The organism is Allobosea sp. RIT-PG3_2, assembly GCF_057321085.1.
The window spans coordinates 1-55,447 of record NZ_JBXWCA010000014.1 but is presented as its reverse complement, the minus strand read 5'-3'; the positions used below and the strand labels follow the sequence as shown (position 1 = coordinate 55,447).

The following is a 55,447-nucleotide window of genomic DNA, read 5'->3' as shown; positions in this document are numbered from 1 at the left end:
AGCAGAAAGAGCACAACAGCTGTCTGACATGCCGAAATTTGATGACGGCTCGCGCATTCCGCGCTAATAGCCTGCCGAAATCTTATCGGGATCGCAGAATCAATGACATGATTAGCAAACGATCAATTGGGGAAGTGAAGAGAAATGTCCGAAATTGACCAAGAGATTGTCGCGCTCGTCGCTGATATCGTTTCAGCGCGTTCGTTCGTACAACAGCCTGCCACATTCCGATCTGCCGGGGTTGAGCCTCATGAGCTCAAGTACTGTACCCAAAAATTCGGAGTGTCGGCTGAGCAGCTGAAAGCCGCCGTCGAAAAGGCCGGCGTCGTTCAGCAGCGGTGGCCCAGCTACTAGGCAAGCCCCTATAAGTCGAAAAGGGCCTCGCTCACAGAGCGAGGCCCGGTACGCGAAAGGCAATATTGTCACGTCGAGATGCTAGACGGCAGCAGCTCGGCCTCTTGCGCTTCAGCCGCGGGCGTAACCCCGATCATCATCGCCCCAGCGCCGCACCGTATTGTAGGAGACGGAAATGCCGCACTCCAGAAGCATCTCCGCCACCCGGCAAAGCTAGCGGAAAGCGGAAATACAGCCCCACGGTGGGCCGGTGGAAGCCGATGGCGCTTGTAGCCGATGGTCAGCGGGGTCACGCACGCCCACCTACACGGCTTCCCGCAATGCCGGAGTTAACGTGACAACGCCGTTCTGGCTCTGCCGCGTTTCCAGGGAGGGCATCAATGTTGCGGTCGTTGGTGGGTTGCCCCAACCATTCAAACATTTATCTGGGTACAGATCCCTTTAGGCGAGTAGCCTCCGCTGAGGTCAAGTACCCGGTACTTTTGAAGCCAATGCTGTCCTGGAAACGACGGATGGCGGCACGCGTCGACCGACCGAATTTTCCATCAATGGGTCCTTGGTAGTAGTTCAGACGCTGTAATACTTGCTGGAGCTGTCGGCGGTCCGCTTCGGACATTTGGCTCTCAGCGGGTAGGGTTGCGATTGGGGCTGAAGGCGCTGCCGAGGGAGGTATTGTTGCCTGTCCCCGCTCCGCTGTCGCGGTTGGGCTTGGCGACGTGGTAGGGAACGCCGCGGGCTGGTTGGACTGTGCGCTCACAGGTGGGGGGAGGACGGTCTGAGCGGCGGCGCGGGCGCCGGAGGCGGAGCACTGGCCTGAGGCGCGGGCGCTAGAGGCGGAACACTAGCCTGAGGTGCAGGCGGGGGTGCGCCGGGCAGACCCGACGGAGCAACAGTCTGCGAGCTTTCGTGGAACGTCCAGTAAGCCATACCGGCGACTAAGAGTGCGACGACAGCGAGGCCCGAGGTCAAGCTCGTCTTCAGGCCAATCGGCAGGACTCCTTGCTTGGTTTCTTGCGACAACGGCCACATGAGGCCACGACCCGTTCAACCAGACCATACCCCATTGCCTATGGAGCTGATCCGAGATTATTTGCTGAATCGCCGGAGGATAGATCGTGAGCAAATCCATCGGCTTGGTCTGCGAATGAGGCTCACCAGCCCCCGTAATAGGCGGGGTAGCGGTGATGCTTGTACCACCCGCGATGATGAGCGCGATTCCAGCCATAGTGGCGGCGGGGGCCATGGCGATACATGTTGTAATGCCCATGGCCGTGATGCCATCCATGTGGCTTGGCTTGCGCCTCGCCGCTGGTGCCACCAGCGCCAAAGATCAGTCCCTGCGGGCCACGGCTCCCATCGCAAGATGGTTTTTCATTGTCGCTGTCTCCCATGGCTGGTCCGCGAGCGGCTGTTCTGCAGCGGTCTGAACAAGAACAATCATTTTTTCAGGGCGGTTCCCTTCTGGGCATTCACGGGAACCTCGGCGAGTCGGATTTCGCCCTGAGCAAAGCCGACTTACACGGCGGCTGTCGCGTTTTGCCATTGCTGCGCGGCCGCGGCTCGAAAGAGACGCAGCGTCGCTCGGGAGATGAGATGGCGCTCGAGGAAGAGATTGCGGACGGCGGCATGTACGCGGAGAACGCGCTGTGCCGACAGCGGCTCCTTGGAGGGCTGTATCTTGCGCTCTCGTCGTTGGATCACCTGGTGTGAGTTCTCAGCCCGATTGATGCTGGTCTGCCCCCTAGAAAGTTCTCTAATCGGGCTGGTCAAGTTGCCTGATTGAAGGCCGCGCGGACGACGTCGCGCTGGCTCTGGCCTCTTCATGGGTTTGACCAGATCGCGGTCGCATATCGGCCCAGGCTCTTCTGCGACAACGGCAGCTTCTAAATCTCGGCAGGCAAATCCCTGGGTCACCTTAGCCCATCGGCTTGGATCCGGTCCGGATTGAGTCTGGGTGTATAACCGAGATGAGGAGTTCGCTCAGGCCCGACCAAAGGATTTGCACGCCGAGGGTGAAGAGGATGAAGGCGGTTAAGCGGACGGCAATGTCAGTTCCGCCTTGACCGAGAACCCTGCGAATCCGGTCGGCGTACGAGAAGCAGAGCCAGATTGCGAACGCAATCACAGTAACAGCGGCAAGGCTGGCGAATATGAACAACAGCTCATCGGCCGGCTGCGAGAAAGTTGTCCTCGAGATGCCGATGCTGATCACCACCGCGATTGTGCCCGGGCCGGTGGTGAGGGGCAGCGTCAATGGATAGAACGCCAGGCTGAGCGGATCCCCGACAGGTGCGGCGTCGCGTGATGCCTCGATGGCTTTGTGGCTTCCCCTATTGAGGAGATTCCAGCCGGATACCGCGACGATGAAACCACCCGCCGCGCGCAATACAGATATTGAGATCCCGTAAAACTGCAGGATCAGCGCCCCAAGTAGAAAGGAGCACACGAGCACGAGCAGCGAGTTGATTGCGACCCGTAGAGCCAGTGTGCGCCGAATATGGGGTGTAAATCCGCTTGTGAGCCCGATAAACACAAGCGCAGTTCCCGGTGGGTTTACCACGGGAAAGATCGCCGCGAGCACCACTAAAAACGTATTGATCCAGGTTTGCATAGGTGGCGCCTCCAGCTGAGATTAACTTTGCACGCTGAGTTTTTATTTCCGATTGGGCATGCCGGAGGACACCTCTGCGGATAGATAGGTTCAACAGCAGTTTGTCTGTCGTCAACTGATTTGAGACTGTTGACGGGTCTCAAGAACGGAGGCCCTGGCTGATATGGGTTTGAGGTTATGCGCTCCGCAGGCGGCGCTGCAAGCGTCGGTTCTGAATGGTCTGGCGTTGACCAGTTTCGACGCTCCACCCAAGCTTGCACAGGAAGCGAAGCCACTGCACGCCAGCTCCGACTGGGCCAATCGAGTAACGGCACCGCCCGAAAGCGCACCTTCCTGACGTCGGCTAGGGGCCAGAAACAGAAGCGAGAGGCTACGCGGCTTCAGCCTTCTCTCTCCGCCCGACATCTCCCAGCCGGTCGATGCGTCCCGTCCGGAAACCCCCACGCCGGCAACCTGATCCTCAAGCGCCGCTGCGCCCAAGCCGAGCTCGACCCGCAATGGCGTCCCCCAGCCTGCGGCGATGCAGCAGTCGCCGCACCGCTCCGTCCAGCAGGCCGCATCCTACACGACGCCGATCGGCAATTCAGCCAAGCCGCCCGCCTGGCACTTTGAAACGTTTTGTCGACGCGGTTGGCGCGAGCTCCGGCGGACTCATCTGAGATTGAAGGTACATCGCTTGGAACGCCGCACTGGCCTCCCCCGCCGAAATCGTTGAGCGTGACGTGCAGCAGCGGCCTGGGCCCGTCGTCATCGCGATCCCTTCAGAGTCGATCTCACCACGGCGGCGGACTTTAGAATTGTCAGCGAAGGCCGGAAGCCACCCAGTTCTGCTCGGCTCACGGATGCGTGGTACGAAGTCGAGCCAGCATTCCTGATGCGTTGGAGCAGCGGCAACGTACCCGGTTAGCCTATATAGGGGCTGCGCTGGTGGCCGTCGTGGAAGATGAGGATGATTTGAAGCGGAAGGTCCTCGATCTATACTGGCAATCGGCGCTGGGCATGAGCCCCGGAGGGAAGCGGGACAAGGCACCAAGCGTGCCGGCAGCGCCGAATCGGCAGGTGGGACAGGAAAATCAGTAGCAGCCGTTCGCCTGCGCGCGGCGACGGCGATGCCGGCCGGGCAGTTAAGGGAGCGGCCAACGCCACGCATCGTGGCGGCGCCCCGCGAGCCTGATCCAACCGATGGGTTTTTTGATTGAAGAGACGCCGGCCGAGGCAAAACGCTACACCGCACTCGGCCGGCACCCTCTGCGTAGAAGGCACGCTGTATAGTGCCTATCGTAAGGTAAACAAAGCGATAAGCGCTTTCGTCAGGCTTGGGCCTTTGACCGACCCCACTTCGCGGCCATTGGTGCGGAGCACGAGCAATCTTAATGTGACAACGCCTCTTGGTGCGGCCGTCACCTCGCCGCGCCACGACCTGTTCACCGCTCTCGGAGGCACAGGTCGAGGTAGATCGGGGCGTTAGAGCGCCGTGATGTTCGGCGGATCATGCCCAGCGGATCGCCCTTGTGGCAAAGCCCTGCGCTCGGTTCCGCCTCATCCACGCGACGCGCTCGTTCCACCTCAATCATCGACCTGGGGTCAATCACGACGAGCCAGGGCGCAATCGCGGTCGACGCCTCAAGCGATCAGCGCTTCCGTCGTCTTGTCAAAGATACGCACGCTGTCTGGATGGGCGCCGAATGCGACCGTGTCCCCGGGCCGCAGGATCGCCGTGGCCGGAGCCCGCGCGACGATGTGCCCGATCGGCAGATCGACCAGCACGAAAGTCTCCGAGCCCTGCGGTTCGGCAACGCGGACTTTGCCCTCGATGCTGATCGGCAAATCGTCCCGCTCATCAGTGACCAGGGTGAGCTCCTGTGGCCTGATGCCAAGAACGATCGCCCGCCCGGCGTCGGGTCGCCTCGGCAGGCCAGTCAGGCGCAGCGAGGGGCCATTGGGACCGGCGTTCAGCCCGAAATCCGTTACCGTCGCATCAATCATGTTCATTTCCGGCGTGCCGATGAAGCGCGCGGTGAAGATATCGACTGGGCGGTTGTAGAGTTCCATCGGTGCGCCGACCTGCAGGATGCGACCGTCCCGCATGACAACAATGCGGTCGGCGAGCGACATCGCCTCGACCTGATCATGGGTGACGAAAACGATGGTGCTGCGCAGGCGCTGGTGTAGCTGCTTGATCTCCAGCCGCATCTGCCCGCGAAGCTGCGCGTCAAGATTGGAGAGCGGCTCGTCGAACAGGAAGGCCACAGGGTCGCGCACCATCGCTCGGCCTATGGCAACACGCTGGCGCTGGCCACCGGAGAGCGCCGCCGGCCGCCGTTCTAGATAGGTTTCGAGGCCTAGCATTTTCGCCGTCTCGCCGATTCGCGCCTGTTTCTCGGCTTTGGAGAGTGTCGAGGTGTAGAGGCCGAAGCCGATGTTCTGGGCGACCGTTAGATGCGGGTAGATCGCGTAGTTCTGAAACACCATCGCAATGTTGCGGTGCTTGGGCTCGTGGTTGTTGACCACCTCACCGCCAATGCGCAGCGTGCCGCCGGAGATCGCCTCCAGCCCTGCGATCATGCGCAGAGTGGTAGATTTACCGCAGCCCGAGGGTCCGACGAGGACGACGAATTCGCCATCTTCGATCGTCAGATCGATGCCGTGGACGGTGGCGACGTTGCCGTAGCGCTTGGAGATATTGTCAAGCTCGATCCTTGCCATCACCCGCCTCGTGCAATGTTGAGAATGCGGCGGTCGAGTTCCGCGACGGCGTCAGCCTCGTGCTGCCGGTTTGCCTCCGCGCGCGCCTCGAAGCCTGCCAGCGCCGCATCGTAGCCCGCCAGCGCAGCGTCCATGGCTGCGGGGGCCGGGCCGCCGAAGCGGTCGCGGACGCTGACGAAATGCTCGGGCGAGACCATGCGCGCAAACTCTGTCGCACCCGCCGCGGGCTTGCGTCCGACATGATGCTCGAAGGCTTTCAGGAAGACCGGATAGCCGTCGCTGGGGAGGTCGCCCGCCATTGCCACTACGCCGCGCGCGACATCGGCGGCGATCTCGTGGCCGAGCCGGAAGGAGAGGCCCTCGCTGCGCACCAGCCAGTCGGCGAGTTCGGTGATGGTGGCACAGGAGCGACTGAGGTTAACTGCGACGCGCTCGGGGTCGATCCGGCCGGCGCTGATCGTGGCGGCGAGCAGGTCGAGCACCCGGTGGCCGACATCGAAGACCTGGTAGCCCATCTCATGGGTGTCCGCCTCGCTGTCGGTCATGTCGGTGAAGGGCGTGTTGTGCATCACGTCGATGACGGCGCGCGAACGGCCGACAGCCTGGCTGGAGAGATGCCGTAGGTGCTCGAAGGGCACCGGGTTGCGCTTCTGCGGCATGATCGAGGAGATTTGCACGAAGGCGTTGGGCAGATAGAGCTGTCCGACCTCGAAGCTCGACCAAAACTGGAAGTCCTGCACCGCTCGGCCGAGATGCAGGAAGATCAGCGAAATCGCGCTGTAGACCGATGTCAGGTAGTCCGTCGCGGCGATGCAGGAATAGGAGTTCTGCAGCGGCGCTGAGAAGCCGAGCAGGGCCGCGACGCGATACCGGTCGATCGGAAAACCCGAGGTGGTGATCGCGGCCGCGCCCATCGGGCAGAGATCGACGATGGCGCGGGCCGCCTCCAGCCGCTCCATGTCGCGGATCAGTACCTCGGTGATGGCGGAGAGATAATGGCCATGGGTCGTGGGCTGGGCTGGCTGGCCGTGGGTATAGGCCACAATCAGTACGTCGCGGTCGCGCTTGGCGACAGCGATCAGCGCCGCGAGCAGGCCGCGACAGGCGGCGAGCAGCCCGTCGATGCGGGGCTTGAAGCCGAGCTTCAGGAAGGTGTGGTCGATGTCGTTGCGCGAGCGCGCCGTGTGCAGGCGGCCGCCGATATCCGTGCCGGCACGGGCCTTGAGCTCCCGCTCCATGTAGAAGAAATAGTCCTCGACATCGCCGCCATAGGCCAGCGTGGCGGGATCGATCTCGTGCGCCATAGCCAGCAAGGCACTGGCGATCACCGCACCTTGGGCCGCATCGAGGATACCGGTCTCGACCAGCATGACCAGATGGGCCCGGTCAATCGCGCTCAGCGCCCCGGCATGGTGAAGCCTGGCGCCGTCGAAGAGCGGCTTGAGCACGGTTGCCCGATAAACCGGATCGGGGAACTCCGTGTGGTCGTTGGCCTGCAGAATGCCCATGTCGAAACCTTGAAGTCCTCTAGCCCTTGACGCCCGCGAGCATGACGCCGCGCACGATGTAGCGTTGGAAGAACAGGAAAATCATCAGCGTCGGGATCGTCGCGAGCGAGGCCCCCGTCATGATCAGTTCCCACTGGATGGATTGCTCGACGGCGAAGCTCGATAAGCCCACCGGGAGCGTGTAGAGCGCGGAATCGGTGGTCACGATCAGCGGCCAGAAGAAAGCGGTCCAGTTGCCGAGAAAGGTGAAGATCGCCAGCGCCGAGAGCGCCGGGGTCACCAGCGGCAGGGCAACCTTCCACCAGATCGCGAATTCGTTCAGCCCGTCGATCCGCGCAGCCTCGAGGAAGTCATCCGGCACGGTCTCGAAGAACTGCTTCATCAGGAAGACGCCGAAGGCGGTGATCAGGCCGGGGAACATGATGCCCCAATAGGTGTCGACCCAGCCGAGCTTGCTCGCCATAAGATACCAGGGGATGACCAGCATCTCGGTCGGAATCATCAGCGTCGAGAGGATTGCCAGGAACACCACCTGCCGACCGGGAAAGCGGAACTTCGCCAGCGTGTAGGCGACAAGGCTGTCGAAGAACAGGCAGGAAAGAGTGACGATGGTGGCGATGCTGACGGAGTTCAGGAACCAGCGGCTGAAACGACCGTCCGAGAGCACTTTGATGTAGTTGGCAAAGCTCGGTTCGGTCGGGATCAGTTTCAAATCGTAGACCTGTCCCGCCGATTTCAGCGAGGTGGAGAACATGAAAAGCAGCGGGGTCATCATCACGACGCCGCCAAGGAATAGCAGCGTCCAGGCGAGGATGCGGCCGGGGCGGATCGCGGAATAGTGCCGTGCCAACTGGAAAGTTGGGTCAGCCATGTCAGCGGCTCCTCAGGATCCAGAGCTGCGCCATCGAAATGGTGAACAGGATGGTGAACAGCACGACGGTCTGCGCCGCCGCATAGCCCATCTGGTAGGACGAGAACGCGCTCTGGTAGATCATCAGCACCAGCGGCTTGGTCGAGTTCAGCGGCCCGCCGGGATCGTTGCTGGTCATGTTGTAGACCTGATCGAAGATGCGCAGGAATTCGATCGAGGAGAAGACGACGAGGAAGACCGTGGTCGGCTTCAGCAGGGGAATTGTGATGCGCCGCAGGAGCGCGCCCTCGCCAAGCCCGTCGATGCGCGCCGCCTCATAATAGCTCGTCGGGATGGCGCGCAGGCCAGCCATGAAGATGATGATCTGGAAGCCGAGATGCGCCCAGATCGCGGTGGCCATGATAGCCGGCAGGGCCTGCTCGATCGAGCGCAAGAAGGGCTGCGTCGGCAGGCCGACGGAAGCCAGCATGCTGTTGATCACGCCGATCGGGACCGGCTGGTAGAACCAGCGCCAAACCCAGGCCATTGCGGCCGCCGTGGTCAGATAGGGCAGGAAGTAGAGCGCGCGGATCGTGCCGTGCAGGAAGGTCACGCGGTCGAGATAATAAGCGATGGCGAAGGACAGCGCTATCGCGATCGGCGTGCCGAAGATCAGATAGGCGAAGGTGTTGCGGAAGACCTGCCAGAACACCGGATCGGCGAAGAGCCGGCGGTAATTGTCGAGGCCGACGAACTTTGCCTCATTCAGCAGGTCCCAGTCGGTCACCGAAATGTAGAAGGCCTCGATCGTCGGATAGAAGCGCACGACCGTGAAGAAGATCACCGGCAGGGCAAGGAACGCCCAGGCCCAGATGATCTGCTTGGTCGAGATTGGCAGCCGCCCCCAGGCGCCCCCCGGGCCAGCGCCCGGAGGTCGATATGTCGCTGCGGTCATGATGGCCGCCTCTTACTTGGCCTTGAACTTGTCGAGGATCGCCTGCTCGCGATCGGCAGCAACCTTCAGCGCCTCCTTGATCGGCGTGTCCTTCAGCAGGACCCCGTTGATCATGTCGATCGAGACCTGGCGCTGCTGCGCTTCGTCGACCATCGGCGGCGTCGAGGCATAGGAGAGTGCGCGGATGAAAGGGCCGTAGACCGGGTCGTTGACATTGGCATCGGTCATTGCGACAGCGCGGCGCGCCGGCAGTTCGCCGACCTTCTCGAGCCAGACCTTCATCGCCTTCTCCGAGGAGATGAACTGCATGAACTTCTCGGCCGCCGCCTTCTTCTCGCCGGTAGCCGATGCCGCGATGGCATTGGCGAAATAGCTGCCGAAATTGGCCTTCTTGCCGTCAACGGTCGGCAGTTCGGCGACGCCCCATTTGAAGGACTGGATCGTCTTGTAGGAGGCGACGCGGAAGGTGCCGTCGACGACCATGCCGGCCAGGCCCGCACGGAAGGCAGCCTGCCCCTCGTCCATGAAGCTCTCCTGGCCGACGCGATGGACCTTCTGGAGGCTGGTGTAGAACTCCAGCGACTTGGCGCCGGCCTCGGTGTTGTAGGCGACCTTGCTGCCATCCTCGGAATATGACTCGCCGCCATACTGGCGCACGAGTATCTCGCGCCACCAGTTGTGGTCCTGCCGGGCGATGTCGAGCGCGATGCCGACCTGCTGGTAGTTGCCGCCGGCATCGCGCTTGGCGATCGCCTTGGCGGCAGCGACGAATTCGTCCAGCGTCTTCGGCGGCTTCTCGGGGTCGAGACCAGCCTTCTGGAACAGGTCCTTGTTGTAGAACAGCGCCATGGCCCGAACGGCAGTCGGCAGGCCGTAATACTCGCCATTGCGCTTCATCGCCGAAACGATCGGAAAGAAGTCCTTCTCGATCTCGGCATCCTGGAATGCCCCCTTCGAGAGCGGTTGGACGAGCTTGCCGGCGATGAAGGTGTCGAGCCAGCCATAGAAGAGCTGCATCACCTCGGGGCTGCGCCCTGCCGCCTTGGCCGCGATCAGCCGGGTCTGGTAGTCGGCATAGGGGAAGGTGACCTGCTTGACAGTAATGCCGGGGTTCTCCGCCTCGAACTGCTTGATCACCTCGGTCATCGCCTGGACGCGGGTGTCGAAAACGTATTGCCAATACTGGATCTCGACGGCCTGGGCGCGCCCGAGCCCTGCTGCGAGAACGCCAAGGGCCAGCGCTGCGACCACGATCGGCCTGCGCATCGAACGACACGTGATCGTCATCAAGCTCATCAGTGTCTCCTCCAGGTGGTCGCTGTTTTCCAGCATTATTATGCAAGCGCTTGCATGCTATTCCGCAGCTGGTAATTGTCAACCGGTGGCATGGAGGGTAAATCTCATGACATTCGGGAGGCGCAACGGGCCAAATGACACATCGCTCGATCGCGCAGGACGAACCAGCCCGCGAGGGCGCACCGCGCAAGAGCAAGCGCTTGCACAAGGTCGCCCCTGATCTAAAGACCCTGGCCATTGCGCTCGGCCTGTCGCAATCAACAATCAGCCGTGCCCTAAGCGCCCATCCCGGCATCCCCGAGACGACGCGGCATCGTGTCGTCGCCGCCGCCGATGCGATGGGCTATAGTCCCAACGCAAGGGCGCGCAGCTTGGCGACGGGGCGTACCGAAGCGATCGGCCTCGTCTTCCCGCTAGAGCGGCTGCAACTGCCCGAAACCAATTTCGTCGATGTGCTGGCGGGCATCTCGACTGCGGTGACCCGGCGCAATTACAGCCTGCTGCTGACTCCCTTCGAGGATGACGAGGCGGCCGTGCTGCGCAAGCTGGCCTCCTCGAAGACACTTGACGGCGTCATCATAACGCGGCCGCTGGTCGACGATCCGCGCATCGCCTTGCTGAATGGCCTCGGCCTGCCCTTCGTGGTGCATGGACGCAGCGAGGTGAGCGAACCCTATTCCTTCGTCGATACCGACAACGACACGGCGTTCGAGCGCCTGACCAATCTGCTCATCGACTACGGCCACCGCAACATCGTGGTGGTAAATGGGCTCGACAAGTTCCGCTACGCGACGGCACGTGCACGAAGCTTCCTTCGCGCCTTCGCCACGCGCGGCTTGACGCCGCGGCCCGATGCCATCGAGTTCGTCTCCATGACCGAGGTGACCGGCTATGAAACCGCGACGCGCCGCCTCGACGGCCTCGAACCGCCGACCGCCTTCATCTGCGGCTCGGTCTTTCAGGCGCGCGGAGTCTATCGGGCGATCGCCGAGCGTGGACTTTGCGTCGGCTCCGACATCTCCGTCGTCTGTCACGATGATGGCGTCCGCGGGATCAGCGCCGACCAGTTCGTTCCGCCCCTCACGGCAACCGCTACCTCTATTCGCCTAGCGGGCGAGGACCTCGCCATGATGCTGATCGATCAGATTGAAGCGGGGACGTCGGCCCCTCTCCGCAAGATCCTACCTTTCGATCTGACGCTTCGCGGATCGGTCGGCCTGGCAGCCACCTCAGAAGGCTCGCGCGGGCCCTGCGCGTCGGGTGATTGAAGCTGCTATTGCGTCTGCAGTAGTAATTGCAAATCTCGCTTCTGTTCATCACGCATGATCTGTCGCGGCAAAGCGGTTTCGGATAGGATCATCGTTTATGCTTAAGGGGAGGATCGTGGAGATGGGCGCAAGTCCTCGCATCGCCTGCCAATGCCTACACGAGGCAGCTGATCTATTCGATCCCACATCTACGAGTGGGTCGGCTGGACGAGAAAATTTCTGCGGATCGGGCAAATGACCGTTCTGGTGGTCATGTTGCGAGAAGTCAGCACCGCTGAGACTGATCGTATCGGATGCAGGTTCAACGCCATTGGCACGACGCCGCGCCGCATTTCAGGATAGAGGGCCGAGAACGTCCACGGTCCACCCGAAAACCGATCATTCCGACGGCTGAGCGCCGCACAGCGCCAAACCCGCACACCCGAGCAGCGCCGGAAGCGGACTGTCATGGTACAGGGCGATCGTCGCGGAGAGAGCACTGCCAGGGGTCCAACTCCGGCCGCTCACCCGCACAGCTACAGTCGTGCCGGACCCGTTAACCAGGCTCTATCGGCCAAACGACGAGTCGCAGGTTATGCGCGCTGCATCAGCATTTCGCGTAAGCCCAACAGCGTCTCGCACACGGCTTCCAGCTCGTGGACATCAAAGCCATCCCGCAGCTCCGGGATGTGACCAGCAATCCGGCCGCCCAGAATCCCGGTGAAGGTCGCTGTACCATCTGAGGAGACGACAAGGCCATTGCTCGCCTCGAAGGACGTATTCCAGGCGATGGCCTCCTCGCGCAGCAATCCCGGCGGCAGGGCGAGCTCCAGCCTGCCTCCGACCAGCTTGACTGGATAGCCTCCCGGTAGGCCGTCAGGTCCGGGCACATGGCCCTGCCAGCGCCGACCGCCTGCCATTGCCAACAGCATCGGGACACCGCTCGCGCCGGAAATCTCGATCACCGGCTCAGGCGTGAGCTGGATATCGGCAAAGCGAGCGTAGACATCGGCCACTTCCTCGCCGCCCAGCCAGACGCGCGGGGCGCGACCACCGCGTTCCTCGGGACGGCGACGCCAGGCGGCGAGGTTTTGGTAATGCGCAAGAACCTTGACCTCGGCACCGGCAGGCCTCGCGGCCGAGCCAGCGAAGACGTTGGACAGGATCGCGACATTGCCCATGCCGCAGGAGACGTCATGACCCATCGCGCGAATCATGCCGTTGACCACGTCGGGGAAGCAGCAATTGACCAGCGTCACCGGCTTGCCGGCCCGCGTGATGGCGGCGGCGACGCGGGCGCTGATCAGCGCCTGGAAGACGGCGGTCGCGCTCAGGCCCCCCTCGGCGACTAGGCCCGTCCATGCATTGCCGCTTTGGGCGATGACCTGCGAGGTCTGGATCGAGGCCGCCTGCACGACGATGCGTGGGTCTGTCGCCGTGAGCAAGACGTCGGAAGCATCCGGCGCCAGCAGGTCGATCTCGTGGGTGGCGAAGCGCGCCGTGGCTCCGAAGAGCGCAGCGCGGGCATTGGCGGCAGTGCGCAGCCAGTTCAGGCGTTCGAAGTTGCGCCCGGCGATGATCACCTCGATCGGCTCGCGGGCGGCTGCAGCGATGTCGAAGGCGATGCGCGCGGCGAAGCCGCCGGTGCCGGAAATTAGGATGTCGCAGCCGGCCATATTAGCGCCCCGTCGCGGTTGCCCTGTCCCAGCAATCGTCGAGCCGGGGCGAGAGCTTGTGTTTCATGATGCGCTGGCTCGCCGTGCGCTCGAACTCGTCGACGAGGGCGATGTAGCGTGGGTTCTGGTAGGGCGCGAGGCGCCGGCCGAGCCAGCCGGACAGGGCCTGCGGGTCGATGACCGCGCCATGGCGCGGCTTGACGAACAGCTTGATGTCCTGCTCGCCGATATCGGCGGAGACGCCGATCATCGCGCAATCCTCGACCGCTTCATGCTCGGCCGCGACATGCTCGACCTCCCAGGCCGAGACGTTCTCCCCGCGGCAGCGCACGCTGTCGGTCATGCGGCCGTGGAAATATAGGTTGCCGTCGGTATCGAAGGAGCCGAGATCGCCGGTATGGAGGGCGCCGTTGTGCAGCGCTTTCACGGTCGCCTCGGGATTGTCCAGATAGCCGGGGAAGATTGCGCCTTGGATGCTGGTCTTGACCACGATCTCGCCGCGCTCGCCCGCCGCGACGGGCCTGCCCTCACCGTCGAGCAGCCTGATGGTGAACCAGGGCATCGGCTGCCCGACGGAGCCAAACACGCCGCTGGTGTTGCAGGTCGTCAGGCTGGAGGCTTCGGTCATGCCGTAGCATTCGCGGATCTCGACCCCGAAGCGGTCGCGGAACTGCGGCCAGATATCGGCCGGACAGCCGCCGCCCCAGGCGATGCGCACGCCATGCTCGCGATCGAGCACGGAAGCCGGCTGCTTCAGAAGGATCTGCAGGATGCCGCCGAGATAATGGATATGGGTCGCGCCCTCCTCGCGGACCTGCGTCCAGAAGCGGCTGGCGCTGAAGCGCTCGACCATGGCGAGCGATACGTCGCGGATCATCGGCAGCGGCAGGAGCTGGGCGCCGCCGATATGATAGAGCGGCTCCCAGACGAAGAAGACCTCGCCGGGCTTGGCATCCGACAGATAGAGCACGCTCTCGGCCGCCAGCCGCAGCATGCGGTGCGAGACGATGACGCCCTTCGGCCGCCCTGTCGTGCCGGAGGTGTACATAATGGCGAAGACGGCATCCGCGGCTGGGGCCGGTCCGTCGAAACGGGCGGTTACCACGAGCACCGCATCGAGATCTCCGCCCGGCGCATGCAACAGCATCGGCAGGGTCGTGTCGGGCCCCATCGCCTCGGCGATCTGGGGTGCGAGTTCGATGTCGGCGACGACGAGGCGCGGGCTGGAATGGGTCAGGAGATAGTTCAACCCCTCGCCGCGCTGGTGAGCATTGACCGGCACCCAGGCGACGCCGGCCCGTGCGAGCCCGAAAACTACGGCGATACTGGCGAGGGAATTTCGCATCATCACCGCGACGCGGTCGCCCGTGACGATGCCGCGCGACCGTAGATGCGCGGCGAAGGCGGCCGAGCGCCGCTCCAACTCGCCATAGCTCAGCGGCTCGCCGCTGAAGCGGGCATAGACGCGATCCGGCTCGGCAGCGGCGCGCGCGGTCAGAAGGCCTACGAAGCCGTCTTTGTCTGGGGAGGTCATGGTTGCGCTTCAGTCGTCGATGTCAGGAAGAAGAGGAGGAGCGGAAGCGTTCGGCCAGCAGCAGCATCACCGTCACCACCACGAAGACGACCACCGAAACCGCGGCCAGCGTCGGGTTGAGTTGCAGGATCATGTCGTCCCACATCTGCTTCGGCAGGGTCGTCTTGACGCCACCCGAGACGAAGATCGCGATTGTCAGCTCGTCGAAAGAGGTGATGAAGGCGAAGAGGAAGGCCGCGACGAGGCCGCCCTTAACAAGCGGGATCGTCACGCCCGTCAGGGTGCGGACGCGGTTGGCGCCGAGCGTCGCCGCCGCCTGATCGAGCCGCTGATCATAGGTCTTGAGCACGGCGGCGATGGTGACGAGCGTGAATGGGATCGCCAGCACGGTATGACCGATGATCAGTCCGAGATCGGTCGCGATCAGGCCCATCCGCGCGAAGAGGTAGAACAGGCCCACCGCGATGACGATGCGCGGAACGATCATCGGCGCCAGGAAGAAGGCGAAGATTAGCCCGCCCCAGCGCGTGCGGCTATGGGCCAGCGCCAGCGCCGCGAAGCCGCCGATCGCGGTCGCAGCCAGCGCCGTAACGAAGGCGACGCCAAAGGAGCGCAGCGTTGCCTGCAGCCAGAGCGGGGATTCAAAATAGGTGCGGAACCAGCTGAGCCCGTAGCCTGGCGGCGGGAATTCGAGGAATTGCGAGGAGGTGAATGCGAGCGGGATCACTATCAGCGTCGGCAGCACCAGAAACCCGATGACGAGCCAGCAGAAGCCCGGCAGCATACCCTCGCATATGCGGTTGCCTAGGAATTTCTGTGCAACAGCTGCGACGCGCCCCGCAATATCGGCGACAATGCCGAGGATGGCGAGGCCGAGATCGCGGATGCGTCCGCCTCCGACCTGAGCCGAGCCGCCGGCGATCGTCGAGATGCCGAAGAGCCGGTCGTAGATCCAGCAGGAAACCAGCGCCGCCGCCAGCATCATGGCCGCAAGCGCCCCCGCGAAGGACCAGTTCAGCAGCTCCTGCACCTGGGTGATGATGAGCTGGGCGAGCATGGTCTCCTGCCGCCCGCCGAGGAAGGCCGGCACAATGAAGAAGCCGAGCGAGGAGATGAAGACCAATAGCCCCGCCGCCGCGACGCCTGGCAGAGAGAGCTTGAAATAAACCAGCCAGAACGCTCGCGCCGGGGCGGCGCCGAGGGTCTGCGCCGCCTGCACGAGGCGACGGTCGATTCCGGTCATCACCGGCAGCATGGTCATCACCGCGAGCGGCACCATCGCATGGACCATGCCGACCATCACGCCGAACATGTTGTGTAGCAGCGGCAGGGGTTGGTCGACGAGGCCGGATCCCGTCGCAAGCGAATTGATGATGCCGCTGCGGCCGAGCACGATCATCCAGGCGAAGGTCTTGACGAGATAGCTCGTCCAGAACGGCACCATGACGAAGAGCAGCATGCGGCCGCGGAACATGTCGGGCAGGCGCGCCAGCCAATAAGCCAGCGGGTAGCCCATCAAGAGCGACCAGACCGCCGTCCAGCCGGCGATGCGGAAGGTAATGCCGAGCACGCGCAGATAGACGTCGGTCGCGGCGATGCGCTGGTAGGCGCCGGCCGAGAAGCCTCCGCTCTCCGGATCGACGACGCTGAGGCCGAGGAGCTGTGCAACCGGCCAGGCGAAGAAGACCGCGAGGAACATGAGGCCGGGCACCGCCAGCCAGAGCGGACCGAACCTGAGTTTGCTCCGGCGCGCCGGAGCGGTGCCTGCCGCGACCGCGCTCATGCAACCAGCACCGCCTTGTCGCGGGCCCAGCCGGCGACGATGGCCTGGTCGATGGCGGGCACCGGATCCTCCGGGCCGAGCCGCAGCACGAGCGGGCTGCCGTCACCGAGCGAGGCGATTACGCGCGTTTCCGAGCCGGCATAGACGATTTCGCTCACCCGGCCGCAGACGGCATTGCCGTCGCGTTCGCCGAGATGGAGGTTCTCCGGCCGGATGACGAGCGCCGCGTCGTTGCTCTGGCAATTCGCGCCGCTCGGCAGGGCGAAACGGCCATGGGGTGTGTCGAGCGCACCTTTGCCGTCCCAGCTGCCGCGGAAGATGTTGGAGAGGCCAATGAAATCGGCGGCGAAGGCCGTGCGCGGGCGCTCGTAGATCTCGCGCGGCGTGCCGAGCTGCTCGATCTTCGCGTGGTTCATCAGGCAGATGCGGTCCGACATCGCGAGCGCCTCCTCCTGATCGTGGGTGACGTAGACGATGGTCGCACCGCTCTCCCGGTGCAGCCGCTTGATCTCGATCTGCATGTGCTCACGCAGCTTCTTGTCGAGGGCACCGAGAGGCTCGTCCATTAGGATGATCGAGGGCTGGTAGACGAAGCAGCGTGCCAGCGCGACGCGCTGCTGCTGGCCGCCGGACAATTCGCGCGGGAAGCGCCCGGCGAGATGGCCGAGATGGACCATATCGAGCGTGGAGGCGACCCGGCCGGCGATCTCGGCAGCCGGGCGCCCACGCATCTTGAGCGGAAAAGCGATGTTCTCCGCCACCGTCAGGTGCGGGAAGAGCGCGTAATGCTGGAAGACGAGACCGATATCGCGCTGGTGAACCGGCATGTTCGACTGGTCGCGTCCGTCGATCACCACCCTGCCCTCGCTGGCCTCGACCAGACCGCAGATCAGCTGAAGCAGCGTCGTCTTGCCGGAGCCCGAAGGCCCCAGCAAGGTGAGGAACTCGCCCTCTGCGACGCTGAGCGAACTCGGTTCGAGCGCCGTGGTCGCGCCATAGCGCTTGCAAAGCGCTTCGATGACGAGCTTGCCCTCGACGACGAGTTGGGCCGATTTCGGCTGGTTTGCGGTCATTCCGGCACCCGTCCTCATCGCCGTCAGGTCAGGAGCCAGGAATTGAAGCGCTCGGTGACCTTGGCACGATTCTCGCTCCACCAGCTTTCATTGGCGATCGCCATCTGCTTCAGGTTTTCCGGTGAGGTCGGCAGGAGTTTGGCGCGCTCGGGCGAGATCGTCTGGTAGGCGTCAAGGTTCGTCGGGCCATATGCCAACGCCTCGGTATAGACCGCCTGCTGCTTAGCGTCGGAGCAGAAGCGGACGAACTGACGTGCCACCTCAGCTTTTGGGCCACCCTTCGGCAAACCCCAGCCCTCGATCGAGTAGAGCCCTTGGTTCCAGATGATCCTGGCCGGTGCACCGCCATCGATCGCAGCTTGCAGGCGGGCGTTCCAACCGGTGGTCATGTCGACTTCGCCGCTTTGCAGAAGCTGCGTCGACTGGGCGCCACCCGTCCACCAGACTGCGATATGTGGCTTGATCTTGTCGAGAACCTTGAAGGCGCGCTCGATATCGAGCGGATAGAGCTTGTCGAGCGGCACCCCGTCTGCGAGCAGAGCCTGCTCGATGCTGTCTATTGGGTTCTTGCGCATCGAGCGCCGACCGGGGAACTTCTCGACATTGAAGAAATCCGTCCAGCTCGCGGGCGCGTTCTTCACCTTGTCGGTCCGGTAGGCGAAGATCGTCGAATAGACGTCCGTGCCCATGAATTCGGGCGAGATCGCCTCGGGCATCAGCTTGGGCACATCGGCATGCGCGAAGCCAATCGGATCGAGCAGGCCCTGCGCCTTGAGGATGTCGCGGGCCGAGAGCGTCAGCGTGCAGACGTCCCAGGTATAGGACTTGGTCTCGACCATAGCCTTGAACTGGGCGGTAGGCTCGGCCTCGCGGGCAACGTTGACGACCTTGTTGCCGGTCGCTTTTTCGAAGGGGTCATAGAAGGCTTTGCGGAAGGCGGGGCCAAATGGACCGCCGGGATCGGCGACCGTGATCTGGGTCGCGGCGCGTGCCGTGCCCGCCAGGTAGGGCGTTGCGATCGCGCCGGCAGCGAGTTGCAGCAAGGTGCGCCGCGTCGGATTCGTGGTCAGGTTCGACATCGTCTACTCCCCTTTCAAGCGGTTTTCCGCATTTCCCCGTGGGTGATCGGATGGTAAGATGGTGTGATTAGGCCGTCTTCCGCGCCGCGCGCTTGGCGAGGAAGGCCTCCATCATCCGCGCCGGCTCGCCGGTGGCATAGGCGGCGCGCTGGTTGCGGATACCGGCGGCGAGGCACTCGCGGAAGCTCTCCTCGGTGACCTCGCGGAAGCGCGCCTTGTTGAGGCGCATGGCGACCGGCGGCTTGCTGGCGAGTTCCTCGGCAAGCGCGAGCGAGGCCTGCATGACCTGCTCCTTCGGCACGATCCGGTTGATCAGGCCGATGCGGAAGCACTCGTCGGCATCCATCATCCGGCCGGTCAGGGTCAGGTCAATGGTGCGGGCGATCCCGATCATCTCCTTCATGATCCAGGGACCAGTGACCGAGGCGATGCCTGAGTTGATCTCGGGTTGGCCCATTGTGACGTCGGCATGGCCGACGCGCAGGTCGCAGAGCAACGCGACCTGGAAGGCGGAGCCCGCCGCAACGCCGTTCAGCGCCGCGATCAGCGGCTTCGAAAGCGAGCGCATGCGGTCATAGAGCCGCTCCCATTCACCCATCCAAAGTTCGGCGCGGTCCGAATCGAAGGTCTTGGTCTCGTTGAGGTCTTGGCCAGCGCCGAAGGCACGATCGCCCGCACCCGTCAGGATGATTGCGCGGACGGCCTCGTTCGCCTCCATCTCATCGAAGCAGGCGACCAGCCGTTCGCGCATCGGCGCGTTCCAGGCGTTGAGAATCTCGGGGCGGTTGAGGGTGATGATGCCGACAGCGCCTCGCACCTCGACCAGAACAGAGTCCTTCATAGCGCTCTCCGATGAGTTACTATTGCAATGCAATAACTTCTATTGCTTATTCTGCGCCAAAGGCCCAGCTTGTCAAGATCGTTAGCCGCAGCCATTGATCGCGCCGAGGAGAGCAGGCCCTGATGACGATGCCCGACGCGAGACAGAGCAAGCGCACGGCGGCGCCGGCCGACCGAGCCGGCCGCAAGGAAGACGCCCTGATGGTCAATTCGGTGGAGAAGGCGTTCCGCGTGCTCTCGGCCTTCGGCCGCCAGCACCAGACGCTGAACCTGTCGCAGGTCGCCTCGGAAACCGGGATGGATGTCAGCGCGGCCCAGCGCTTCACCCATACGCTCGCCAAGCTCGGCTATCTCCGCAAGGACTCGCAGACCAAACGCTTCGAGCTGACTGCGAAGACGCTAGATCTCGGCTATCATTTCGTTCGCAGCAGCCGCCTCCTCGACCGGGCGATGCCCTATCTCATGCATCTCAGCAAGGAGACCGAGGAGACAGTGAACCTCACCGTGCGCGAGGAGACCGAGATCATCTTCGTCTCGCGTTTCCTCAGCCGGCACGTTCTCAACACCGACGTCATCATCGGCACGCGGATGCCGGCCTATGCCACGGCGCCGGGCATCGCGATGCTTTCGCGCCTGCCGGAGGACGAGGCGATGGCGATCATCGAAGGCTCCGACCGGCGCGCGCATACGCCCTCGACGACATGGCAGCGTGAGGCGTTGCGCGAGAAGCTGCGCCAGTCGGCTGCCCAGGGCTACGCCACCGCCTTCGAGGAGGTCTATATCGGCGATGCCTCGATCGCCGCACCGGTCGTCGACCACCAGGGCCGGCCGGAAGCGGCCGTCAACATCGCGACCTCCACCTCACGCTACAGCCATGAGGAGGTTGTCTCGCGCTTTTCCTCCCTGGTGATCGCCGCCGCCCACGCCATCTCGCGCGTCTGAAAAAAAGAGGCGGATGCCCTTGACAGGGGGCGGCTCGACTTATCAGAATCCGAAAACTTATATCGCATTGCAATAAATAGAGATCGCATGGAACGCTCGCAGGCGCAGTTCCGCCGTGTGGCTCGCCGCAGTGGCCCGCCGATAACCCTCAGCTTCGATGGCAAATCGATCCATGCGACCGGAGGCGACAGCGTCCTTGCCGCGCTTCTGGAGAACGGCGCCCACGCTCGCCGGCTGGAATTCGGAGCCGAGCCGCGCGCCGGCTTCTGCCTGATGGGCGCCTGCCAGGATTGCTGGGTCTGGAGTGCGGCCGGTGGCCGGATTAGGGCATGCACCACGCCCGTCAGCGAAGGCTTGGAGCTCTTCGCCGAACCGCAGGGCATGGCCCACTCCAATGACTGAGATCGTCATCGTCGGAGCCGGACCAGCCGGGATCAGCGCCGCCGAACTGCTCGTCGCGAACGGGCTGAAGCCCATCCTGATCGACGAAGGGGCCCGCGCCGGCGGACAGGGCTATCGCCGTCCGGCCGACGACCTCGCGCTCGACATGACCAGGCTGATGGGCTCGGAGGCCGGCCGCTATGCGGCTCTGCATAAGCGGTTCGGCGCCTTGCACTCCCAGATCGACTATCGGCCCCAGACTCTGGTCTGGGCGATTGACGGCAAGCACCTGCACCTGCTGCGCGACGGCCGCGCCGAGACGCTCGATTGCGACAGGCTGCTCATCGCAAGCGGCGCGATGGACCGGATTGCGCCCCTGCCGGGCTGGACCAAGCCCGGCGTGTTCACGCTCGGCGGGGCGCAGGCCGCACTCAAGGACCAGGGCTGCCTAATCGGCAGCCGCGTCGCCTTTCTCGGCTCATCGCCCCTACTTGCGCTGGCGGCGAAGCAATACCGCGCGATGGGCGCCGAGATCGCGGTGATCGCCGATACGACCGCATTCTCCGCCAAGCTCGCGGCGATGCCCGCCCTCCTCGGGGCGCCGCGCACATTGCTGCGCGGGCTCTTGTACATGGCGGCGGCTTTGCGCGCGGGCATTCCGACGCTGCACGGCGTGACGCCGGTAGCCGTGGAGGGGGACGGCCGTGTCGAGGCGCTCGTCCTGCGCGATAACAGTGGGCGCGAGCCGCGCTTCGCTTGTGATGCGATCGCGCTGGGCTATGGCCTGAAGCCCGAGACGCAGCTTGCCGATCTCGCCGGGGCGGAATTTGCCTATGATCCGGATTTCCGGCTGTTCCTGCCGAAGATCGACGGTTTCGGCCGCGCGCGCCCCGGCCTTTACCTTGCTGGCGACGGTGTGCGGATCGGCGGGGCCGATGCCGCCGAGGCGAGCGGGGCACTCGCAGCCCATGCCATCCTCGCCGATCTCGGGCGAACACAGGATATCGCGGCGATCCGACTTCTGGCGCGGCGGGTCGCGCGGCTGCGCGATTTCCAGCGTGGGCTGGCGCGCGCCTTCGCCTGGCCGAGGGAGCAGATCGCCGCCCTGCCCGATCCGGTCACGCTCTGCCGCTGCGAGAACGTCACGGTCGGTGAGGTGCGCTCCGCGATGGCGAAGGCGCTCGGTCCGGTCGAGGTCAACCGCGTCAAGGCGATAACACGCTGCGGCATGGGGCGCTGCCAGGGCCGCGTCTGCGGGCCGGCCTTGCAGGAGATCGTCGCGGCCGGAACCGAACAGGGGGGCGAAGCCGCCGGTCGCCTGCGGGGCCAGGCTCCGGTCAAGCCGATCGCGCTCGCCGCCGCGGGAGAACCTACATGAGCACGCAAACGACCGATGTCACGATCGTCGGCGGCGGGCTGATCGGCGCCTGGACCGCCTTCTTCCTTGCCCGGCGCGGCCAGCGCGTGACGCTGATCGAGAAGGGCGCCGTCGGAGAGCAATCGAGCGGCGTCAATTTTGGGAATCTGCGCCTCCAGGGGCGTTTTCCCGGCCAGTATCCGCTATCGCTGCGCTCTCAGGCGCTATGGGAGGATTTCGACGCGCTGATCGGCGAGGATTGCGAATTCGAGCAGACCGGCCATCTCTACCTCGCCTATGACGAGGAGGAGCACGCAAAGCTCGAAGGCTATGCCAAGGTATCGGAATCCTACGGCCTCGCGATCGAGCGGGTCGGCCCAGCTGAGTTGCGCCGGCGCTGGCCCTGGCTGAGCGAACGCGCCGTCGCAGCCACCTTCTCCGCCCGCGACGCCACCGCAAATCCAAGGCTGGCGACGCCGACCGTGGCAAGAGCTGCTGCGAGACAAGGCGCCATCATTCGGGAGAACACGCGTGTCGTGGCCGTTGACCGCGAGGGCAACGGCTTTGCGCTGATGCTGGCCGACGGAAGCCGGATAAGCTGCGGCGCGCTGGTCAACTGTGCTGGCGCCTGGGCGCCTGAGATCGCGGAGCGCTTCGGTGAGACCGCGCCGGTCTTTGCAGCCGGGCCGCCGCAATTCGTAACCGAGCCTTTTCCCTATCGGATCGAACCCTCGGTGCAGGCGATCGACGGCTCGGTGATCTTCCGCCAGATCCCGCGCGGCAACATCATCCTCGCCGGCTATCCGCGCACCGCGGCCGATCCGCAGGCGAACCACGCGCCGGTGCCCCCAGTGAAAACGCTGGCGGCAATGCGCGGGCTTGCCCGCGTCGCGCCGATGCTGGCGCAATGCCATGTCATCCGAGTTTGGTCCGGCATCGAGGCCTATCTGCCCGACATGATCCCGGTGATCGGCTCGAGCGGAACGACGCCCGGGCTGTTCCACGCTTTCGGCTTCTGCGGCCACGGTTTCCAGATCGGCCCCGGCGTCGGACTTTGCCTAAGCGAGATGATTCTCGACGGCGAAACGCCCACGCCGCTTGACCCGTTCTCTATCATGCGCTTCCGCAAGGCCCCGACCGTCAGCGAGAAATTCCGCAAGGAATTCGATTGACCGACGCAATTCTGTTTACCTCACCGTTCCTTGGCGATGCACTCCAAGTGCGCCATTTGCGGACATTAGGTGCTTGCCGGGAAGCGGACGCTTCCGCCACCTCTATTTTACGACGAGCGGGCACTTGCTCTCGGATAGCGGCCAGACCGTCTTTCTCCGGCGCGACCTGGCGCTATCGATCGACAGACTCGACGTCTGGAAGGAGGAGTTTCCAGCCTTCGATGGGCATGTGATCGAGGCAAAATATGCAAGGCTCGCCGGCCGCGAGCTCGACCCGAGCCAGGCGGACGCCTGGAACGGGATCAGGGGGATGGTGGCTCGCCTCGAGGCGGCCGAAGCGGTCGTGCTGTCGACGCCGATGTGGAACCTGAGCATTTCATATCGCCTGAAACATTGGATCGATCTCATCACACAGCCGGGTCTCAGTTTTGTCTTCGACCCTGCAACTGGCTACACGCCGCTCATTCGGCAGAGGCCGCTCGCGATCATCCTTTCCAGCGCCGGGGACTTTTCCAGTGGCCAAAGCTACGGCAGGCCGGACCTCGCCAGCAGCTATTGAAAGCCGCCCTCAGGTTTATTGGTCTCGATGGTGCGGAGATCATCTCGGTCGCGCCAAGTGCCGCGCCGCCGGAACGCGTTTCGGACGCACGAAAAGTCGCCGCCGAACGCCTGGCTTGTCTGGCCGAGACGTTTCTGAGGAACGCACCATGACGCCGGCTCTCGGATGGACCCTACTGGTGCTTTCAGGGATCACTGACGTTGCCTGGGCCGTGGCAACCAAGCGGTCGAACGGCTTCACGGATATCGCGTGGAGCGCGATCTCGCTCGTCCTGCTGGCGCTATTCATCGGCATGTTGGCGAAAGCGCTGGTGGTTCTTCCGCTTGGCACAGCATATGCCGTATGGACCGGCATAGGTGCCCTAGGATCGCTGGTCGTGGGCATTCTTTTTCTCGGAGAGCCAGCAACAACATTGCGGCTGGTTTTCGTGGGCGTCACGGCGGTCGGGATTGCCGGACTGGAGCTTTCCGGTTGATAGGCATCATTGCCGCAACGCCGGCCAAGTTCACCTTCTCGCTCGCCGAGGGCGAGTTTCACATCGCACCTGCTCCGGATGTCCTTGATGCCCGAAACCTCAGTGTTGATCCTGTTCGTTTTCGCGTCCCTGGCGCTCATCATGACGCCGGGGCCGGACATGGCGCTGACTCTGACGCGCGGCGTGACGCAAGGGTTTCGAGCCGCAGCGCTGAGTGTTGCGGGTAGTTGGGCTTCGGGACTGGTCCAGATACCGATTGTCGTGCTGGGCTTGGCCGCCGTTTTCCAGCAGTCCCCTCTGCTCTTCGCCGCAGTCAAGTTCGCGGGAGCGATTTATCTTGGGTACCTCGGCGGCCGCGCGCTTTGGCGTTGCTATCGACCGCCGAATCCCACAGCGCTGCAGAGGGCATCCTCCCCGAAGGCCATCTTTTGGCAGGGCTTCTTCACCAACCTGCTCAACCCCAAGGTCTTCCTCTTCATCACGGCCTTTCTACCCCAGTTCGCTGATCCCGTGACCGGCCCGATCTGGCTCCAGCTTCTGATCCTCGCCTCGATCTCGAAAACGCTCGGCTTCATCGTTAGCTTGGCGCTTGCTGGGGGGGCGTCGAAGATCAGAGGCTGGCTAGCTAAAAACGGGTGGTTTCAGCGCGTGCAGGAGGGCGTACTCGGGTTTGTGATGCTCTCGATCGCAATGACTCTGATTTTCGGCCGAGACGGTCCGCGGCCGGTAACGGTCGGGTGAAGAAACGCGCCATAAGCTGACGTCGCCGCTTGTCCCGAGAGCGGACGCCCGTGGTTCTGACGCGAGATGTCGACTCTAGAGCCCATGGCCTAACGGAGCTTGGCGATACCGATGCCGTCGAGCTTTGCGCGATCCTTTACGGACTCTTCGCTACGGGTCATTGCTTTCGCAATCGCCTTCAGCGCCATGCCCTTTCCGGCGAGCAATTTCAGCTTCTGAAGCTCTTCGGAGGTCCAGGGTTGGCGGTGCCGTTCAAATCGCTCAGTCACAATTCACTCTTTCAGCGTGCAGAGAACTTGAGAACCGATCAATAGCAGCAATGCCCCGAATTTGACCGTTTTGCACCAGGGTCAACTACCAGCTTGCGCCAGAAGCCGACCTTGACTGACCACCCGCAAGCGGACATCCGCAGGCCAGATGCCGCGATCACAACTTCGTCCTGGAGGCCGCCGAAGATGCGCGCCCGTAGTTCCCGTCGCGCTGGAGCCCCCGCAGAACGCGAACTCGACTACCTCCCCGAAGACCTGATTGAACCTCATCAATGTCGTGCCAGGCTAGGCCGGCCGTGATACCTAGGGTTGCGGTAGCAGTCCGTCGTTGGCCTCTCGGGAGAGTACCATGGACGACACGCCTCACGCCGCTTCGAGCCTTGCGCCGCCGGCGGTACCGCAGGAGCTTCCCCCACATGTCACCCTGATCCAGATGGCGACGGCCGCTTGGGTTTCGCGGCTGGTCTACGCAGCGGCGAGGCTGGACCTGGCCGACCACTTGGCCACCGGCCCTCGCAGTGCCGAGGACCTGGCCGGCCCGCTCGGGCTCCATTCGCCCTCTCTGCATCGCTTTCTGCGCTGCCTCGCCAGCCTAGGCGTGTTCGCCGAGCTGGACGGCCAGCGCTTTGCCCTGACGGAGCTGGGGCAGGCGCTGAAGACGGGCGCGCCCGGTTCGGCGCGGGCCACCATCCTCACCATCGGCAGCCCCTGGTTCGCGGGGGCTTTCGACGAAATCGTCTATTCGCTGCAGACCGGCAAGACCGCATTCGAGAAGGCGCAGGGCGCGCCGGTCTTCGACTATCTCGGCCGGCATCCGGACGAGGCCTCGATGTTTAGCGAGACGATGATCGGCTTCCATGGCCGCGAGCCGCCCGCTGTCGCAGAGGCTTATGATTTTGCGGCCTTCGGCACCGTCGTCGACGTAGGAGGCGCCAGCGGTAACCTGCTGGCGGCGATCCTGGCGCGGTACCAGGGGCCGCGCGGCATCCTGTTCGACCGACCCCATGTGGTGGCCGACGCGCCGGCCCTGCTGGCGGAATGGCGCGTGCGGGAGCGCGTGGCGATCGAGGCAGGCGACTTCTTCGAGAAGGTTCCCGCTGGCGGCGACGCTTATGTGCTGTCCCACGTCATCCACGACTGGAGCGAGGAGCAGTGCCTCACCATCCTCGGCCATGTCCGCAAGGCAATGCAGCCCGACGGGCGGCTGCTGCTGGTGGAGATGGTACTGCCCGACGGCGACGCGCCCCATCCCGGCAAGGTGCTCGATATGGTGATGCTGGTGCTGCCCGGCGGCCAGGAGCGAACGGAGGAGGAATATCGCCAGCTCCTCGCCAAGGCCGGCTTCCGCCTGACGCGGGTGATCCCCACCAGTTCCGATGTGAGCGTCGTCGAAGCGATGCAGGCGGCGTAACCGGGAATGCGCTTGATTAGTGAGCGCCTTTGATTGCCAGTGCTTCCGTCCAGCTGATCCGGAAGATCGTGCGCTTGGTGAAACAGCCTATCATTACGGCCCGGAGAAATGATTTTTCGAGTATATCTTCTCGCTGCGCCTCATCGGCCGCCGCGTCAACCTCCACCCGGTCTGGATGATGTTTGCGCTGTTCGCCTTTGGATGGTTGTTCGGGTTCGTGGGCGTTCTGTTGGCGATTCTCGCTGCATCGCTAGGTGTGATCCTGCGGTTCGCCAGGCGGCAGTCGCTGGCAGGTATAGGGGTCCGCCGGCACCGAGAGGTCCGGTGTGAGTGTTATTCAGCACTTGAAGCGTAACCTCTCCCCATGAGCCGGTGGATGGTTTGGCCGAGGTAGCTGTTGCCACTACACGCAATTGGCCTTTCCCGGCGGCCGCATTGGGGGGCAGCTTCGCCGAATGGAATTACGGAAAGCGGACCTTCCAAAGCTCAGCCCGGGGCCAAAACCGCCCGTCCTTATACAGCGTAGAAGTGCGCCAAAGCGGAACTTGGCATAGCTCCCAGAGCCGAACGTTCGCATGCCGACGTGCAGCGTCGCGAGCTCGCAGCTCCGGCCGCCTCTCCCCTACGATCCTGAAGCAGCAGGCGGCTTGAAATCGATCCTCCGAGATCCGATCGAGCTCTGCGCATGCAGTTGCTCTTTCTTGTCTATGCCAAGGTACAGGTCCGTCTGGCGATCTATCGAGAGCAGACGTCGGAGGGGCCAGTAGAGATCCAAGCGCTCAACGAGAACAATTCCCCTCACTCCTGTGCTGTCATCCCGCTCCGAGATCACGCGAGTGCTCGATGATGAGCGCACTTTCGGCGAGAGGTGATTGATGAAAGCGCTCTTGACTTGCGAGCTGATGCTCCCTCGAGGCCGCGCCGCTGCCGCAACGGTCGTCATCATGGTGGCGCTCAACGGCATCTTCCTGACCGCGAACGGCCTTTTCATGCTTATCGCGCCGCTGGCTTGGTACGAGATGGTCCCGGGCGTGACTGATACCGGCTTCTTCAACCAGCACTTCATTCGCGACATCGGGATGATCCAGATGTTCCTCGGCGTGGCGTTCGGTCTCGGGCTGTTCGCGCCGGAGCGTCGCGTTGGACTATGGGCAGCCGCGACGTCCTGGCTTTGCACGCACGCGCTCTTCCATTTTTGGGAGGTTGCCGTCGGAATCTGCTCGCCTGCTGTCATTCCGCGGGACTTTCCGGCGGTGACGCTGCCGGCGCTTCTCGGACTGGCGCTGACGCTCTGGGCAATGCGGAATTCCTTGCCGATAAGTCGGAGCCTCTCCCTGGCCGCCACTGCCCAGCCGCCTGCCTGCGCCTCCTCCTGTCTTCGACGCCGACGTCTGGATTGATCGGCGAATTCGTCGGCCAAGCCACTCCAGGCGCGAGCTTGCGCTGGCTGCTCTGACCCTACCGACAAACCCGGAGAACGCATATGAAACCGAGTGTCTTCGCTCTGGCGGCAGCCGCCGCACTGCTCACCACGCCCATGCGACCAGCGCAAGCAGCACCTCGCACCAAGCCGATCGTCATTCTGGTGCACGGTGCCTTCGCCGAATCCGCGAGCTGGAATGCGGTGATCGCCCGGCTCAACAAGGCAGGCTACGAAACGATCGCGGCTGCCAATCCACTACGCAGCGTGAAGGGGGACGCGGCCGAAGTCGCGACGCTCATACGATCCATTTCTGGCCCGGTCGTTCTCGTCGGCCATTCCTATGGCGGGCCGGTGATCACAGAAGCTGCGAATGGGCAGGCGAATGTGAAGGCGCTCGTTTATGTGGCCGCGTTCGCGCCAGAGACGGGGGAATCCAGCCTGTCACTTTCGGGCAAGTTTCCGGGAAGCACTTTGGGAAGTGCGATCCAGGCGGTCGCGACGCTGGATGGCGGGCGCGATCTCTATATCAAACCGGAGAAATTCCGGATGCAGTTTGCAGCCGACGTTCCGAAGGGACAGGCTGCGTTGATGGCTGCCACGCAACGCCCCGTTGCCGAAGCAGCCCTGGCCGAGCCGTCGGGCGTGCCTTCGTGGAAGTCGCTGCCGTCATACATGATCTACGGGACCGGTGATCGGAACATTCCGCCGGCTGCTATGGATTTCATGGCGCAGCGCGCGCGGATGGTGAGGACCGTCGCCATCAACGGCGCGTCGCACGCCTTGATGATTTCGCACCCCGCAGAGGTCGTATCCATGATCGAGATGGCTGCGTCGTCACGATAGCCGAACAACGACCACGGCGATCAAATTGCGCGCGCGCGACCGAATTATGCGATAATCGCTTACCTGATTACGTATAGAACATATATTCGTTGCTTAAATCGACGATTGACAATGGCATATTAAGATGAATGAAATACGATAGCTTTCGTATAAATCAAATCAACCTATTATACGGAATAGGTAAACCTGTACTTAGGCCCGATATCTCGCATAACACCATCATTATAACCTCCTCAAGTCGTGATTTTAACGGCATCAATTAGGAGAGAACCATGAGCCAAGACGTCGCTTCACGCTCCGGACGACCGGGGACCGAGGAGCTGGTCCCCTCGCGCTATGCGGTGCGGGTCGGGGAAATTGATGTTCTGGTGGTCAGCGACGGGGTGCTGCCGCTCCCGACCAAGATGCTGGGGCATAACGTCGCCGAGACCGAGCGGGCCAGTTGGCTGAACGACATGTTCCTGCCATCCGACGCTTTCGACTGGGCGCTGAACGTGGTCCTGGTGCGCAGCGGCGAGCAGGTCATACTTATCGACGCCGGGTTGGGTCTTGATCCGGAACTAAACCTGCCGCGGGCCGGACAACTGGTTAAGCGCCTGGAGGCCGCCGGCATCGATCTCGGCTCCGTCACCGACGTGGTGCTAACCCACATGCACATGGACCATGTCGGCGGTCTCCTCGTCGAGGGAGTGAAGGACCGACTGCGCCCGGACCTGCGGATCCATGTGGCGGCTGCCGAGGTGAAGTTTTGGGAGGCACCCGACTTCACGCACGTCAACATGCCGGCGGGTTTCCCGGATGCCCTTCGTGCGGCCGCCAAGCGGTTCGCGCAAGAGTATCGCAGTCACCTGCGGCTGTTCGACGAGGAACGCGATGTCGCGCCAGGTGTCATCGTCCGCCGCACGGGCGGCCACACGCCCGGACACAGCGTGGTCCGTCTGTCCTCCGGCGGCGACCGACTGACGTTCGCCGGTGACGCCGTTTTCGCTGTCGGGTTCGAACATCCTGACTGGTATAACGGCTTCGAGCATGACCCCGAGGAAGCAGCCCGCGTTCGCCAGCGTCTTCTGACGGAGCTGGCGGGGACCGGCGAACAGCTCGTGGCCACCCACCTCCCGTTTCCGTCCGTCGGTCGGGTCGCGGTCGAGGGCAACGCCTTCCGCTGGGTGCCGGTCTTCTGGGACTATTGAATACCAGTCTGGCTCTCGGCCGAGCCTGGCTGCGCAGTTTCCAAAGCCATGTGGCTCGGCCCACAACCCGACCTCGTCGAGGTCGACACCCTAAGATTGATCGAACCGCGCGCCGAATCGGCGGCCGCGCAGGAGGCATCTCATGAAAATCGTCATTATCGGGGGCACGGGCCTGATCGGATCGAAGACCGCGGAGCGCCTGCACAAGCAGGGGCATGAGGTCATTGCGGCCGCCCCGAATACCGGAGTCAATACGATCACCGGGGAAGGCCTAGCCGAGGTGCTCAAGAACGCCGAGGTGGTGATCGACCTCGCGAACTCGCCCTCCTTCGAGGACAAAGCCGTACTCGAATTCTTCCAGACGTCCGGCAAGAACCTCATGGCGGCGGAGAGGGAAGCCGGCGTCAAGCACCACGTCGCGCTCTCGATCGTCGGCACGGACCGTCTGCCTGACAGCGGTTATCTCCGCGCCAAGGTCGCTCAGGAAGAGATCATCAAGAAATCCGGCATTCCCTATACGATCCTGCGGTCTACGCAGTTCATGGAATTCCTCGGCGGCATTGCCCAGGCCGGCACGTCGGGCGACACCGCCCGCTTGTCGACGGGCAATCTTCAGCCGATCGCGTCCGACGACGTCGCCGATTTCGTTGCTGAGGCGGCGCGGGCGGCGCCGGCCAACGGCATCATCGAAATCTCGGGCCCGGAACGCGCGCGCCTTTGCGATTTCGTCGCCCGCTACCTCAAGGCGATCGGAGATACCCGCACCGTCGTCGCCGATCCGGATGCTCGGTATTTCGGGACCAAGCTGGAGGCTGGCTCGCTCGTCTCCGACAACAATCCCCGCATCGGCCGGATCGACTTCGATCGCTGGTTCGCGACAGCTCCCCCGAAATAATGGCGCGTGGATGAGCCGATTTCGAAGCGGCTCATCCACCTTTATCGTGAAAGGACGATAGACATGATCAAGTCATTGGCGTGCCTCTTTGCGCTGACATCTCTTCTGTCGATTTCGGCATTCGCACATGACACGCCCGGAGGTGGCGAAGGTGCCAAGGTTACGTTGGTCTACGACCACGAGCTGCCTAACGTACCAGGCAAGGGCATGAGGGGCGTTCTCGTTGAATACGCTCCGGGCGGATTCTCGGATGGTCACACACACCCGGCTTCCGCTTTCATCTATGCAACCGTGCTCGAAGGGGCGATCCGCAGCCAGGTCAATGATGGCCCCGTCACGGTCTAAAAGGCCAGCGAGAGCTTCTCGGAATACCCAGGCGACCGTCACGGTGTCAGCGCAAACGCGAGCAAGACCCACCCGGCAAAACTGCTTGCCGTGTTCGTCGTCGATACCGCCCAGCAGGAACTGACCTTCCCGCTCAAGAAGTAGATTGCGACGCCGGACAGCCATCCGGCGCATCATCCCTCAGCATGACCTACCGCCAACGGAACTTCTTTCCATGCCCGGCGAAGACCACTTCCTGCCTTTGGTGCTGATCAACATCCTCGGAACCGCCGGAATCGTCGTGTGGCACGTTCAGGGCTGCGAACGTCCGACGGGTCGCCTGATCGTCCAGATCCTGTTCTTCATCGGCATGAGCATCGTGCTCTATACGGGCGGTATCGCTCCGCACCAAGCCGATGACGTCTATGCGGAGGGGCTGGCAGCGGTGCTTTCCAAGTCCGCCAGAATTCTCTGGTGGACCCATCTCGCCTGGACGATCATCGGCTTCATCCACATCTACGTCAGGCTTAATCGGAAGCCGCAGGAAGCGCACCTGATCCTGGATATGGCCGTCGCCGGCATCTATCTCGGTGTGGCGCTGTCGGTCCTGGGGTTCGTCTTCGGCCTGCCGATCGCCACCCTGGTTACGACCTCGGGCGTCGTCGCCTTGATCCTCGGCCTCGCATTGCAGAATACGCTAGGCGATGTCTTTTCCGGCATCGCGCTGACACTCGGCAAGGCCTATGCGATCGGCGACTGGGTCCAGTTGAGTGACGGCACTGCGGGCCGCGTCATGGAAACCAATTGGCGCTCGACCAACCTGCTGACCGGATTAAACAACATCGTCGTGCTGCCGAACAGCATGCTGGCAAAGCAAAGCCTGACCAGCTTGAGCCGCCCCGACGAGTCGCACCTCATAACACTAGGCGTGCGCTTCGCCGCGGGGCAAAGGCCGCGCATCGTCGAGGACGCGATGCGGACAGTGCTGGAAACCAGTACTCGCATCGTCAAGGATCCCCCGCCAGCCGTTGCCCTGAAGGCCATCGATGCGGCGGCCATCGAGGTGGAATTGCAGTTCCGTGTCGCGAGCCTCGCAACGGGGACATACGCCAAGAACGAGATCATCGACCTCATCCATGACCAATGCGGCGCGAGCGGTCTTTCGCTGGCGGGGCCTGCCTAGGAGTCTCCATTCTGGTGCCAAGGTGGATTGCGGCGCTCGTCCGCACGCCGTAGCGCGCAGCAACGGAACACTGGACGATCTCATTGCGAGTCATGGATTTCCATAAGTGCGGCCGAGGCGTCCTGGCGCTAGTTTCCACTGAGTTTGCCAGCCGGATGTTCGAAGACTGGTGCTAGATGATGCTGTGACGGTTTCCAGGTAATCCGTCTCCGGAAGGGCACCCGACCATGATTGCAGCGCTCCATCGAACGCCAACGATCCTTGTGTCCCTGACTCTGGCTGTTGGCATCCTGGCATACTGGCTGGCCGGGGCCACCATAGGAATATTGGCGCCGCTCGGTGCGTTCTTCCTCTATGCGCGCGGTTATCTGCTTCGATCACTCTGGGGCGGGCTGATCGCCGCCTTTGCCGGTGCGACGGTCACCGCCGTTTTATATCCTGGCGCCTTACGGGAAGCCGCGCTTTCGCTCGGTGCATCGGTCGCGGTGGCCGCGTGCATCGGCGCGCTCATTGTGCGCGATCCGTCCAGACGAGGCGCCCGGGACGCGGCCGTGCAACGACAAGCGCCGGGGCATCCCAGTGGTCTTGGTGCCATTCCAGATGACGTGGCCGAGGGTGCGATCCACCCGGATGACAGGGCTGCGATCGCACAGGCGGCGGCCTATGCGTTTTGGACGGGCGTGCCGCAGGTGACGAGCTATCGGTTGCGCCAGCCGGACGGCAGATATCGCTGGACCGAGCTCCGTGCCGAGCCGGGCTATGGCGTCAGCGTCGATGTCGACGCCATGGTTTCGAGACCGGATGATCGCTGGACTGTGGCGGAATCGCTTGGCGAGACCGTGCAGGCGGTGCAGGCCGCCAAGGTGATCGAGAGCTTACACGGCAAGGCCTGGGCTTTCGATGCCACTGGGAAGTTCACTTATGTGACCCCTGCTGCCCAGATTGCCATCGACATGGCTCTGGAGGATCTCAATCGCCGTCTCGGCGAGCGGGAATTCATCGATGGCGGTGAGGTCGGCTGGATGCGCGGTGTTCATCCGGACGATGTCGACGCCGCCGCCGCGACCCTGCGCCGTTGCCTGAAGACGGGCGAGCCGTGGAACATCGAATATCGCATGCTGCGCGCGACGGGCCACTATGTCTGGCACCGCATTTCAGCGCGGCCGACACGGGATGCCAAGGAGCGCATCACCGGGTGGTTCGGCACCTCGATCGATATCGACGTTTACAAGAAAACCGAGGCTGCGCTGCGAGAGCGAGAAAAGCATCTCGAACAGCTCATCGACACGGTGCCTGCCATGATCTGGAGCATGTCATCGGAGGGGCGACCCATCTATCTCAACAGGCGGATCATGGAGGTCACCGGCGCCACGCTAGATACCGTCAAGGCGTCGGATGGGTCTCTTTCTCTGAAGAAGATGATTCATCCGAATTTCTGGGAGTTGGCAGAGCAAACCTTCACGAGATCGGTCGTGACGGGCGCGCCGTACAACATCAAGTACCTCCAGCATCGGGCTGGCGGCACCTATCGATGGACGCAAACGCGCGCAGAACCTCTGCGCGACGAAGCCGGTAAGATTATTCGATGGTACGGTGTATCCGTCGATATCCACGATCTGATCACCACCCAGACCGAACTCAATCTCCGAAAGCAGGAATTGACGCGGCTGATCGATCTGGTTCCGAGCTTCCTCTGGCGACTGACCCCGACCGGGGCGCCGAATTTCTTCAACCGCCGCTTCATCGACTTCCTGGGCATTGACGAAGGCGACCTTAAGCAATCGCAGACGGAGCAATACGCAGCCGCCCTGAAGGCTGCGATCCATCCGGACGACGCCAGTCGCGTCTGGGCAGAAATCAAGGACTGTCTGAGCAGCGGTCGGCCCTACGCGATGCGCTATCGCTTGCGACGCCACGATGGTGTGTATCGCTGGATGGACGGGCGCGCGGAACCGCTCCTGGACGACGATGGCAGCATCATCCAGTGGTATGGCCTGTCCCATGACATCGACGACCAACTCCGCGTGGAGGATGCTCTCAGGGAAAGCGAGCGATCGCTGCGTCAGTTGGTGGAGACACTGCCTGCCCTCATCTACTGCGCCGCGCCGAATGGCGAACCGATCTATCGAAGCGAGAAGCTCAGGGAATTTCTTGGCTTCGGACTCGGTGACAAGGACGCAGAGGGCCGGACCCGCCTTGTCGGCACGCTCGAAGCGATCATCCATCCCGATGACCTCCCCGATGTCAAAGAGAAATATGGGCGTTCGCTGGCGACCGGCACGTCCTATGCGATGAAGCACCGCCTCCGGCGGGCGGATGGCGAGTTTCGCTGGGTCGAGACGCGGACCGCGGCGATGCGAAATGCTGAGGGGGAGATCGTTCAATGGAACGGCATCTGCTTCGAGATCGAAGATCAGGTGCGCGCGCAGGAAGCGCTGACATTGACGCAGGAGCGCCTGGCACGCGCAGCGCAGGCTGCGAGCCTGGCAGAGCTCTCCGCCTCGATCGCCCATGAGGTCAACCAACCGCTCGCGGCCGTGGTCGCCAATTCGCACGCATGCCAGCGCTGGCTGACCTCGGACCCGCCCAATCTGGAGCGGGCGCAGAAAACCATCGAACGTATCATCCGGGATGCGAATTCAGCCGCCGATGTCGTCGGCCGGGTCCGTGCCTTGTTCAGGCAGACGGACCAAGCGCGAAACCTCTGCCCGCTCGACGCTATTCTTCATGAGGCTCGGGATCTGATGATGGAAGAAGCGGCCCGGCGTCGCATGCGTATCGACGTCGAGGTCGAGGCTGGTCTTCCGTCGCTGGAGCTGGATCGCATCCAGATCCAGCAGGTCCTGGTCAACCTGATCCGCAACGGCCTCGAAGCGATGGAGCCTGCTCCGCGCGGGGTTCTGCGCGTCCGAACATTGCGCGCCGTCGATTTCGTCAGGACCGAAGTCCGGGACACCGGCATGGGTCTTGGTGCGCCCGATAAGGTCTTCGAAGCCTTCTTCTCAACGAAACCCAATGGGATGGGCATGGGGTTGGCGATATCGCGAACAATCATCGAGACCCATGGTGGGCGACTGTGGGCAGAGAACAACGAGGACGGCGGGGCGGCATTCATCTTCACCCTGCCTGTCGAAGCGAAAGCCAATCATGACCGTTGACGACGCCATCGTGTTCATCGTCGACGACGACGATGCACTCCGGGAGGCCCTGGGTGAGTTGCTGGTGGCGAACGGTGTCCGATCAGTCCCATTCAGCTCCGCAGGCGACTATATCGGCTCGAACAAGCCCGATCACCCGGCCTGCCTGATTCTCGATGTCGAGCTGCCCGATATCAACGGGCTGGAGCTGCAGCGCCAGATCGCGCAGGGAGACCATCCGCCGATCGTCTTCATCACGGGGCATGGCGACATCCCATCATCGGTGCGAGCCATCAAACATGGTGCCGTCGATTTCCTGACTAAGCCGTTCAGCGATACGGCGCTGCTCTCGGCCATCCGCTCGGCGATAGCGCAGGATCGGGAAACAAGGGCCAAACGCGCCGAGCTCACGCTGCTGAAGCAACGCTATCACGAGCTCTCTCCGCGAGAGAGAGAAGTCCTTCCGCTGGTCGTGAGCGGACTGTTGAACAAGCAGGCTGCGGCTGAGCTTGGTATCAGCGAAGTCACCCTTCAGATCCATAGAAGAAACGTGATGCAAAAAATGGCGGCGACATCGCTCGCCGACCTGGTGCGAATTGCGGAGAGGTTGGAAATCCCGATCCAGCATTCGCGCCGGATGGGAGGACTCCAAGCGTGACCAAGCATAAATCTGTCGTGGCCGTCGTCGATGACGATCCGAGATTGCTCGAATCGCTTGAGGAATTGCTTGAGTCAGCTGGTTATGCGGTTCGTAGCTTCTCGTCGGCGGCAGCGCTGATCCAGGCCGGCCTCTCCGGACTGGATCTCCTCATCACCGATGTCGGCATGCCGGGGCTCGACGGCTTCGAACTGCGCGACCTCGTCAATAGGGCACGTCCGGAACTGCCGGTCTTTCTCATCACCGGGCGCCACGAGATCGCCGAGCAGATCAGGGCACGGGCCGTAGAGAGTTTCTTCTGCAAGCCGTTCGATGGCCAAGCCTTACTCGCCGCGATCGCAACGGCATTAACTCAACAGGGACGTGGAAGGTGAACATGATCATTGACAGCTCACTCTCACGGAAATCGGCGCTCTCCTCCAGGCGAGGTGCAGCAGAAGAACAGCAGCCTCTCGTCATCATAGTCGATGACGACGCCTCGGTCCGAGATGCACTGTCCGAGCTGATGGAGTCAGCCAGCTTCGCAGCGGTTTCGTTCAGCTCGACACAGGCACTGCTCGAGACCAGCATGCTCAACCGGCCGGGATGTCTCATTCTCGACGTGCGTATGCCCGGCTTCAGCGGGCTCGACCTCCAGCGTCATCTGACGATGAACGGAAATCCCAAGCCGATCATTTTCCTCACAGCACATGGCGACATCCCGATGACCGTCCAGGCCATGAAAGCAGGCGCGGTGGATTTCCTGACAAAGCCGGTTCGCGACCAGACGCTTCTGGACGCCGTCAATGCGGCGATCGGGGTGGATGCGGCGAGAAGGGCGGAAGCTGCGAAGATCAAGGGATGTGTCGAGCGCTTGCAAACTCTGACGCCACGGGAGCGCGAAGTCATGTGCGAGGTCGCACGGGGGCGCCTCAACAAGCAGATCGCCTTCGACCTCGGCATCAGCGAGGTCACAGTCAAGCTGCACCGGGGCAATCTGATGCGGAAGATGGAAGTTGCCTCACTCGGCGAACTTATCAGGGCGTGGGAGGCTCTACCGGTCGGCATGCGTATGGCGAACGCTGCCTAGCCCTGGCGAGGCTGGAGCACCGGCTCCGGCGCTCCAGAATTCATGGTCATGGCGTGATGCCTCGCCAACGCACCGGAATGGCTGGGCGAACGAAACGGAATGGCGACCTCTTCTGAGATCAGGTCAGCGTGATGCCCCCATCGACGGCCAGGTTGATGCCGGTGATGAATTCCCCGTCGGGGGAGCAGAGAAAGAGAGCCGCCTGTGCCAGCTCTTCCGGCTTGCCCATCCTGCCGAACGGGATCATCCGGGCGGCCTGCTCTTCGACCTGCACCTGCGTTTCCGGAGCGACGCCGAGTTTTCCAATAATCGGCGTATCGGTCGGGCCGGGACTGAGTACGTTCACACGAATGCGCCTGTCCTTAAGTTCCAGTGCCCAATTGCGCGCAAACGCTTCGATTGCCGCCTTGCTGCCAGCGTAGACCGCGTGACCATCCAGCACCTTGCGGCTTGCGATCGAGCTCGTCAGGAGGATCGCGCCGCCATCGCGCAATAGCGGAGCGATCTTCTGAACGCCGAAGAACGTGCCGCGCGCATTGGTGAGGAATTGTGTGTCGTAGTCGGTGGCCGTCACGTTGAAGCTCGGCTGAATGTGGATGCTGCCCGCATTAGCCACATAGATGTCGGCCTGTCCGAAACGAGCGGAGACCAGCGCGGCGACACGTTCGTGCGTGGCGAGGTCGGCAACGTCACCTGCGAGGCCGGTCGCCTGAGGCCCGAGGCTGGCGACGGCTTCGGTCACGGCGTCTCCTCGACGACCGACGATCAGCACCTTCGCACCTGCGGTTATGAACAGGCGCGCTGTCGCGAAGCCGATCCCGCTGTTGCCGCCGGTGATCACGGCGACCTTGTTCGACAATTTTCCCATTTGGACCTCCATTGGTGATCCAGAGTTGGGCCGCTCCTGATTGAAATCAAAATATACCGAAGTCGATATGAACTATACGTTTGAATATAATGAATTGTATTCGAGCGTATTGATCATCGTTTTCACGAAAATTAAAAATCAATACACCTCGAAGAACTGGCGATTATGTGAATATCGCCGCGAATTCGAGTCCAAGATGTCGGGGTCTGACGCCGAATTAGGCGCCCTGAGCACTTTGGTCCGCAACCATTATCTGCGCCCTGGAGGCGCCAATGCTCGACAAAGCACTACCCAGTTCGACCGACCTCAATCGGCGGGATCTCTTGTGCGGCGGCGCCGGCATGGCGGCGATTGGCACGCTTCCACTCCAGTCCTTGGCGCAGCCCGCCACCGTTGCCCCTCACAACAGTAAAAGGAGCCGACGCATGAATTATGTCACGACGCGGGATGGCGTTGAGATTTTCTACAAGGATTGGGGCCCGAAATCGGCCCAGCCGCTGGTCTTTCACCATGGCTGGCCACTCAGCTCGGACGACTGGGACGCCCAGATGCTGTTCTTTCTGGCGCAAGGCTTCCGGGTCGTCGCTCACGACCGGCGCGGACACGGCCGTTCGAGCCAGGTCAGCGAGGGACATGACATGGACCACTACGCGGCCGACGCCGCGGCCGTCGTCGACCATCTCGACCTACGCAATGCGGTGCATATTGGACACTCCACCGGAGGCGGCGAGGCAACGCGCTATGTCGCGCGCCATGGCAGGAGCCGTACTTCTAAGCTCGTTCTCATCGGCGCAGTCCCCCCGATCATGGTCAAGACCGAGCGGAACCCCCGCGGCCTGCCGATCGAAGTCTTCGATGGCCTTCGGAAGAGTCTCGCTGCCAATCGCAGCAAGTTCTACACCGATCTCGCAGCGGGGCCGTTCTACGGATTCAATCGCGCCGGGGTCGAGACGGATGCCAGCGTCGTCCAGAACTGGTGGCGCCAGGGCATGATGGGAGCCGCCAAGGCTCACTACGAGGGCATCAAGGCCTTCTCCGAGACCGATTTCACCGAGGATCTCAAGGTCATCGAGGCTCCGGCTCTCGTCATGCATGGCGATGATGATCAGATCGTCCCGATCGGCGACAGCGCCCCGCTTTCGGCCAAGCTCCTGAAGCGGGCGACCCTGACGATCTACAACAAGTTCCCGCACGGCATGGCGACCACCCATGCGGATACGATCAACAGGGACATCCTCGCCTTCGTCCGAGGGTGACGCTCACGGACGAGGCGGCTGGCGAAGCCGCCTCGTCATGCTTGCAGCCCCCCGATCGGCCTCGGCGGCTCGGACGCTGGTTGGTGAGTCACCGCATACGGAAGCTGCGGCCCGCGAACCGACCGTTCGCTGCCAACTCCTGGAATCCGTCGATCGAGGACCTCGAAAGCCATGTCAGAGATCCAAAAAGACCGTCAAATTCTAGCCGGCGTTGCTGTGCCGGATACCGAACTGGTGGCCAGCGCTCTCGCTTATGCCCGCCGAGCCTGCGAGCCCTACCTGTACAACCACGTTGTGCGCTCCTGGCTTTTCGCGGCTCGCCTAGGGCAGATTCGGAATATCCATCATGACGAGGAAGTCGTCGCTGTCGGGACGCTCCTGCACGATGTCACGCTGAACGAGTGCTTCAACGGGCCGCGCCGGTTCGAGGTCGAGGGCGCCGATCTCGCGCGAAGCTTTGCCCGAGAGAGCGGTGTCGACGAGCGTCGTGCTCAGCTGATTTGGGACAGCGTAGCCCTCAACTCAACACCGTCGATCGGCCTCTACAAGGAGGCTGAGGTTGCACTCTGCACGGCAGGCATCTGCCTCGATGTCGTCGGACTACAATACGACGCGCTCCCGCCGGACGAGGTCCAGCAGATCCTCCTCGCCTATCCGAGACTCGGGATGAAGCGGCTGATGACGCAGTGTTTCTGCCACATCGCCAGAACCCGCCCTGAAACCACCTACGACAATTTCGTGCGTGATTTCGGCGAGCGGCTCGTCTCGGGTTACCGCGCGCCGTCATCGGTCGATTTTGTCGAGCGCGCGCCGTTCGACGAGTGACATGCTCCCGGGCTGGGAACGAGGATATCAAGGAGACGGCGCATGAAGATTGTTGTGGTAGGCGGGACCGGCATGATCGGGTCCAAGCTCGTCGATGCCTTGGCCGGCAGCAGTCTCGAAATCGAGATCGCCTCGCCCTCGCGCGGCGTCGATACGGTCACCGGAGCGGGCCTAGCCGAAGCACTGTCCGGCGCGCAGGTAGTCGTGGACGTCTCCAACTCTCCAACCTTCGATCAGGACGTCGCGCTTGCCTTCTTCCAGGCCTCCGGACGGAACCTGCTCGCTGCCGAGGAGGCCGCGGGCGTCGAGCATCACGTCGCTCTCTCTGCCGTCGGGACCGATCGGCTGCCCGACAGAGGGTATTTCCGAGCCAAGATGATGCAGGAGGTGATCGTGAGAAGCGCAAACGTGCCCCATACGATTGTGAGGTCGACGCCCTTCTTTGAATACATCAACGGAATTGTCGAGACCGCCGCGGAAGGAGACGCGCTTCGCATTTCGCCGGCCCTGATACAGCCCATCGCAGGCGACGATGTCGCGCTGGAGCTGCGCGATGTCGTCCTCGGGCGGGCGCAGAACCGCGAGCTGGAAATCGTGGGGCCGGATCATTTCCGTCTCGACGACCTCGCCCGGCAGATACTGGCCGCGAACGAGGATCCGCGCCCTGTCATTGCCGATCGCCAAGCGCTCTATTTCGGCGCGGTGCTGCGTGATGACAGTCTCATTCCAAGTGGTCATCCACGTTGTGCACGGACGCGGTTCGAGGACTGGCTTCGGCTTTACGTGGCCCAGTCGCTCGCCCCAGCCAATTGAGGCCTGCGGCAGCACCGGCCCGCCGCTCAATCTCGATCTAAACCGCTAGGAAGCGGACGTTCCGAACGTGAGCAATGGGCCAATATCGTCGAGCCGCTCGTCCGGGCGAGTTGCGCCAGGAGCGGAAGCTGGGTATTCGACACGAGCTGACATCCTGCGCTGGTCGTACGGGGCTCCCTCAGTCCCCCGTCACTGTTTGCTGTCGAAGAAATTCTCGCAGGCTGTGGCGACGCGCTCGACGGAAGCGTCGTCCAGGTCGAGATGGGTCACCCAGCGCAATGTGCCGTAACGTCCGCTGACGGCGATGCCGCGGTCGCGGAGGAAGGCGGCGAAAGCGCTGGTATCAAGCGCTTTTGGTGTCATGAACACCATGTTTGTGCGCGCTGGCCCCGCGCCGAGCGCAGGAAAACGGGCCAGCACCTTCGCGAGATCAGCAGCGCGTCGGTGGTCCTCGCCGAGCCGCGCTACGTTGTGCTCCAGAGCATGGATTGCGGCCGCGGCGATCACGCCGGTCTGGCGCATGCCGCCGCCCAGCATTTTCCTGATGCGGCGGGCCTTCTCGATGAAATCCTTCGGGCCCACGAGGATGGAGCCGATCGGCGCTCCCAGTCCCTTCGACAGGCACAGGGATACCGTGTCGAACTGCCCGGCGATCCACGCCGCGTCCCGGTTGCTTGCCGCGGCGGCGTTCATCAGCCGGGCTCCGTCGAGATGGGTCGAAAGGCCACGGGAACGGGCGAGCTGGGTTGCTGCCTCCAGATAGGCATCGGGCAGGACCAGCCCGTTGAAGGTGTTCTCCAGCGCCAGCAGCCGCGTGACAGCGAAGTGGAAATCTTTCGGCTTTATCGCGTTGGCGATGGCGTCGAGAGCGATCGTCCCATCGGGCTCATTGGGGAGGGGTTGCGGCTGGATCGAGCCCAGCACAGCCGCTCCACCGCCTTCCAGCCGATAGGTATGAGCCATCTGGCCGACGAGATACTCATCACCACGACCGCAATGGGCCATCAACCCGGCGAGATTTGCCTGGGTGCCCGTGGGGAAGAAGAGGGCGGCTTCCTTGTCCAACCGCTCCGCGGTCTTGGCTTCCAGGCGCTTGGTCGTCGGGCAATCGTCATAGACCGCGTCGCCCACGTCGGCAGCCGCCATGGCGGCGCGCATGCTTTCACCGGGGCGCGTCACCGTGTCCGAGCGGAAGTCATCTACTATCATCGATCCGATCCTCGCAGGCTGTGCGTTCACCCTATCGGGAGATCAACTGGCCCATCATGCAAAAGTGGGGCGGCGAAGATCGGAGGATGCATCCCGGAATTCTACTTCCGGTACGGTCGCTATTGTCTGCTTCCCGGAAGGAAGAACGGCGCCTACATTCCTTGTTCGCGGCCGACGCCTTAGCAAAAACAAGGGCTTGCGCCCTTAAACGCGTTCAGGATTCGAGCTTCGCCGGAGCCATTCCGCCTGTCACTGGGAAATCCTTAAGCATGCCTTTGGGCAGTGCGCGATGATGCCGACGCCGCTGACGTCTCCGAGCTGCCCGAAGGGGGCTTTATATTTGGCACGCGTCCTTAACACGGGCTTCGGACTTAACGGCCCGTCAGACCTTCGGGGCCGGCAGACATGTGGAATTTTCGAGGGAGACGCCGTCCTCCATCGCGCGAAGCTCGACATAGCGAAGCCGAGTGCTGGCCGTGTTTGGCAAGCCAGTCTCTGCCAGCCACACGAGAAACTCGGCTGGACGGATGGTGACTATCTCAACCGCTCGCCCCAGAGCGAGCAGTTCGCTCATCACTAATAGGGCGCGTTCAAGCCAAACTTCATAGTCGCTCGGCATCAGATCGCGGTCTTGTGCCAGCGCCCAAAGCTGCGCAAAATCCTCGGGCTCGTACCACGGCATGGCCATCGTGTACGCCTCGACCGTCGGGTTCACTGAGTGCCGACCGTCCGCGCCCGGCGCGGAAACTGGGGATACCCACCGACCAAATTGGAGGCGGTTAGCTTGCCTCGCAGTACGGGCTCAAGGGTCTCTCGTCGGAGCAGTTGGTCGGAGTGGGGTCGCTGGAGTTGGCTTTTGCGATCTCCCACGCACAGGGCGACGACCTTCTGATCGGGACGCTGGAACGTCCCGCAGCTCCCGTGGCATCGGCCCCCGCTGCTGAGAATGGTGCCCTGTCCAAGCTGCAGGCAGCGAGCGTGCCCATTGCGGGCCGGCAGGCGGTAAGCCCAGTCCCCGGCCGGCATTGCGGTGACAGCGCCGCTCACGCCGATCGACGCGGCAATTCGCGCGCCGACCACAGGATCGTTTCCGGCGTAGCGGTCGAGAAACAGCGTCAGCCCGGCGCCGCGCAGGACGCCAACCACCTCATATGTGTCCGAATGAAGGGCGATGCGAGGTAACCACGACGTCGTCGTAGCGGCGGCAGGGGCGCCGTGGTCATGCCCCTCATGGGCAACGAGAGGTTCCGCCAAAAGCAGCAAAGCCATCGCGAACGGCGCGAACAGGCGGCGCAGAAGGCCGCAAAAGAACGAAAACATGAAACGAACCCATCAACACGACATGGACGTCCCTGCGGCTCGGCGGAAAGCCGGCCGTCGGTCAGGCGATGTCGGAGGTTCGTGGCGGCCTTGCAGGCAAGCTTGGCATGTGCGCCAAGGCGAGGGTCTCCGGCAGCAAGAAAAGCCGGAACCGGTGTGGGATCCGTGTGGGAAGTGACGTCGCGATCGGTTCGATCACCGCGACAGTGCACATCGTACCGCAGCAAATTCGACCCAAAGCCCCGCTAGGCTGCGAGGTATTCGAGGGACTGGACATACTGATCCGGGTCATCCCGCAGACGATTGCCTCATCGACGGAAAACGAGGCGACTGCTGGGAACTGCCGTACAGCGTCCGTCGAGGTCATCGTGCCTTGAACCGGCGGCTTGGATGTCACGCCGTGCCCGGGGTGCGCAGCGGCGGGCATTGCCCAGGCGAACGCAAGCAAAGCGCCCAGCACGGCCGCCTGCAGCACCTGGGTCAATGCGTCGAACATCCTCACTTTATTCAGCCGTTTCGTTGATGATAACGGACGATGGGCCTTTCCGTATGGGAAGGTCAAGGCACTCAGAGGGATCAGATTGCTTAGCGACGGACGCTTACGCTACAAAGTCCGGCGGCACCCATGGGCACCAGAGATAATAGCAGCCCTCGCAAAGCGCGACGACGGTCACAGGCCCGGCACACTAAAATTCGACCAGGCCTTTTGTGCAGCGCGAATACAAGATGGTTGGTAAGTGGACCTTCAGCCGCCATCTGGCTGCGGGACAAAAGCCGGGATCGAGGGAAGTTGTGACGATCCGAGCGTTGACCGCTTCCCCCGGAAAAGGATGATTCCCGACCTCTCCGCCATCTCTAATCAAAGCGCTGGCGGGATGCGTCAGGAGCGCACTCTAGTTCATCGCCGGAGCCGGACCTCCGGAATGCATCGACGCGAGTTCGGTGGGCAATTCGGTCATCTCTACTGCCGCTATTGAGCTTCCGAAACCGGCTCGCAAAGGAGGAAGCGCACGAGAGCGTTCCGGTCCGGCTGTTCTGGATGTCGAGATTTGGCAGCCCAAACCGCGGCTCTAGCGGCTCAGTTTATGGCCGGCGCGTGCGCGTCTCCTTCAGAAACCGCTGGATCGCCTTGTTCGCCATCTCCCGTGGATCGTCTGTTCCGAGCGCAACAGACGCGACGACGAATTTCATGCGCTGGCTCTGGCGCTCCTGATCTCCAGCCGGCACGCCGTGCTCAACATAGCTCCAAGCTGCTGCCCAGGCCGACTCGGCCCGCGCCATAGCGCCCGGATCTTCAAGAATGGCGAAAGGGTTCGCTTCGTTCGTTCGCATCGATCACTGGCCCCCTATTCAACATGCGGGCCATATAGAAACCGCCCGCTGCACTGTCCGGGCTCCTCTACGCGCGGCTCGCGAAATGGTTCCGCTTCTAAAATTGGCTGAGAAACGGGAGCCACCGGAACCTGAAGCTTCCTGGTCGATTGAATCGCCGCAAGGAGGCCCAAAATGGCAGACGACAAGAAAAATTGCGGCCCGCAAGACCGATCACTCATCAATCTGTGCGAGGACTATGAGGCGCGTTATTGGACCGACAAGTTCGGCGTGTCCCACGCACAGCTTGAAGAAGCGGTTCGTGGAGCTGGCGCTTCTGTTAATGCTGTTGAGGCCGCGCTGCGTCGCAAGACGCTTAGTGGCGGAGCGAAGCATTGAGCGCGACGCACGACACACGCATGGATCCCCTAGATCCGACCGATGGACCCGATTTGGCGCTGCGCATGAATGCAGCTTTTCCAGGTCGCGATTGGGTTGCAATGCTGATGGAGCGTTCAGGGTATCCGCGAGATTATGTCGAGTGGCATCTTCAGGAGGAGATGGTCCCTCCGCAAGCACTGGTATCCGCTGCGAGCGAATTGTTATCAGAGGCCGGAACCTTAATGGCGCAGTGAGCGATACACTGGCGCTGGAACGCTGGCATCGTGCCCCTAGCCAGACGCGACCGTCAAAACGCTATCACTACGACAGCCACGACCAGCTCGATCGTCACCTCCAGGACTTCGTCTCAGCTTACAATTTCGGCCGGCGCCTGAAGACCCTCAAAGGCCTCACGCCCTACGAGTTCATCTGCAAGCGCTGGACTTCAGAGCCGGAACGATTCACCCTCGATCCAATCCACCAAATGCCGGGACTAAACACCTAGCTCGGATCATGGAGGCTAGGGAGGTGGCCAAGTTGTTTTTTGTGTTGAAGCCGTGCAACACCTTCTGTCCCTTGTCGATGTCAGGCTTGACACGCAGCAGTCCAAAAAGACCTATTCAGCTGGAAGGGTGGCCAGCTTTATTCGCCGCATTGCGCTTGGAGCGAGCCGTCGGATCGGCTTGGAAAAATCGGATCCCGCCGTGGCACAGTGGTGGTGAGATAGGCGGAGGTTGGGTTGTCGAAGACCCGAGTCGAGGCGGCAGCGCTAGTTCCCCAATTCGCCTACGGGCCCGACGCCCCTGACCCACGCGATTGGCTCGCAGCCATCATCAATGGTTCGGACGACGCAATTGTCAGCAAGAATCTCAGTGGGATTATTCAAAGTTGGAATGGCGGCGCAACGCGCCTGTTTGGCTACAAACCCGAGGAAATCATCGGTCAATCTGTGACTGTGTTGATACCGCCGGACCGCTTGGACGAAGAACCGATCATTCTGGCTCAGATCCACGCAGGCAAGCGCGTCGATCATTTTGAGACAAAGCGTCGCCGCAAGGATGGCTCTCTGGTCGACATTTCGCTGACCATCTCACCCATTCGCAATGAGCACGGGGACATCGTAGGCGCGTCAAAAATCGCCCGGGACATCACGGAGAGGCTGTTGGCGCAGCAGCAGCAGCAGTTGCTGATGGGTGAAATGCAACACCGGGTGAAGAACCTGTTTGCACTCGCCAACGCAATTGTCTCGCTCAGTGCTCGGTCGAACGCGGAAAAAAGTGAAGTCCTTGCCAGCGTGCAAGACCGCCTTTCCTCGCTCGCACGAGCACACGAACTTATACTGGGTGATCGATCAAGTGGGTCCGACGGGTCGCACGTCACTCTCATCACACTCATTCGAGCGATTCTTGAACCCTACTACGACGACGACCGAATCCGCATTTCTGGTGACGATTGCCAGGTTGGCGGCAAAGCGGCCACGAATCTGGCGCTCCTGCTTCATGAGATGGCAACGAACGCTGCCAAATATGGCGCTCTGTCCGTCGAGAGGGGCCGGCTCCACGTCGAGATTTCGGCAGATGATGCGCAGGTGCGACTTTGCTGGAGAGAAAATGGCGGCCCAGTGCCCCTACTCGCAAGGCCGCCGGGCTTCGGTAGCCGGCTCGAACGCGGTCTAGCGAGTGCTCTAAACGCATCCATTGAGCGCGATTGGCAGCCGACAGGATTGGTCGCGTCAGTCGCGGTGTCAAAAGCGATGCTCGCCATCTGACAAAACGTGGCCTCGGGGCGCAGTATCATCTCCCGCCGTGGACCTAACTTTGCTGGGATCAAGGGCCGTGCCTTAAGAATGGGTGTTGCGTGGTTATGGCTAAAGCACGTCCGACTACTGGTCGGTCTTCGCAATTGGGCTGTGGTAACTGAACTGGCGGCACCGCGGTCTCTCAGACGCGGCAAGATAAACTCGACCGTCGCCAACGCCTCATCTCAGTCTTGTCGTGAATGGCCTCGAACTCCGCCACAATCCAGGTATAGGACGACCGGTCTATAACCAAGCTGAGCAAATAGAAAATAAGACGATCGTTAAAAGTCGAAAGGGTAGCTTTATTACAGGTGCTGCATTCATTATAACGATATCATTATCTCTATCGCATAACCTGTATCTATACTTGTATCTCCGTCGTCAGTGATGAAGCGATATTTAGGCATGCCGCACTCCGTCGTCCCGACCGGTTCTCATCGCTATCTGGAACTGGGTGTCGGCTCGAACAGTTCCGAGCGCCACGCGCCGCGCGAGGGCAGTCATCATTGCTGGAGTGAGATGCTGCGTTTCGCAGGATTTCCGGACGGGGCGAGATGATTTGACCGATCCTCCACCCGATGCCGGCTGCTATGGCCATTCCGGTGATGACGAATAAGGTAAGGCAGGCGAATTCCATCAATAGGCTCCGGCATAGGCAGGAGCTGCTTCAACGCCTGCGATCTGATTTCGTTCGCGATCTGGGAGTCCCTGCCGCGCCATTTTCTTGGCGGGACTGGCCAGAGACAGGACCTCCTACAGCTTGGAAGATGGGGCGCCCGTTCGCCGTGAGGATGAGTGCCATTTTCTGACAGTGAGGACGGGCAAGATGCTGACGTGGTGCGAGAGTAAGCCTTCGATCGAGGTGACCCAAGGGCCAATATGCTCGCCCAGCAACCGGCAGTACGCTGGCCCAGTTTCCTAGGCCACACGAGTTCGGACGTTTAGGCGGTCGATTACGCATCACTTCCACGGCCTCTCCGATGAGCGCCCATTCCGGTCACACCACTTGAGGGGTGCCCATGTCTGAAAAGCAGATGATCGACGTCCTCGTGACCCGCATTGCGCTGCTTGCCGCCTCTATTGACGGCAGGGGTGACATCATTATTGGCCTGATGACGGATTCGGACACCGATATCATGCTGAAGCTCTCGCCGCTCACCCTCGCGAAACTTGAGAATCTGCTCGCCGTAGCGCGTCAGGAGCAAGCGAAGCATCAGCGTAGGCAGTAAAAAAACGACGGGCGCAGCCCGCGCGACGTCGACAGCGGAGTTGCCTATGATCACGCCTGAATTCAATCTGGGATAGAAAACAACGAATTCTTTTTAGAATATATACCGACTGTCCTTCTCAAGGATCGTTCATGCGTCGGGCGGCGAAGCCCTTATTCGGTGACGCCGGGACGGCCAAATTATTCCTCCTCTGAGTTTCATTCCGTTGATCAAAGATACGCCCTTGGCGGGGTAATCACCTATTGGGTGATTTCGAGAGTCGCCAAGGAACTCGGATCCTAGCTGCGCCAGACCAGTAACGTCCGCGTCAATATCAATGTGTCACCCTCGCTCATCGGCCGAGGAGGTGTGTACTAGGCCGACGAACCGCCGGGTCGCGAACGAAAGCAACCGAGGAATGTGCACTTCCACTTAAAACGTGCATTTGATCGATTTGGCTCGGCCTATCTCTTGCCCAGTCGATAACTAATCGTCCTCAAGGCCAATGGAGACATCGCGGCCAGATGTGCAGAGTGGCGGCGGATAGCAGGCTGGGACCGACCCGAAAACGCTGTCCTTGATGGATTGAAATCCGAACAATGACGCCGATCCAAGAGCGTGGGCGCGCACGTCTGATCATGCGACTGCCTGGGTGGCGGGCGCAGTTTGAACGCGCCTCCGGCCCGTCCTTCCTCGACGTGTGCGAGGCCTATGAAGAGGGGTGGGTTGCGCTTGAACGATGGTCAAAGTCGGAGAAGCAGACAAGCAGCGGTATGGTCGCCGAATACCGTGAACTGGTAGCATTGCTGGAACTGGATGCGAAGCTCTACGCGACGTCTTCCGAAGTGGCGCGGTAGCCTCGGCGGCGGGCGAGCCGTGGCAGACATTGCCCCGAAAAACGAGGCCGGGCCTCCTTTCGGAGTGCCGGGCCGATCACCGCGGCGCGGGCGAACGGCCGCTACTGATCTCTTGGCCGACGGGCCGATCGGGGCTGCCGGTACATCCGCGGCTAACTCCTGATCGGCGGTAGAAGAAGGGAGTCGACACATGTCGGTGACTGCCTACTCCCTTCAATGGTCATCTTGGCAGAGAACCATCGCCGCCGTCGCTTGGTAACAAGCGGCGGTAGCCATGCCATAACGAGGTAGCCGCAGCCGAGTTCCGCCGCTGCGAACTCTCATGCAACGAGGGAGATCGAAATCGCTCGATTGCTCGTAACGTTAGATCGTGCTCATCTTCAGCGACAGCGACCAAGCTTGCGACGATATAGGCTAGCTTCGTCCGCACCTGCTCGTCATCGGCATCGGGGACGGTCGATCGTATTTCGGACCAGGCAGCATCAAGCGCGGCTTGCGCGAGGGCGAGGTCGACGGGGTCGCTCAACGATGAGAATGGCATAGCTCCTTCCTCCGCCATGGATACGGGCGAGAATCTATGCCTCTCGACAGCGGAGGCAATATTTTTTGACATAAGAAAATCCCCGCCTGCGCACGCAAGCGGGGTAGTTCGTACAATTCAAAGGGAGACGTTTGGCTAACCGAGACGCGCGGCCAAGGTTCCGCCGGCCGAAACGAAAAAAGCCCGGCTGTCCGTCTCTCTGCCTTTCGGTGATCGCCGGACTGCCGTTCCCTAGATGACGAAGACGATGACGATCGTTTGACCCTTGTCATCGAGGAGGCCGTAGGTGCCGAGCGAGGCGGATTGGACGAGCGTGCGGATGAGGCTGCGAAGCTGCTCATTCATGGGTTACGCTCCCGCGGCTGTCTGAACGGGGATTTCCCCGCAGCGAGCACGGCCTTGTAGGCCTTGACCGCGGCAGTCAGCGCGGTCGCGAGGTTGCTCGGCGGACTGTCGCAGAGGGATTCGACCGCGGCCGAGGCCTGGGCGGCGAGCGCGCGGTCGTTCTCCGGGGCGAACAGCGCGGCGCCATAGCGACGGCGTGAAGGGCACCGCCGTAGCGCCCGAGCTCTTCGCTCGCCTTCACGACCTCGGCGTCATACTTTGTCTCGCCGATGAACTGGCCGGTGCCGGTCGCGATCTGCTTCCGGCCGTCCGATGAGGTCTGGGAAAGCTGGTGGTCGGACTGGCAGCCGGTGAGCGCGAACGCGCCCAAGGCGGCGAGCGCCAGGACGAGACGGTCATGATGATAATCCGGATGAGGTAGCGGCAGGCCCGGCCGCGGCGGGTTTCATCCTTCAAATGAAGGGTGTGGGACGCTCATTGCGCGCCGAAAAGTAAGCGCGCGGCAGCTTGGGGCTGACAAAATGAAGGGAACGATGCGACTGTCGCTCGCGATTCAGCGGGCACGGATGAAACATGCGCTGGCCAAAGCAAAAAAGCTTCGCGAGGCCCGATTCCCGAAGCCAAGGCTCGTTACGGGCGAGGGGCACCTTGCTCCCTCGCGGATGGCAGAGGAGGCTCAAGCGGTGAGCTTGATCGGGCCGGCATCGGTCGAGCGCGCCTTTGGCAAGCGCACATCGTAAGTGATGTCGCGGCCGAGATTGCGCCGCACTCCTCGCGCGTGATCGTCAGACCTCAATACGGAATTGGGACGCCCGCGGCGGCCGTATGGCCGATGCCGATCGTCCAGAGGTCGACGCTGTCGAGAAGGGCTTCAGCTTGCGAGCCTCGCGGCCGATTAGCGCTTCCAGACCAATCGCCGACATCGACTGCCGAGGAGGAGCCGGGATCACAGCGAGGTCGAGCTTGGAACCTGCAGTGCGTTTATCGTCTCCGGGCCAGTAATGCCATCGGGATAAAGCCCGGTTACACGCTGGAAGGCGATGATAGCTTTTTTAGTCTTCGGCCCCGGCTTGCCGTCAACGACAAGCGAACAGCCCAGCGCCCCCAACGCTGCTTGCACGTCGCGAGTGTTCATGGTGGTATACCCTGGATAGCTGCTTAGGCAGCTGGTTGCGTTGGAGACGTCAGATGCTATTCAACAGCAATGCCAAAGGCGTTCTGCTTCGCACGGCAGTCGTGGTCGCGCTTGGAACCTTGGCCGTGTTGCCGGCGCTACTACTCCGATAGGGGGCATACGGGCCGTAGCGGCCGGGCCTCGCGTGGGATACGCGCGTCCGATGGCATCTCTGCATGCGCTGTGCGAGCGAGGCCTCGACGGGGCGAGTAGCGATTATCATCGCGGGAGAAACGGGACCGGTCCAGCTTCCCGGAGAAAATCCTTGTGGTTTTGACACTCGCCGGCGCCGCCGCATGTGGCCTTTATACTCTTCGCAAGTTGGTCGTTTGACTGATCGTACCGACGCTGATGGCTATGATACAAGGCGCACCAGAGACATCGTACCAAACGACGGACGAGAAGCGTCGGGATAAGGAAATGGTCGGCTCCGAGCGAGGCGTCCGCATTACCTCCCTCGCTCTGACCATCGATATTCTCACCACCCAAACAGCCTGGCCTGCCGCTATAGGCTATGGCCTTTGGTGGCTCATCGACTGAAGAAAGAACCCGTCGGCGCGATCAGGCCCGCTGGGTAGCGGTCGTGTCCATGTAATGCGCCGGAGGCGCGAGACAGCCTGTCGCACTAACGACGACGGACCAATTCGATGGCCGTTTGGCGCGCGATACTAAGAACGGGACGACAACCAGTAGGATTGCGATGGTGCGATAAAAACATCCCGCGCTCCGATAACCCCGAGAAGCAGGACTGGCTCATGTGGAAATGGCGCGTGTTCACGATGCTCGCGGCTTCGAGCATGCTCGCCTGCGCCGCAGCTTATTGGGCTGTCGCTCGGTTATGGCGGCTGGGCTTCGGCTGCGCGCATCGGAGCTGGTCCGACGAGCGCGGCCTTGCGTTGATTGCTCACCGGGGCCACTGCTTCGACAGTCCCCATTTTGCCAATTATCCCTAAGATGTGCTGCCTACGGTTAGAGCCAAAAGGCGCGAAGTCCGAAGAGCAGTGACGTGACCAAGAGGCGAGCAGGATTTGCAAGGTATTGGCTACGCTGTCCCGATCAGCGGCCGTTTTTGACGCCGGATCGTCGTGAGGCTCTTTCCAAATGCTTTGAAGCTTATGAGCTGGCATGCTCCGCGGCATTGCTCTCGGAAAAATCGGTGGCGCGAGATGCCCCGAAAATTGCCGAAGAATACCGCCGTTTGATTAGTGAGCTCGAAGACGAAATCACAACTGCGCTTAGGGCTCGTCCTAAACCTTAACTGCTCGCGCAGCCACGAAGCCCGATGTCCGGAATGAGGAGAGATTCGTAAAGCCGGCGAGCCAGACGACAAAGCACCGCAGACCAATAGATCGGATCGAATTGCATTAGCGGTCACGATTTTATTACTGGCGGCGGCAGCGATTGTCGGTTTGGCACTGATCGCCGACTGGACTTTACCGGTTAGGCTCTTCCCTCTACCAGACACATCACCTCGCCGCCGGCCGACCGGTGAGGTCCCCAGACGATGCAGTTGTGCTGATGAGCGAGCCAGACGAACTGCAGAGGCAAGCCCAGCCGGATAGTCCGATCAGGGATCAGCCCTGCATCCTCGATCGTCTTGTAGGTCACTGGGATGGGCTCGCCCCGGCGTGCGGATCTAAACGCAGCGAGGAGCGCTTCCATCGCTCTCGAAGGAGGCTGAGCAAACTGAGCCATAACTCGATTTTGGCAGCTTTACGTTAAGAATGCGCTCCGCTGATCTGGAAGATGCGCGAGACCGTTCGTCAAAGCGCCACACGACCGGGCATTCGCGCTGTCGCCCTCGGCTGCGTTGCGTAGATCGATGCTGCCCCAGAACCCGGCACGCGAACCGCTCCGACACGCCGAACTTCATCATGGCGTGGTCGATGCAGCTACGGCGCCGGGCGGGGCTTAGTATCAGATTGAGCGAGAACGTGCTGTATAAGAGCGCGTATCGCACATGGCGGCTTAGCTATTAGGCGCCTCAAATCGTTACGCCATTACGGCATGCGATCTATTTGTGCATGGACATATTTCCGTAAACAATTATCGACCAGCATCTATTCATGTTTTTATTACAGCAAATAGCAATCTCGACACCGTACCTAATAGCCCTAAACTGCCTATTGTACGGCGCCTATCGCATTGGCGGTAGCCCGCACATTCAAAGATCGGCGTGATGGCGATACGGCTGCACGGAGCGGATCACCTATAGGCACACCCGGCGCAGAACTCGTCGTCATCAAAGACGCCGGACATTTGGTGCCCCTAGAAGCACCTGACCAGCTCGCCTGCATTGTCGGGTCATGGACTGATAGAATGATCTGACGTCGACTACCCACGACTCATCCCGGCGTGCGCTCGCACTACGGCGCTCCGTCAGCCGTGCGCCAACGGACTAAGCTGTTCTCGCGGCAGTTGCAGCGTGTGGGGCGCGCGTCGGGGATCATGATTTGGGGACGGCCGTGCCGTCTGAGGATCAGGGGGGTTCACCTCACTCAGACGGCAGCTTCGCGTGTCAGCGCATACGAGTTAGCACGTGCTGGGTCGCGAACGCATCGAGCGCGGCCATGATCGGGTGAGTCGTCGATGAAGTAGGCGTAGACCCCTGACATCCGCGACCAAGGACGATCGTGCCAACTTAACCGTAATTGGAGATCTTGAGCCAGTTGCATTGCCCGGCCCCGCAAACACGTTACTATTCCGTTAAGGACTTCATCGAGTTGCCTCGCGGATCAAGCCCAGCCGCGCGTCTGCAATCCAGAGACGGGCTTTGACACAGGTGAAGTCATGAATACGCCGCTCGCACTCCCTGTGGCCGCCCTCATGGGATTCGCCAGTCTCGTCTTCACCACCAGTGACGCCGAAGCCCAGCGCCGTGGTGTCGGTGCAGGTGGTGGTTACCGTGGTGGTGCCGTGGGTGTTGGTTCTCGCGCTGGATACCGTGGCGCTGCTGTTGGCGGTGGCTATCGAGGTGGATATGGCGGAGCGTACCGTGCCGGATACCGTGGGGCCTACCGGGGGGCGGCATACCGTGGCGGTTACTACGGCAATCGTTACTACGGTGGCCGGGCGCTCCCAGCAGGCGTCGGTCTTGCAGAAGGTGCTGCATATTACGGCAACGGTTATGGCTACGGGTCCGGCTATGGCTACGCCGCGCCCGCCGCCTACGGTTCTGGCTATGCCGCTCCCGCTGCCTACGGCTACAATTTCAATGGCGCCTATAGCGACGGTCCCTATGCCACCAACACCTATTCCGGCTGTGCATGTTCCGATCGGGGAAGCGCGAGCCTCTATCCGCAGCCCGTCTACTACGGCACGCCGGCCTCAACTTACTATGGCGGGAGCGGCTATTATGGCGGCGGCTTCTATGGCCGACCTGTCGTTCGTGCGGGCATTCGCCGCGCCGCATACTACAATGACCGACCAGTTGTTGGTCACTACGGTAGGGGCTGGTAGATCACCAGCACGTGTGGGGCGTCAGCGCACGGGCCGCGGTCCTTATAAGCCACCGTCCGAGCAAATGAGCGTAGGCTCGGCGATGGAACGCTGGTGATATGCTCCCAGCATGCGAGCGCGGTAGGAGGTTCGACCGCGATGTCGAGCCTCTGGTAAGCTTGCCATCAATCGCGTCGGAGACGATGTCGCAACGCTGCAACTCGACCGTGATTGCGGCCTAGATCAGGAGCGCATCGACCTCCAGTAGCTTCTCGGCCAGCTTGACGAGGGCGTCTTGCAGCAGCCCGCAATGGCCTTCCTCCATCGTCTCTTGGAGCGCGAACGAGAGGCCAGCCCGCAGTCGCTGGGGCTCGGTCTTTCCCATTCCGAGTTTCGCTGCGATTGAGTCCGCCGTGCGAAAGCCGATGCCCCGAATGTCGCGGGCAAGCCGATAAGGGTCATCGGTCATCACAGCGATGGCGTCATAAGCGTAGGTCTTGAAGATGCGGATTGCCCGTGCCGTGCCGACGCCGTGGGCGTGCAGAAAGATCATGATCTCCCG

The 55,447-nt window shown here is 62.2% G+C and carries 51 protein-coding genes and 6 pseudogenes; 35 read left to right on the top strand and 22 right to left on the bottom strand.

Going from position 1 to position 55,447, the window contains the following annotated elements; genetic code table 11:
- Positions 1–144: 144 nt before the first annotated feature.
- Complete coding sequence (locus AC2FAN_RS26705; RefSeq protein WP_485177001.1) at positions 145–354, top strand: DUF3606 domain-containing protein; 210 nt, start codon at positions 145–147, stop codon at positions 352–354.
- 421 nt (positions 355–775) lie between these two features.
- On the opposite strand, the gene AC2FAN_RS26700 is transcribed toward AC2FAN_RS26705, so the two are convergent.
- Positions 776–970, bottom strand: coding sequence for a peptidoglycan-binding domain-containing protein (locus AC2FAN_RS26700; protein ID WP_476808116.1), 195 nt, complete (start codon positions 968–970; stop codon positions 776–778).
- Between the two features lie 758 nt (positions 971–1,728).
- Between AC2FAN_RS26700 and AC2FAN_RS26695 the strand changes: the two genes are divergently transcribed.
- Positions 1,729–2,064, top strand: coding sequence for a hypothetical protein (locus AC2FAN_RS26695; RefSeq protein ID WP_485177000.1), 336 nt, complete (start codon positions 1,729–1,731; stop codon positions 2,062–2,064).
- Between the two features lie 205 nt (positions 2,065–2,269).
- On the opposite strand, the gene AC2FAN_RS26690 is transcribed toward AC2FAN_RS26695, so the two are convergent.
- From AC2FAN_RS26690 to AC2FAN_RS26665, 6 genes are all read right to left on the bottom strand, one after another.
- The gene (locus AC2FAN_RS26690) at positions 2,270–2,965 is read right to left on the bottom strand and encodes a MarC family protein (RefSeq protein WP_265055320.1); all 696 of its coding nucleotides are present in this window, start codon (positions 2,963–2,965) and stop codon (positions 2,270–2,272) included.
- 1,623 nt (positions 2,966–4,588) lie between these two features.
- A complete protein-coding gene (locus tag AC2FAN_RS26685; RefSeq protein WP_265055322.1) occupies positions 4,589–5,671 on the bottom strand; it encodes an ABC transporter ATP-binding protein in 1,083 nt (360 codons plus the stop codon).
- Positions 5,671–7,179 (bottom strand): lyase family protein, encoded by a 1,509-nt coding sequence (locus tag AC2FAN_RS26680; RefSeq protein WP_485176999.1) that lies wholly within the window; start codon positions 7,177–7,179, stop codon positions 5,671–5,673. Before AC2FAN_RS26680 ends, AC2FAN_RS26685 begins: the two co-directional genes overlap by 1 nt.
- A 19-nt stretch (positions 7,180–7,198) precedes the next feature.
- Positions 7,199–8,050 (bottom strand): carbohydrate ABC transporter permease, encoded by an 852-nt coding sequence (locus AC2FAN_RS26675; RefSeq protein ID WP_485176998.1) that lies wholly within the window; start codon positions 8,048–8,050, stop codon positions 7,199–7,201.
- Between the two features lies 1 nt (position 8,051).
- The gene (locus AC2FAN_RS26670; RefSeq protein ID WP_485176997.1) at positions 8,052–8,984 is read right to left on the bottom strand and encodes a carbohydrate ABC transporter permease; all 933 of its coding nucleotides are present in this window, start codon (positions 8,982–8,984) and stop codon (positions 8,052–8,054) included.
- 12 nt (positions 8,985–8,996) lie between these two features.
- A complete protein-coding gene (locus AC2FAN_RS26665; protein ID WP_485177005.1) occupies positions 8,997–10,250 on the bottom strand; it encodes an extracellular solute-binding protein in 1,254 nt (417 codons plus the stop codon).
- 164 nt (positions 10,251–10,414) lie between these two features.
- Between AC2FAN_RS26665 and AC2FAN_RS26660 the strand changes: the two genes are divergently transcribed.
- Positions 10,415–11,548, top strand: a complete 1,134-nt coding sequence (locus tag AC2FAN_RS26660) for a substrate-binding domain-containing protein (protein WP_485176996.1) — start codon at positions 10,415–10,417, stop codon at positions 11,546–11,548.
- A 572-nt stretch (positions 11,549–12,120) separates the two neighbouring features.
- On the opposite strand, the gene AC2FAN_RS26655 is transcribed toward AC2FAN_RS26660, so the two are convergent.
- From AC2FAN_RS26655 to AC2FAN_RS26630, 6 genes are all read right to left on the bottom strand, one after another.
- The gene (locus AC2FAN_RS26655) at positions 12,121–13,203 is read right to left on the bottom strand and encodes a hypothetical protein (RefSeq protein WP_485176995.1); all 1,083 of its coding nucleotides are present in this window, start codon (positions 13,201–13,203) and stop codon (positions 12,121–12,123) included.
- A 1-nt stretch (position 13,204) separates the two neighbouring features.
- Complete coding sequence (locus tag AC2FAN_RS26650; RefSeq protein WP_265055329.1) at positions 13,205–14,737, bottom strand: class I adenylate-forming enzyme family protein; 1,533 nt, start codon at positions 14,735–14,737, stop codon at positions 13,205–13,207.
- Positions 14,738–14,759: 22 nt separating this feature from the next.
- Complete coding sequence (locus AC2FAN_RS26645) at positions 14,760–16,520, bottom strand: ABC transporter permease subunit (protein ID WP_485176994.1); 1,761 nt, start codon at positions 16,518–16,520, stop codon at positions 14,760–14,762.
- Positions 16,517–17,593: an ABC transporter ATP-binding protein gene (locus AC2FAN_RS26640; RefSeq protein ID WP_265055331.1), complete on the bottom strand. Its 1,077-nt coding sequence runs from the start codon at positions 17,591–17,593 to the stop codon at positions 16,517–16,519. Before AC2FAN_RS26640 ends, AC2FAN_RS26645 begins: the two co-directional genes overlap by 4 nt.
- Positions 17,594–17,616: 23 nt before the next feature.
- Positions 17,617–18,672 carry an ABC transporter substrate-binding protein gene (locus tag AC2FAN_RS26635; protein WP_265055332.1) on the bottom strand — a complete coding sequence of 352 codons (1,056 nt, stop codon included), beginning with the start codon at positions 18,670–18,672 and terminating at the stop codon, positions 17,617–17,619.
- 67 nt (positions 18,673–18,739) lie between these two features.
- Complete coding sequence (locus AC2FAN_RS26630) at positions 18,740–19,513, bottom strand: enoyl-CoA hydratase/isomerase family protein (RefSeq protein ID WP_265055333.1); 774 nt, start codon at positions 19,511–19,513, stop codon at positions 18,740–18,742.
- A 122-nt stretch (positions 19,514–19,635) separates the two neighbouring features.
- Between AC2FAN_RS26630 and AC2FAN_RS26625 the strand changes: the two genes are divergently transcribed.
- The 7 genes from AC2FAN_RS26625 to AC2FAN_RS26595 all read left to right on the top strand — a co-directional run bounded on the left by AC2FAN_RS26625 (position 19,636) and on the right by AC2FAN_RS26595 (position 25,139).
- A complete protein-coding gene (locus AC2FAN_RS26625) occupies positions 19,636–20,454 on the top strand; it encodes an IclR family transcriptional regulator (RefSeq protein ID WP_485176993.1) in 819 nt (272 codons plus the stop codon).
- Between the two features lie 87 nt (positions 20,455–20,541).
- The gene (locus tag AC2FAN_RS26620; RefSeq protein WP_265055334.1) at positions 20,542–20,856 is read left to right on the top strand and encodes a (2Fe-2S)-binding protein; all 315 of its coding nucleotides are present in this window, start codon (positions 20,542–20,544) and stop codon (positions 20,854–20,856) included.
- Positions 20,849–22,213, top strand: coding sequence for an FAD/NAD(P)-dependent oxidoreductase (locus tag AC2FAN_RS26615; RefSeq protein ID WP_485176992.1), 1,365 nt, complete (start codon positions 20,849–20,851; stop codon positions 22,211–22,213). Before AC2FAN_RS26620 ends, AC2FAN_RS26615 begins: the two co-directional genes overlap by 8 nt.
- Complete coding sequence (locus AC2FAN_RS26610; protein ID WP_265055336.1) at positions 22,210–23,364, top strand: NAD(P)/FAD-dependent oxidoreductase; 1,155 nt, start codon at positions 22,210–22,212, stop codon at positions 23,362–23,364. Before AC2FAN_RS26615 ends, AC2FAN_RS26610 begins: the two co-directional genes overlap by 4 nt.
- 124 nt (positions 23,365–23,488) lie before the next feature.
- Positions 23,489–23,923: an NAD(P)H-dependent oxidoreductase gene (locus tag AC2FAN_RS26605; protein ID WP_485176991.1), complete on the top strand. Its 435-nt coding sequence runs from the start codon at positions 23,489–23,491 to the stop codon at positions 23,921–23,923.
- A 148-nt stretch (positions 23,924–24,071) separates the two neighbouring features.
- On the top strand, positions 24,072–24,398 hold the full coding sequence (locus AC2FAN_RS26600) for a DMT family transporter (protein WP_485176990.1): 327 nt from the start codon (positions 24,072–24,074) through the stop codon (positions 24,396–24,398).
- 87 nt (positions 24,399–24,485) lie between these two features.
- The gene (locus AC2FAN_RS26595) at positions 24,486–25,139 is read left to right on the top strand and encodes a LysE family translocator (protein WP_265055339.1); all 654 of its coding nucleotides are present in this window, start codon (positions 24,486–24,488) and stop codon (positions 25,137–25,139) included.
- A gap of 89 nt (positions 25,140–25,228) precedes the next feature.
- Here AC2FAN_RS26595 and AC2FAN_RS26590 read toward each other — a convergent pair whose 3' ends face one another.
- Positions 25,229–25,408, bottom strand: coding sequence for a hypothetical protein (locus tag AC2FAN_RS26590; RefSeq protein ID WP_476807833.1), 180 nt, complete (start codon positions 25,406–25,408; stop codon positions 25,229–25,231).
- Positions 25,409–25,757: 349 nt separating this feature from the next.
- Here AC2FAN_RS26590 and AC2FAN_RS26585 point away from each other — a divergent pair, with 349 nt between their 5' ends.
- The 13 genes and pseudogenes from AC2FAN_RS26585 to AC2FAN_RS26525 all read left to right on the top strand — a co-directional run bounded on the left by AC2FAN_RS26585 (position 25,758) and on the right by AC2FAN_RS26525 (position 37,541).
- The gene (locus tag AC2FAN_RS26585; protein WP_265055340.1) at positions 25,758–26,819 is read left to right on the top strand and encodes an acetylserotonin O-methyltransferase; all 1,062 of its coding nucleotides are present in this window, start codon (positions 25,758–25,760) and stop codon (positions 26,817–26,819) included.
- Positions 26,820–26,943: 124 nt separating this feature from the next.
- Positions 26,944–27,174, top strand: a pseudogene (locus AC2FAN_RS26580) (AI-2E family transporter); the annotation flags it as partial.
- 520 nt (positions 27,175–27,694) lie between these two features.
- Positions 27,695–28,219 carry a hypothetical protein gene (locus AC2FAN_RS26575; protein ID WP_320109593.1) on the top strand — a complete coding sequence of 175 codons (525 nt, stop codon included), beginning with the start codon at positions 27,695–27,697 and terminating at the stop codon, positions 28,217–28,219.
- Between the two features lie 83 nt (positions 28,220–28,302).
- Positions 28,303–29,085, top strand: coding sequence for an alpha/beta fold hydrolase (locus AC2FAN_RS26570; RefSeq protein WP_442865088.1), 783 nt, complete (start codon positions 28,303–28,305; stop codon positions 29,083–29,085).
- Positions 29,086–29,357: 272 nt separating this feature from the next.
- Complete coding sequence (locus AC2FAN_RS26565; RefSeq protein ID WP_265055341.1) at positions 29,358–30,275, top strand: MBL fold metallo-hydrolase; 918 nt, start codon at positions 29,358–29,360, stop codon at positions 30,273–30,275.
- Positions 30,276–30,417: 142 nt separating this feature from the next.
- Complete coding sequence (locus AC2FAN_RS26560; protein ID WP_265055342.1) at positions 30,418–31,170, top strand: SDR family oxidoreductase; 753 nt, start codon at positions 30,418–30,420, stop codon at positions 31,168–31,170.
- A gap of 63 nt (positions 31,171–31,233) precedes the next feature.
- A pseudogene (locus tag AC2FAN_RS26555) lies at positions 31,234–31,659 on the top strand (cupin domain-containing protein).
- Between the two features lie 70 nt (positions 31,660–31,729).
- Positions 31,730–32,677, top strand: coding sequence for a mechanosensitive ion channel family protein (locus AC2FAN_RS26550; RefSeq protein ID WP_265055343.1), 948 nt, complete (start codon positions 31,730–31,732; stop codon positions 32,675–32,677).
- Between the two features lie 227 nt (positions 32,678–32,904).
- A pseudogene (locus tag AC2FAN_RS26545) lies at positions 32,905–33,915 on the top strand (PAS domain-containing protein); the annotation flags it as partial.
- Positions 33,889–35,835 carry a PAS domain-containing protein gene (locus AC2FAN_RS26540; protein WP_485177004.1) on the top strand — a complete coding sequence of 649 codons (1,947 nt, stop codon included), beginning with the start codon at positions 33,889–33,891 and terminating at the stop codon, positions 35,833–35,835. The pseudogene AC2FAN_RS26545 and the gene AC2FAN_RS26540, both read left to right, overlap by 27 nt.
- Entirely contained in the window at positions 35,825–36,472 is a 648-nt protein-coding gene (locus AC2FAN_RS26535) for a response regulator transcription factor (protein ID WP_485176989.1), read from the top strand. The genes AC2FAN_RS26540 and AC2FAN_RS26535 overlap by 11 nt, the downstream gene beginning before the upstream one ends.
- The gene (locus AC2FAN_RS26530; RefSeq protein ID WP_265055346.1) at positions 36,469–36,846 is read left to right on the top strand and encodes a response regulator; all 378 of its coding nucleotides are present in this window, start codon (positions 36,469–36,471) and stop codon (positions 36,844–36,846) included. The genes AC2FAN_RS26535 and AC2FAN_RS26530 overlap by 4 nt, the downstream gene beginning before the upstream one ends.
- Positions 36,847–36,848: 2 nt before the next feature.
- On the top strand, positions 36,849–37,541 hold the full coding sequence (locus AC2FAN_RS26525) for a response regulator transcription factor (RefSeq protein WP_265055347.1): 693 nt from the start codon (positions 36,849–36,851) through the stop codon (positions 37,539–37,541).
- Between the two features lie 118 nt (positions 37,542–37,659).
- On the opposite strand, the gene AC2FAN_RS26520 is transcribed toward AC2FAN_RS26525, so the two are convergent.
- On the bottom strand, positions 37,660–38,409 hold the full coding sequence (locus tag AC2FAN_RS26520) for an SDR family NAD(P)-dependent oxidoreductase (protein WP_476808006.1): 750 nt from the start codon (positions 38,407–38,409) through the stop codon (positions 37,660–37,662).
- 67 nt (positions 38,410–38,476) lie between these two features.
- On the opposite strand from AC2FAN_RS26520, the gene AC2FAN_RS26515 reads away from it, so the two are divergent.
- The 4 genes from AC2FAN_RS26515 (at position 38,477) to AC2FAN_RS26500 (ending at position 41,303) form a co-directional block, all read left to right on the top strand.
- A complete protein-coding gene (locus tag AC2FAN_RS26515) occupies positions 38,477–38,821 on the top strand; it encodes a hypothetical protein (RefSeq protein WP_485176988.1) in 345 nt (114 codons plus the stop codon).
- Between the two features lie 13 nt (positions 38,822–38,834).
- Entirely contained in the window at positions 38,835–39,665 is an 831-nt protein-coding gene (locus AC2FAN_RS26510) for an alpha/beta fold hydrolase (protein ID WP_476808005.1), read from the top strand.
- Between the two features lie 171 nt (positions 39,666–39,836).
- On the top strand, positions 39,837–40,490 hold the full coding sequence (locus AC2FAN_RS26505; RefSeq protein ID WP_265055351.1) for an HD domain-containing protein: 654 nt from the start codon (positions 39,837–39,839) through the stop codon (positions 40,488–40,490).
- A 42-nt stretch (positions 40,491–40,532) separates the two neighbouring features.
- Complete coding sequence (locus AC2FAN_RS26500) at positions 40,533–41,303, top strand: SDR family oxidoreductase (protein ID WP_485176987.1); 771 nt, start codon at positions 40,533–40,535, stop codon at positions 41,301–41,303.
- Between the two features lie 189 nt (positions 41,304–41,492).
- On the opposite strand, the gene ltaE is transcribed toward AC2FAN_RS26500, so the two are convergent.
- From ltaE to AC2FAN_RS26480, 4 genes are all read right to left on the bottom strand, one after another.
- Positions 41,493–42,512 carry a low-specificity L-threonine aldolase gene (ltaE, locus tag AC2FAN_RS26495; RefSeq protein WP_485176986.1) on the bottom strand — a complete coding sequence of 340 codons (1,020 nt, stop codon included), beginning with the start codon at positions 42,510–42,512 and terminating at the stop codon, positions 41,493–41,495.
- A 382-nt stretch (positions 42,513–42,894) separates the two neighbouring features.
- Positions 42,895–43,200: a hypothetical protein gene (locus AC2FAN_RS26490; RefSeq protein ID WP_485176985.1), complete on the bottom strand. Its 306-nt coding sequence runs from the start codon at positions 43,198–43,200 to the stop codon at positions 42,895–42,897.
- Between the two features lie 23 nt (positions 43,201–43,223).
- Complete coding sequence (locus tag AC2FAN_RS26485; protein WP_485176984.1) at positions 43,224–43,832, bottom strand: hypothetical protein; 609 nt, start codon at positions 43,830–43,832, stop codon at positions 43,224–43,226.
- A 1,083-nt stretch (positions 43,833–44,915) separates the two neighbouring features.
- Positions 44,916–45,164 carry a hypothetical protein gene (locus AC2FAN_RS26480; RefSeq protein WP_265055356.1) on the bottom strand — a complete coding sequence of 83 codons (249 nt, stop codon included), beginning with the start codon at positions 45,162–45,164 and terminating at the stop codon, positions 44,916–44,918.
- A gap of 174 nt (positions 45,165–45,338) precedes the next feature.
- On the opposite strand from AC2FAN_RS26480, the gene AC2FAN_RS26475 reads away from it, so the two are divergent.
- The 7 genes and pseudogenes from AC2FAN_RS26475 (at position 45,339) to AC2FAN_RS26445 (ending at position 51,013) form a co-directional block, all read left to right on the top strand.
- Complete coding sequence (locus AC2FAN_RS26475) at positions 45,339–45,542, top strand: DUF3606 domain-containing protein (protein WP_265055357.1); 204 nt, start codon at positions 45,339–45,341, stop codon at positions 45,540–45,542.
- Between the two features lie 20 nt (positions 45,543–45,562).
- Positions 45,563–45,778 carry a hypothetical protein gene (locus AC2FAN_RS26470; RefSeq protein WP_485176983.1) on the top strand — a complete coding sequence of 72 codons (216 nt, stop codon included), beginning with the start codon at positions 45,563–45,565 and terminating at the stop codon, positions 45,776–45,778.
- Positions 45,779–45,834: 56 nt separating this feature from the next.
- Positions 45,835–46,029 (top strand): annotated as a pseudogene (locus AC2FAN_RS26465) (IS3 family transposase); the annotation flags it as partial.
- Between the two features lie 234 nt (positions 46,030–46,263).
- Positions 46,264–47,292 (top strand): PAS domain S-box protein, encoded by a 1,029-nt coding sequence (locus tag AC2FAN_RS26460; protein ID WP_485176982.1) that lies wholly within the window; start codon positions 46,264–46,266, stop codon positions 47,290–47,292.
- A 1,049-nt stretch (positions 47,293–48,341) separates the two neighbouring features.
- Positions 48,342–48,551, top strand: coding sequence for a hypothetical protein (locus tag AC2FAN_RS26455; RefSeq protein WP_485176981.1), 210 nt, complete (start codon positions 48,342–48,344; stop codon positions 48,549–48,551).
- 578 nt (positions 48,552–49,129) lie between these two features.
- Positions 49,130–49,387 carry a hypothetical protein gene (locus AC2FAN_RS26450; RefSeq protein ID WP_485176980.1) on the top strand — a complete coding sequence of 86 codons (258 nt, stop codon included), beginning with the start codon at positions 49,130–49,132 and terminating at the stop codon, positions 49,385–49,387.
- Positions 49,388–50,794: 1,407 nt separating this feature from the next.
- Positions 50,795–51,013 (top strand): hypothetical protein, encoded by a 219-nt coding sequence (locus AC2FAN_RS26445; protein WP_485176979.1) that lies wholly within the window; start codon positions 50,795–50,797, stop codon positions 51,011–51,013.
- Positions 51,014–51,219: 206 nt separating this feature from the next.
- Here AC2FAN_RS26445 and AC2FAN_RS26440 read toward each other — a convergent pair whose 3' ends face one another.
- Together AC2FAN_RS26440 and AC2FAN_RS26435 are read right to left on the bottom strand one after the other, a co-directional pair.
- Entirely contained in the window at positions 51,220–51,408 is a 189-nt protein-coding gene (locus AC2FAN_RS26440; RefSeq protein ID WP_265055363.1) for a peptidoglycan-binding domain-containing protein, read from the bottom strand.
- A 1,846-nt stretch (positions 51,409–53,254) separates the two neighbouring features.
- Positions 53,255–53,365 (bottom strand): annotated as a pseudogene (locus AC2FAN_RS26435) (IS3 family transposase); the annotation flags it as partial.
- A gap of 872 nt (positions 53,366–54,237) precedes the next feature.
- Here AC2FAN_RS26435 and AC2FAN_RS26430 point away from each other — a divergent pair.
- Positions 54,238–54,906, top strand: a complete 669-nt coding sequence (locus tag AC2FAN_RS26430) for a hypothetical protein (RefSeq protein ID WP_485176978.1) — start codon at positions 54,238–54,240, stop codon at positions 54,904–54,906.
- 235 nt (positions 54,907–55,141) lie between these two features.
- On the opposite strand, the pseudogene AC2FAN_RS26425 reads toward AC2FAN_RS26430, so the two are convergent.
- A pseudogene (locus AC2FAN_RS26425) lies at positions 55,142–55,447 on the bottom strand (helix-hairpin-helix domain-containing protein); the annotation flags it as partial.

What these genes read in the sequence shown, in the direction of transcription:
- AC2FAN_RS26700 (WP_476808116.1), bottom strand. Translation starts at nt 970, where the DNA reads ATGTCCGAAGCGGACCGCCGACAGCTCCAGCAAGTATTACAGCGTCTG.
- AC2FAN_RS26650 (WP_265055329.1), bottom strand. Translation starts at nt 14,737, where the DNA reads ATGACCTCCCCAGACAAAGACGGCTTCGTAGGCCTTCTGACCGCGCGC.
- AC2FAN_RS26475 (WP_265055357.1), top strand. Translation starts at nt 45,339, where the DNA reads ATGGCAGACGACAAGAAAAATTGCGGCCCGCAAGACCGATCACTCATC.
- AC2FAN_RS26685 (WP_265055322.1), bottom strand. Translation starts at nt 5,671, where the DNA reads ATGGCAAGGATCGAGCTTGACAATATCTCCAAGCGCTACGGCAACGTC.
- AC2FAN_RS26670 (WP_485176997.1), bottom strand. Translation starts at nt 8,984, where the DNA reads ATGACCGCAGCGACATATCGACCTCCGGGCGCTGGCCCGGGGGGCGCC.
- AC2FAN_RS26440 (WP_265055363.1), bottom strand. Translation starts at nt 51,408, where the DNA reads ATGAACACTCGCGACGTGCAAGCAGCGTTGGGGGCGCTGGGCTGTTCG.
- AC2FAN_RS26620 (WP_265055334.1), top strand. Translation starts at nt 20,542, where the DNA reads ATGGAACGCTCGCAGGCGCAGTTCCGCCGTGTGGCTCGCCGCAGTGGC.
- AC2FAN_RS26480 (WP_265055356.1), bottom strand. Translation starts at nt 45,164, where the DNA reads ATGCGAACGAACGAAGCGAACCCTTTCGCCATTCTTGAAGATCCGGGC.
- AC2FAN_RS26560 (WP_265055342.1), top strand. Translation starts at nt 30,418, where the DNA reads ATGAAAATCGTCATTATCGGGGGCACGGGCCTGATCGGATCGAAGACC.
- AC2FAN_RS26505 (WP_265055351.1), top strand. Translation starts at nt 39,837, where the DNA reads ATGTCAGAGATCCAAAAAGACCGTCAAATTCTAGCCGGCGTTGCTGTG.
- AC2FAN_RS26585 (WP_265055340.1), top strand. Translation starts at nt 25,758, where the DNA reads ATGGACGACACGCCTCACGCCGCTTCGAGCCTTGCGCCGCCGGCGGTA.
- AC2FAN_RS26510 (WP_476808005.1), top strand. Translation starts at nt 38,835, where the DNA reads ATGAATTATGTCACGACGCGGGATGGCGTTGAGATTTTCTACAAGGAT.
- AC2FAN_RS26690 (WP_265055320.1), bottom strand. Translation starts at nt 2,965, where the DNA reads ATGCAAACCTGGATCAATACGTTTTTAGTGGTGCTCGCGGCGATCTTT.
- AC2FAN_RS26655 (WP_485176995.1), bottom strand. Translation starts at nt 13,203, where the DNA reads ATGGCCGGCTGCGACATCCTAATTTCCGGCACCGGCGGCTTCGCCGCG.
- AC2FAN_RS26645 (WP_485176994.1), bottom strand. Translation starts at nt 16,520, where the DNA reads ATGAGCGCGGTCGCGGCAGGCACCGCTCCGGCGCGCCGGAGCAAACTC.
- AC2FAN_RS26490 (WP_485176985.1), bottom strand. Translation starts at nt 43,200, where the DNA reads ATGGCCATGCCGTGGTACGAGCCCGAGGATTTTGCGCAGCTTTGGGCG.
- AC2FAN_RS26575 (WP_320109593.1), top strand. Translation starts at nt 27,695, where the DNA reads ATGAAAGCGCTCTTGACTTGCGAGCTGATGCTCCCTCGAGGCCGCGCC.
- AC2FAN_RS26595 (WP_265055339.1), top strand. Translation starts at nt 24,486, where the DNA reads ATGCCCGAAACCTCAGTGTTGATCCTGTTCGTTTTCGCGTCCCTGGCG.
- AC2FAN_RS26705 (WP_485177001.1), top strand. Translation starts at nt 145, where the DNA reads ATGTCCGAAATTGACCAAGAGATTGTCGCGCTCGTCGCTGATATCGTT.
- AC2FAN_RS26500 (WP_485176987.1), top strand. Translation starts at nt 40,533, where the DNA reads ATGAAGATTGTTGTGGTAGGCGGGACCGGCATGATCGGGTCCAAGCTC.
- AC2FAN_RS26520 (WP_476808006.1), bottom strand. Translation starts at nt 38,409, where the DNA reads ATGGGAAAATTGTCGAACAAGGTCGCCGTGATCACCGGCGGCAACAGC.
- AC2FAN_RS26630 (WP_265055333.1), bottom strand. Translation starts at nt 19,513, where the DNA reads ATGAAGGACTCTGTTCTGGTCGAGGTGCGAGGCGCTGTCGGCATCATC.
- AC2FAN_RS26640 (WP_265055331.1), bottom strand. Translation starts at nt 17,593, where the DNA reads ATGACCGCAAACCAGCCGAAATCGGCCCAACTCGTCGTCGAGGGCAAG.
- AC2FAN_RS26600 (WP_485176990.1), top strand. Translation starts at nt 24,072, where the DNA reads ATGACGCCGGCTCTCGGATGGACCCTACTGGTGCTTTCAGGGATCACT.
- AC2FAN_RS26455 (WP_485176981.1), top strand. Translation starts at nt 48,342, where the DNA reads ATGTCTGAAAAGCAGATGATCGACGTCCTCGTGACCCGCATTGCGCTG.
- AC2FAN_RS26570 (WP_442865088.1), top strand. Translation starts at nt 28,303, where the DNA reads ATGAAACCGAGTGTCTTCGCTCTGGCGGCAGCCGCCGCACTGCTCACC.
- AC2FAN_RS26680 (WP_485176999.1), bottom strand. Translation starts at nt 7,179, where the DNA reads ATGGGCATTCTGCAGGCCAACGACCACACGGAGTTCCCCGATCCGGTT.
- AC2FAN_RS26550 (WP_265055343.1), top strand. Translation starts at nt 31,730, where the DNA reads ATGCCCGGCGAAGACCACTTCCTGCCTTTGGTGCTGATCAACATCCTC.
- AC2FAN_RS26535 (WP_485176989.1), top strand. Translation starts at nt 35,825, where the DNA reads ATGACCGTTGACGACGCCATCGTGTTCATCGTCGACGACGACGATGCA.
- AC2FAN_RS26610 (WP_265055336.1), top strand. Translation starts at nt 22,210, where the DNA reads ATGAGCACGCAAACGACCGATGTCACGATCGTCGGCGGCGGGCTGATC.
- AC2FAN_RS26635 (WP_265055332.1), bottom strand. Translation starts at nt 18,672, where the DNA reads ATGTCGAACCTGACCACGAATCCGACGCGGCGCACCTTGCTGCAACTC.
- AC2FAN_RS26675 (WP_485176998.1), bottom strand. Translation starts at nt 8,050, where the DNA reads ATGGCTGACCCAACTTTCCAGTTGGCACGGCACTATTCCGCGATCCGC.
- AC2FAN_RS26470 (WP_485176983.1), top strand. Translation starts at nt 45,563, where the DNA reads ATGGATCCCCTAGATCCGACCGATGGACCCGATTTGGCGCTGCGCATG.
- ltaE (WP_485176986.1), bottom strand. Translation starts at nt 42,512, where the DNA reads ATGATAGTAGATGACTTCCGCTCGGACACGGTGACGCGCCCCGGTGAA.
- AC2FAN_RS26615 (WP_485176992.1), top strand. Translation starts at nt 20,849, where the DNA reads ATGACTGAGATCGTCATCGTCGGAGCCGGACCAGCCGGGATCAGCGCC.
- AC2FAN_RS26430 (WP_485176978.1), top strand. Translation starts at nt 54,238, where the DNA reads ATGAATACGCCGCTCGCACTCCCTGTGGCCGCCCTCATGGGATTCGCC.
- AC2FAN_RS26625 (WP_485176993.1), top strand. Translation starts at nt 19,636, where the DNA reads ATGACGATGCCCGACGCGAGACAGAGCAAGCGCACGGCGGCGCCGGCC.
- AC2FAN_RS26665 (WP_485177005.1), bottom strand. Translation starts at nt 10,250, where the DNA reads ATGCGCAGGCCGATCGTGGTCGCAGCGCTGGCCCTTGGCGTTCTCGCA.
- AC2FAN_RS26445 (WP_485176979.1), top strand. Translation starts at nt 50,795, where the DNA reads ATGAAGGGAACGATGCGACTGTCGCTCGCGATTCAGCGGGCACGGATG.
- AC2FAN_RS26565 (WP_265055341.1), top strand. Translation starts at nt 29,358, where the DNA reads ATGAGCCAAGACGTCGCTTCACGCTCCGGACGACCGGGGACCGAGGAG.
- AC2FAN_RS26660 (WP_485176996.1), top strand. Translation starts at nt 10,415, where the DNA reads ATGACACATCGCTCGATCGCGCAGGACGAACCAGCCCGCGAGGGCGCA.
- AC2FAN_RS26485 (WP_485176984.1), bottom strand. Translation starts at nt 43,832, where the DNA reads ATGTTTTCGTTCTTTTGCGGCCTTCTGCGCCGCCTGTTCGCGCCGTTC.
- AC2FAN_RS26450 (WP_485176980.1), top strand. Translation starts at nt 49,130, where the DNA reads ATGACGCCGATCCAAGAGCGTGGGCGCGCACGTCTGATCATGCGACTG.
- AC2FAN_RS26525 (WP_265055347.1), top strand. Translation starts at nt 36,849, where the DNA reads ATGATCATTGACAGCTCACTCTCACGGAAATCGGCGCTCTCCTCCAGG.
- AC2FAN_RS26515 (WP_485176988.1), top strand. Translation starts at nt 38,477, where the DNA reads ATGAACTATACGTTTGAATATAATGAATTGTATTCGAGCGTATTGATC.